Below are 57,671 nucleotides of genomic sequence, written 5' to 3'. Positions count from 1 at the left end.
CAGAAGACGCAGTGGCAGTGGTAGAATCAGTCTTCGGTGATTGGTTAGTTCCTGATACACCACTAGCAAAACTTTATTTAGCTGCTCCAAATGTGCAACCACAAGCAGTGATTTCACATCAACAAACCCAACAATCAATTGTTATGTTGGGCTATTTTGGAGCAGCCGTAAATTCTGCTGACTATGCTGCTTTGAAACTATTATCTACATACTTAGGAAATGGACTTTCCAGTCGCTTGTTTGTGGAGTTACGAGAGAAGCAGGGTTTAGCTTACGAAGTATCTGCTTTCTACCCTACACGCTTATTTCCTGCAACATTTGTAGCCTACATGGGTACGGCTCCAGAAAATACCAAAAAAGCCCTGTCTGGATTGTGGACAGAAGTAGATTTACTGTTTACAACTCCACTTACAGAAGACGCACTGCAATCAGCCAAAAACAAAATTTTAGGACAGTACGCCTTGGGGAAACAAACCAATGCTCAGATTGCTCAAATATATGGTTGGTATGAAATTTTGGGTTTAGGAGTTGAATTTGATCGAGAATTTCAGGAACTGATTGCCAATGTGAGTGCTGCCGATGCCATGACAGTCGCATCTCGGTATTTACAGAAACCATATGTGTCTTTAGTTGGGCAGGAAGAAGCCTTAGAAAGTGCGATACTGCTAACGGATGAGCTACGGTAATTTGTTGCCCAAAATCTAAACAACTTTCGCGATCGCGTGTTATACCCGTATTTACTGATACGAGGGGTATTGTTCCATGAAAGGTAGCACGAAGGCTAGTTCACGAAAACCATTTGTGAAATGCTGGATATTAGAAGCAAAGTACAAGTCAAAACTCTTAAGTAGTGAAATAATACTGTATACTTTTGTACCTTTACTTCTTAGCACCTCGGCTGTAGTATCACTTGCACAGACACCACAACAAATTGCTCCGATCATTGCTCAAGATAATATCTATCGCCCTACCCTTCAACTAGGTAGTCAGGGGCAACCTGTGTCCGAACTTCAAGCCGCATTAAAACTTTTGGGCTTTTATACAGATACAGTCGATGGGATTTATAACGAAATTACTGCTGCTGCTGTTTCTCAATTTCAACAAGCAGCAGGTTTAAATCCAAACGGCATCGTTGATGTCAATACCTGGCAAAGACTTTTCCCTAGCGAAATTGTCTTAACACCAACTTCTTCATCCAATCCACCAAACAACTTTTCTGTTCCAACTCAGAGTGTAAATACTCCTAAAACAGTTGCTACCACTTCTGAGCCAAAACCTGTAAAACCACCTAAGCAAACTACACCTGCTAATTCACAAAATAAGCCCAAAGTTCAATCATCCTCAACTCATACACAACAAACGACTCGTTCCCAGACAAATAATCGCCGTTCTCAGCAAACTCCTGGAATTCAATACACACCAGAAGGATTCCCAATTTTGCGTCTGGGAATGCGTGGTTCTGAAGTTGTAAAATTGCAAAAAATCTTAAAAAGACAGGGTTTGCTTAAAGGTGATGTTGATGGGAACTTTGGTAAGGCAACCGAAGCAGCAGCGATCGCATTGCAAAAACGCTACGGTATTGAAGCTGATGGTGTAGTTGGTGGTGCAACCTGGGAAGTTTTACTGCAACAGCATTAGACTTTGGGTGCGAGTTTATCCCTTGAGGTTGATGTAGAGGTTCCAAGCCAATTTGAACAATTGTTAAAAGCCTACAGAATCATTTGTGCAGGTAAAAGTCAATACGGTTCACCTAAGCCTACAGGGCGACTTAGTCTGTTTAGCTGCACCTTTTAAGGTGTCGGCTACCGTTAACTGAACTGTATTGGGTTAAAAGTGTGTTTTGTTAATTGATTGGACTTGGAATAGGAGAAAGAAAATGAATCCCAAAGAATCTGACAACCCCAACACACCAAGGGCAACAGAACATGGTAATGGTGAACTAACTCCAGATGCAGGCTCTGATACTTCTCGTGCCGATTATTCAAATGTAGGAACTTCAGCTATTCAATATCCAGAGTTGAATGAATCTGGTAAACAACCAGATTTAAATGATTCTCTTCATGAATCTAACAATGTTGATGTACCAATTCTCGATCCTTCTATTGGAGATCAACAGGAGAATGTTGTTGAGCATCAAATGGGAATTATTGGTCATACAGCAGGTTAACATCACTATTGTTTATTAGTTTAAAAAAGTCTATTTTCTAAAAATAAAGTTTTCTTTAGGGAAATAGACTTTATGTTTAATTCTTTTGAAAAATACCAAAATGGCGTAGAGAGTCTTGTTTCAAAATTCTAAACAAGCCTAACTTGTACTGAGCTTGTCGAAGTATCCACGCATTGGTATAAGGGAACCACAAACACAAACTTTAATAAGATGAATAAAATACATCTAATTGAGGGATGATGAAATGGCAGGACTCAAACGATAAAAATGAAGTTTGTAATAAATAAAAGTAGGTTAAATTAAATATATTATAGACTTCAGGAAAATCACTTTTTAGAAGTGAACCTAACGCAGGTATGATAGTGGATATTTAGTAGAGTAAGTCTACTTCATCTTTACCTGAAGCCAATATTATTTCTGGAAATTGGTATTAAATTTTACTACTGAGAAAGTCAGAAATAAAACTTTTAGGAATATTCTAAATTCAAGGAGACAAATCAATAATTCTAAATATTGAATCTATGAAGAACTTTTTATTAACTTGGCTCGGCACAGCAGTAGCACTGCTAATAACTGCTCATATCCTTCAAACCTTCAATATTGGTTTCAAAGTAGATAATTTTGGTACAGCTCTTGTTGCTGCTATTGTAATTGGGATTGTTAATGCCTTTATTCGTCCGATTTTGAAAATATTGGCATTTCCTATTACATTGCTAACCTTTGGTTTATTTACATTCATCATTAACGGTTTGACTCTGTGGCTAGCAAGCTACCTCACTCCCACTTACGGTTTTGTGATCGCAGGCCCCATTGCTGCTTTATTAGGTTCGATTGTACTATCAATAATTTCTAGTACAATCAACTATTTTCTGAGAGCAGTTGAATAGAAAGTGTTAGTGGTTAGTAGTTAGTAGGGGAGGCAGCGCGTTGCGGAGCCAGTGCGCCCTTGCGGGTTAAGCGCGTTGTAGCGACTGCCGTGCGGATTTTGTTGATTCATTTTGGGTTAAAAACGACTATTTATCTTCTAAACCCGCCCTTACAGTGGTTAGTAGTAGCAATTAACCACTAACTACCAAAACCTAAATATCCGCGTGGTGTAATCATCCAGTTGGCATGGATACGAGTATGGGAGTTACCAATTAATACTGTAGTCAACATATCAACTGTAACATCAAGCAATTTTTCCAAAGTGGTAAGAGTAATTTCCTCATCTTGACGGTAAGCCGATCGCACTACTGCTACTGGTGTATTGGGATGGCGATATTTGAGAAAGATATCTCTAGCAATTATTAGCTGTTTAGTACGAGCTTGCGATCGTGGATTATATAAAGCTGTAATAAAATCAGCCGCCGCCGCCGCTTCTAAACGCTTTTCGATCACTTCCCAAGGCGTGAGTAAGTCACTTAAGCTAATCGCACAAAAGTCGTGCATCAATGGTGTTCCCACTCGCGATGCCGCAGCTTGCAAAGCGCTAATTCCAGGAAAAATTTGGATGCTCGGTGTTTTCCCATCCCAACCTAGACTTTGCAACTCTTCCAACACTAAACCTGCCATACCGTAAATTCCACTATCTCCTGAAGAAATAACCGCTACACTTAATCCCCAATTGGCTAAATCTATTGCCCGTTGAGCGCGTTGGCGTTCTTTAGTAATTGGTAAAGATTCTACAATCTGTCCAGGAGACAGTAAGGGACTGATTAAATCTATGTAAAGGCTGTAACCAATCACAACATCTGCACTCTTTATAGCAGTTTTAGCAGCAGGTGTCATTTGATCTAATTGTCCCGGCCCGGTGCCAATAAGTAAAAGTTTTCCAGTACGTCCGATGTATTCTTTTTCGGCTTGGGCAACCGCTATTGTGACAGCACCTGGTTCACCTGGCAGTCGGAAAATTTGCTTGGGGACAAATAACCTCACCTCGCCTGCTGCAAATAAAGCAGCAGCTTCAGCCACACTCGGTGTTCCCACTTCTTTTTCCACAACGAGTGAGGGGTTGGGAACAGAAACTGTCCGCAGAACCTCAGCAGCAAAAGTTTTTAAAGGCCAATGTCGCTCTTGGCAAAGTTCTACTAAACCAACTTCATCAGCTTTAATATTGATCGTGGCAATTCCTGCGATCGCATCTTCTGCCAGTTGATATTCTCTAAATAACTGTCCAATTGCTGTTTTAATTAAATGGCGAGAACTTCCCCGCTCACAACCAATTCCTACCCATAAAACGCGTGGATGCCAGTAAATTTCGGGGAGTACGGGAGGGGCAGTGCCTGATGCCTGCTCTAGAGTAAAAGGGAGTTTGGCAGTAATCCAAATTTTTGCCTTTGGGATCACAAATTCACCAAACTCAAAGGAATGTCCAGTGGGTAAATGGTTTTGCCATAGAGTAGAACCAGCTTCTTGAATAACTTGTACAACTTCACCCCGTGCTAGGGCTGCACTAACACCTGTCCAGTTACCCACACCCCGACGCCAACCAAAGGGAACTCCCAACATATCTACTGCTGGCAGTCCTAAAGCCGTGGCAGCCCCAGTGATCACAGGTGTTGCTTCCAGTTGTAAAGCAATCAAATTTGCTAGCTGATCCCCACCACCTTGATGTCCACTGCACAAACTAATTACAAAACGTCCTGTCTCATCAATTACTACTACCGCCGGATCTGTTGATTTGTGTTGCAACAAAGGAGCAATTAGCCGCACTACCGCACCTGTTGCCAAACAAAATACAAAAGCACGCTGCGTCTGCCACAGTTGTGCTATGTGGTTTTTTAGAGAGCCTGTGTACGTATTTGCACCTTTAATTTGGATTAAATCTTCCGGCACCCATAGAGTTGTGCCAGAATTTTGAGAAAGTACTTGTAGCTTTTTTGCACCTGTAACAGTAGTAGCGATCGCAGCAAGTGGAGAAAATTCAGCTAACAGCACTTTGTTAATACCTTCACACTCTTGAGACAACAATGTGACATATTTCTTTCATTGATATTCACTCCTGCGCTCCCACAGATTGAAGACACCTTACCACATCCTTATACCCATTAAACTCCGCTAGCATCAAAGCTGTATAACCACCTTGGTTTTTTAAATTTACATCAGCGCCAGCTTGTAGCAACAGTTGCAGAGCTTTTGTGTAATCCCGCGATGCTGCCCACATCAAAGCTGTTGCTCCCGCCGAGTCTTGAAAATTTACGTCTGCACCTTTTGCTAGTAGCTGTTGTACGACTTCTATGTGGTTACGTTCTGTTGCTTTGATCAAAACCGTTTTACCGTCATCACCTTGGCTATTGGCATTGGCACCATGTTCTAGCAAAATCTTCACAGTTTCAACGTGTCCGTGTATTGCTGCTAGCGTCACAGGCACTTCACCAAAATTTTTTACACTCACATCCGCCCCATGTTGTAGCAGTATCTCAACAATTTGACTATGCCCCTGTAATGCAGCTACAAGTAATGGTGTGTCACCGAGATAATTTCTCGTTTGCAAATTGGCACCCCTACTTAGCAAAACTTTCACTACATCCGTGTATCCTTCTACAACCGCTAAATGTAGGGCAGTTTCACCATCTTGATCTTGAAAATTCACATCAGCGCCTGCATCCAGTAAAGCTTGTACGATCGCGCTGTATCCTGCTGCTGCCGCTGCTAATAGGGCTGTGTTGCGATCACTTATCCCTGCTGCCAAAAGTGCTTGTACAACTTCCAGATGTCCCAAGTCAACTGCCAGAAGCAATGCAGTTTCTCCATCTTGATCTTGAAAATTCACATCCGCACCAGCAGTCAATAACGCCTGCACCACAGCAGTGTGTCCCTGTTTGACTGCTAATTTTAAAGCTGTATCATCATCCCTATCTTTGATATTTACGTCTGCACCAACAGCCAGTATTGCTCGCACCACATCCACATGATTTTTGAGTACTGCTGCCATCAAAGCGGTACTGCCATCTTCATTCCTAGCATTTACATCTGCACCTTTTGATATCAACAGCCGCACAATATCAAGATGGTTGGCACTCGCTGCCAACATTAAAGCTGTCAAACCATAGCGTTTCCTATGTAAATTTAGGTTTGCTCCAGCATCAAGAAGCGATCGCACAATTTCTGTAAAGCCTAAATTAGAAGCAAACATTAATGCCGTTGTGCCATCGCGATCGCTCACATCAGGCATTGCACCCGAAGCTAGTAGGGCTTGTACCCGCTTGATATCACCACTTTTAGCAGCCATTAATAAATCTTTAGTCATTAGTCATTGGTCATTTGGTTAGTAGGGGAGGCAGCGCGTTGCCAAGAGAAGCACCCTGCGGGTTTTGCTGATGATTTTTCGGCTGAAATCGACGATTTATCTTCTAAACCCGCCCGTACAGTGGTTAGTAATGGGCATCGAGCATCGCTAAAAAACCAATTCCCCGTGTCTGTCTCCTTGTCTCCATCTCCTCCACTCTCCCTCTCTCATCTCCTCATCATCCCATTCCCCATTCCCAATTAGGGTTATGCTAATTTTTATGAAGATTTAATAAATGGGGCAAAGGCTATGAATCTGGAACTGTCGCCATCGGTCAAATATTGGTCACAATTTTTCCACCCAATCTTGATGTGGGCGTTATTGTTATTTAGCATCTATGCTGCCTATTTGGGGCTACAAGTGCAGCGTACCAGAAATGCTCAAGGTGAACAAAAGAAAGAACTAATTAAAGGCAAATATAACGTCAGACACTACCAAATGGGTTCTATACTCTTAGCTTTGATGGTGATAGGCTCTATAGGTGGTATGGCTGTTACCTACATTAATAATGGAAAATTATTTGTTGGCCCGCACTTGCTAGCAGGACTTGGTATGACAAGTCTGATTGCCGTATCTGCGTCCTTATCTCCTTATATGCAAAAAGGGGCAAATTGGGCGCGTGCCACTCATATTGTGTTGAATTTTGCCTTATTAGGACTGTTTGCGTGGCAAGCTATTACAGGCGTGCAAATTGTGCAGCGAATTATCAGTAATGCCTAGCTATTAGCTATTAGCTATTAGCTAATAGCTAATAGCTAATTGTTAAATTTTTCATAGATTACTTATTTTTTAGCAGCAAAAGGTATGTCCCAAGATTGATGAAAATCTTGCTGTACCTTGCGAGTTAAGCGACGGGAGACTTGGCGGACAATTTGGTTAAGTAGGCGATCGCCTGTAGATTGAATTAGAGACTTTGGTAGTCGCTGAATAAATTTGGGAAAGTAAATGTCAACTGTTAAATTCAATTCCCACTCTACTCGTGTTATGTTCCTTGAATTGCAGAGGGTTTCGTAATTCTGATTTTCTTCTACCAATTGCAGCGAAGCTCGATAATCTACATCATAACCAGGAGCTTGATAGCCAGGAATAGGAATAGTGCGAATCCGGTAAATATCGTTCTCTGGACAAAGAAGTTCTAAACCAATTTTTGGCTCAACTTCATAACCAAAGGAGCCAAAACGACCAATTACTAAAGCATAGCCATTTTCTCCTAGTGGTTCTACCTTCATCGGCTCGGCACAGCGCGAAAACCACAAATTGTGATTTTGAAGATACTCAGCGACTTTGTCTGCTGAGGCAAACATTTCCATACAATCCTGATAATGACCATAAAAGCGAGTTGGTGTTCCTGATGTTTCTTCTGGAGATGCTTTTTGGCTATCTGCTTGTGCGATCGTCGTTACAGACAAAACGGCTTCAGTTGTTTCAAAGGCTTGATATTCTCGATTTTTGGAAATCATAAAGGATTTTCGTATGAATTTTAGTCAATGTCTAAATAAATATTTCCCATCTTTAGAAATACTTTTCGCACTAAGATCCCATTTTGACTGAAAACTTAAAAACAGATCATAAAATTCATGGAATCTCTAAAATAAGAACTAAAACAAACCATACTAGCTTCCCAGGATAGCGTTAATTATGAAAGCTTTTGTAGCAGGGGCAACAGGTGAAACAGGTCGTCGAATCGTAGAAGAACTAATAGCGAGGAGCATTCCCGTTCGCGCCTTAGTACGAGATCTTCAGAAAGCAAGGAGTATTTTGCCTGCTGAAGTCGAATTAGTGCAGGGTGATGTTTTAGATCGACAAAGCCTAACTGCTGCTTTAGGAGATTGTACTGTACTGTTATGTGCTACAGGAGCAAAACCTAGCTTTGATCCAACAGGTCCCTACAAGGTAGATTACGAAGGGACTAAAAATTTAGTTGATGCTGCCAAGACAAAGGGAATAGAGCATTTTGTCTTAGTTTCTTCTTTAGCTGCTTCACAGTTTTTTCATCCCCTTAACTTGTTTTGGTTAATTTTAGTTTGGAAAAAACAAGCTGAGGAGTATATTCAAAAAAGTGGTCTTACATATACGATTGTCCGCCCAGGTGGCTTGAAAAACGAAGATAACTCCAACCATATCGTGATGCAGAGTGCCGATACTTTATTTGAAGGCAGCATTCCTCGCCAAAAAGTCGCTCAAGTATGCGTTGAAGCACTGTTGGAGCCAACAGCACGGAATAAAATCGTAGAAATAGTAGCTAAACCCGATGCTGCTGTTAAAAGTTTCGGGGAACTATTTGCCAGTATCGCTTGATCTAAGAAATGGGTACACGGGGAGGAGTGGGAGAGTAGAGGAGATGCAGACAAGGGGACAAGGGGAACAAGAAACCTAACTACTAACCACTGTACGGGCGGGTTTATTTAGATGTTTTGTCATCCTAGAGAAATTGCTGTTACAACCCGCCCCTACCAATAAATATTGTTTTTTTTAGATTTTTGATGGTAAAAGCAAAATTGAAGAATTGGACTCTAAAAGGCTTTGAACTCAAAGGTGTTGAAAAATTCATCGCACCATTAGCCGCCCTTCTAGTTTTCGTATATTTGTTCCAGTGGTACATCATTGACGGTATGCGATCGCGCCCCGATCCCGTTTTTACAGTTAAACAACCACCGTTAGTTATGAAAGGGGGCAATCCTTATATCCGCGCTTTAATGCGAACTATCTCAGCTAGTGAAGCAAGTAGCAACCGCCCCTATTCGATTTTGTATGGTGGAGAGCATATCAGCGACTTGAGTAGCCATCCAGAGATATGTGTCACAATTGTTACTGGCCCTAACAAAGGGAACTGTTCAACTGCTGCTGGTAGATATCAAATCATTAATAAAACTTGGTTTTTGGTAGCGCCTAAATATCATCCCAATCCTATGCGGTTAATGTTTTGGGTTTCTTACAGTTTTGAGCCAGAGTATCAAGATGCAGTCGTTTATCGTTGGTTAAGCGATTCCGAATTTTGGGGAATTGATATTCCTGGGCTTTTGAAAAAGGGTAAGCTAAATGAGGTATTACGACGACTTTCGCCCACATGGACAAGTTTGGGATATGGCATAGAAACTAATTCTATCAGTCCTCATTTGCCTCAGATTTATCAGAAAATGTTAAAAGAAGAACTAAAGGCAACTAAAAAACCACAACCAAAAGTTGGCAACCAAAACCCATTGTAAATGTGTTGCATTCCCTTCAGGCAAATTCTTCTAAACATGATCCTTTGATTGATGCCATAGGAAAATTCTCATTTCTTCGTTCCAATATCCGCGATCGCAAATTTCACTATCGTAACTGGCTATCCAATCAAAAATTTTTTGTGCTTTTCTGAGTGCTTGCTGCTCATTCCGATAAAATCGCGGACTAGGGCGGAAAACTTCTCCTTTTATATGTATCGCTGCGATCAGCCAGTAGTCACTATATTCTCCTTCCGGAATAATTTCTAGAAATCCGCCATTATAAGGCTCAATAATTCCCAATGTCATTTGTCAAACCAACTAAAATCTAATACATACTAGACTTAGAAAAAATACTCTGTTATCAGGTTAAGCCTGGTAACACTATTGAATAGGCTTTGCCTACAATAAAAATTGCCGGATATTTTCTACAAATGCCATTGTATTTTCAAAATGAATATTATGTCCGGCATCCCTAATTACCTTCAACTGACTCAATTTACATATATTAGCCATTTGTGTATTAATATCTACAAATTTTTCATCATATTCGCCAGCTAGCAAAAGTAAAGGGATTGTATTATCTTGAAGTTTTTCCCACAAAGAAGGCTGAAATCCTATACCCATCATTCGTAGAGATTTTGCTAATTCCTTTGGATTATTTTGTAACCTAATTTCTATCAATTTTTGGAACTGAACATGGTTTTTTATATTACCAAAAATTGGTTGGCTATACCAATTTGATAAGAAAGATATCCAATCACTTTTTTCAACGATTCTATCTAGTTTTCTCGCTATTTGCTCATCTTTTTGTACTCTTTCTAATCTTTCTAATTCTGTTGGTAAACCTGGAGAAGCTGATTCTAATACAACTTTAGTAAATCTGTGGGGAAAATGTAGAGCAAGATATAGTGCTAATCTACCACCCATTGAATAGCTAACTAACAAACCTTTAGGAATTCTTAAATAATCTAATAAATTAATTAAAGATAAAGCTGTATTTGCCATTTTATAACATTCATCACCACCTAAAATTTGAGTTTGTCCATGTCCAGGCAGGTCAATTACAAGACAATTAAATTCACTCTCTAGTAACTGAATAGCTTCCTCAAATTCATGGCAATTACCCATAAAACCATGTAGAAAAATAATTAGTGGTCGATTGGAAATGCTACGTAAATAATAGTGATATTTATAATTTGCTAATATCATCTTTCTCAAGAATAGATATAAGTATTTATCACTACTTATATTACAGCAGTTTTTAATAAGCAAAAAGTAAAATTTTAGATTATAAATCAGATATAAAATCTGTTTGACTGATGACTTCCTGCTCTTAAAATATGCAGTCAAACTAGATGAAATATTTATTATTTATTAAACATAAACAAAGTCCGCCGAAACGGACTTGAATAAGTATTTAAGGTTTAGGAAGTTGGGCTTTATCTACTCAAATCCCAATCTCCGCAAACTCACCTAAGGTAAGAACCTATCTAAAGCAGCTTTGAGTTGCTCGATTTCGACATCAATATTACCCTCTTCGGCGGCTCTAACAACACACTCACTTAAATGTTCATCTAAAACAATTCGTGCAACCCGATCCAGTGCACCCCTCACAGCAGCAATTTGGAGTAGAACATCAGGACATGGGCTATTTTGCTGTACCATAGTCTTGATACCGCGAATGTGTCCTTCTATACGCGACAATCTGTTAACAATTCGCCGTAGAGACTCTTCACTATGGACGTGAGCATGAGCCAACTGCCCGTGTTTGTGAGTGTGATCTGCATGGGCATGATCTTTATCGTGAGAGAGTAAATCTTCATCTTGTTCACAACTGGGCAAGGATGATTTGGCAATTTGCTTCGATCCGTTCATTTGTCGTTACAGAAATTCTGGTATTAAACTAGATCCTAGCCTAGAGGGCATAACAGAGTAAGAAATTAGAATAGAAGTTATAAATCATAAGTTTTTCCTACATTTTGCCTTTTCGGTTTTATTATTAACTTTGGAAATGGGTGAAAGCCGAACCTCAAAAGTGTGAATGTCTAGAATAGCTTTTTAATGATTTTTTTTAATAAATTTAGTAAATAGATATGTCGTGCCAGATCCAAAGTAGAAGATTGAGCCAAACCGCGAAACTTCCTGATGAGAGTAAGCGTCACTACGCAGAGATTCTCATCAAGCCTGTAAAAAAGCTTTGCACAGAAAGCTCACAATTACGCAACTACATAAAATGAAATATTAGGTTGTGGTTATGCGATTTTCCCACTTACCCAGATCTATACGTCAATTTACTACCCACGTTTTAGCCGTAATTTTGGGAGTTGTACTAACTGTTGGTACATTGCGAGTTTCGCCCTCCCAAGCTGAACCGGCACCAAATCCGATCACAGCCGACACGTCACAACTAGTTGCCCAACGGCAATCACCAGCAGCAACAGCTATTGGTAGTAGTAGCTTTGTGACGGCAGCTGTCAATCGTGTTGGGAAAGCTGTCGTCAGAATTGATACTGAACGTACAGTGACTCGCCGTATTCCTGATCCATTCTTTGATGATCCATTTTTCCGGCGGTTTTTTGGTGAAGGCTTTCAGGGACAACTTCCTCCGGAACAATTACGTGGTCTTGGTTCTGGTTTTATTATCGATAAGAGTGGCTTGGTTTTGACCAATGCCCATGTGGTTGATAAGGCTGACAAGGTGACAGTACGCCTCAAAGATGGTCGCTCTTTTGAAGGCAAAGTTCAAGGTGTTGATGAAGTTACCGATTTGGCACTAATTAAGATTAACGCTGGTGATTTACCAGTTGCTCCTTTGGGTGCCTCGTCTAACGTTCAGGTTGGAGATTGGGCGATCGCTGTAGGTAACCCCTTAGGATTTGACAACACCGTAACCTTAGGAATCGTGAGTACCCTCAGACGTTCCAGCGCTCAAGTTGGTATCCCCGATAAACGGTTGGATTTTATTCAAACCGACGCTGCGATTAACCCTGGTAACTCTGGTGGCCCTTTATTAAATGAGCGGGGCGAAGTAATTGGTATTAACACAGCTATTCGTGCCGACGCAATGGGGATTGGGTTTGCCATTCCCATTGACAAAGCCAAACAAATAACAGCCCAATTGGAACGTGGTGGCAAAGTAGCTCATCCTTACTTGGGCGTGCAAATGGTAACTTTGACACCTCAGCTCGCTAAACAAAACAACAGCGATCCCAACTCTCCAATCCAGGTTCCAGAAGTGAACGGAGTTTTGGTAGTACGAGTTTTACCCAACTCTCCGGCTGCTAATGCAGGTATTCGTCGTGGGGACGTAATTGTTCAAGTTGAAGGGCAATCAATTACTAGCGCCGATCAATTACAAAATATTGTCGAAGATTCTCGTGTTGGTCAGGTATTGCAGGTGAGAATACAACGCGGTAACCAGACACAACAGCTATCCGTGCGCACGGCAGAGTTGCAAAACGCTTCTTTGTAATTTCAAACCATTTTAAATAATGGTAGGGGCAGGTATTGTACCTGCCCCCATTGCTATCTATGGTAAACCCGCCCTTACTTTTTGTTCGATAAAAACTGACGTAAACTTAGTAAATTTAAAGATTGTCCTACAGCTAGTGGCAAAAGGGATACTCCTTCTAAACGAGACTGTAACCAACCTTCTCCCCAATACCACTCGTGAAACCCATCAATTCCCTGACTTAAAATCAAACGCAGACAGTTGGGTTTTGCCACCTCTACCTGATGATGAATTGTGATTGGCCCAGTTCGAGTCGTAAATTGCAATCCTGAATGTAGCTGTTCTGGCATTCCGGGAGATAAACGACCAGAGAGAAGCCATTTTTCTAGTTGTACGGGACGTAGCAGACAATCACGAAGTTCAGCTTCGGAGGCTTCGATCTCTATCCGCAATAAGCTTTTTTGAAAAGTACCCAGCATGAGATAAATCGTTTACAAACGTAGGGGATTTTTCTCGATCTTACAAAGAAGAACTTATGTCTTTCGAGACTTTGGGGTAATTCACTATCTCAATGTACGGATATCCTTGTTTAGTTTGGTTACTTTTAATCAAGCTGTGAACTTAAAATAGAAAAAGTAAATTTGTAAAGAAATGTAAGGTTTTTCATGGCGGATCAATTAATTCGCGCCACGGCAGCCGATGGTGGAATTCGTGCAGTCGGTGCTATCACTACTCGCTTAACCGAAGAAGCACGGCAACGCCACAAGCTTTCCTATGTGGCTACAGCTGCATTAGGACGAACTATGGCAGCAGGCTTGTTAATGGCGTCCAGCATGAAGCGAATCGGTTCTAGGGTCAATGTCCGAGTCAAAGGAGATGGCCCTTTAGGTGGTATATTAGTGGATGCAGGCTTAGATGGCACTGTCAGAGGTTTTGTAGAAAATCCAACTGTGGAACTGCCTCCTAATGCGAAAGGTAAGCTAGATGTTGGTGGTGCTGTTGGTGAGGGCTATCTTTATGTTGTACGCGATGTCGGTTACGGCTACCCATACTCCAGTACAGTAGAATTGGTCTCTGGTGAAATCGGCGATGATGTAGCTCACTACCTCGGTGCTTCAGAACAAACTCCTTCAGCAGTGGTTTTAGGTGTATTTGTGGGTGCAAATGGAGTAACGGCTGCGGGTGGCTTACTAGTACAAGTGTTGCCCAAAGCAGCTAGGGACGAGGCTTTAATAGAAACCTTAGAATCACGAGTTGCCGCCTTATCTGGTTTTACACCATTGTTGCAGGCTGGCAAATCTTTAACAGAAATCTTTCAAGATTTATTAGGAGATATGGGATTGGCAATATTTCCTGAAACGCAAATGCTGCGCTTCCACTGTGGTTGTTCTTTTGAGCGTGTCTTAGGAGCACTAAAAATGCTGGGAGAAGCAGAATTACAAGATATGATCGTTAAAGATGATGGTGCCGAAGCAACTTGCGATTTTTGCAGCACAGTCTACCAGGCAAGTAGCGCTCATTTAGCTCAGTTAATTGTCGATTTACAAGCAGAATCTTCTGCTACCAATTAGCAGTATAAATACATACTCAAATTGAAAGATGGTAATGATATCTATGGAGATAAGTTCGTGCAAGAGGTAGCTTTTTCCTAATAGGAGGGTTACCATGACAACAACAGAAGTTAAAATTTAAGGCTGATCGCTGTTAAATTACCTCGGTGTGAAAAATGACAGAGCGGGATATTCCAGAAAGTTGGTCGCAAGACGGAAATATGCAGCCAGATCCGATAACAAGATTATCCCAATCAAAACAAGGTGTACCAGCTAATGGTTCCACCTCTAAGTCTGCAAAGCGGTCAAAACGCAGCAATCTCGAACCAGCATCTTTGGAAGATGAGCTTCATTCTCAAACAACTTTGCCACCTAGCCGTAGTTCCAAAAAGCTGCCGCGCTGGGTGAAAAGTTGGGTTTTGTGGGTGTTATTGTTAACAATTATTCCTGGAACTGTAGCATTCATGGCCATGGCAATGCTGTTAAAGTTGCCAGCAGCGCCAAACTGTCCAGCGATTTTCTGGCCTCTTGCTAGTGCTTCGGTAAGATTGCACTGTGCTCAACTAGCAGCTTCTAAACAAACAGTAAAAGATCTGTTACAAGCGATCGCCCTAGTTAAACAATTGCCAAGAAGCCACCCACTGCGACCGGAAATAGACCGTTTTATTGAAGAATGGTCGCGAGATATTGTAAAGTTGGCTGCGGAAAGTTTCCACGTCGGTAAGTTAGAAGAAGCGATCGCCACAGTTCGTCAAATACCAGAAGATGTACCTGCATACAAACTCGTAGAAGAAGAAATCTCCAACTGGCAATCAATTTGGTCGGACGCAGAAAACACCTACAATGAAGCAGAAGCTAAAATGCGCGATCAGAAATGGCACGACGCATTTATGACTGCTGCAAAATTACTGCGGGTAGATAATAGATTCTGGGCAAGTATTAAATATGACGAATTAAATCGTTTGATTACTGTAGCTAGGGAAGACGGCGAAAAATTGGCAAAAGCCGAAGGACTGGCACAAAGCGGCAATGTGGACAATTTAATCAAAGCGATCAAGCTGGTAGAGTCTATAGAAAAAAGCAGTTACGTTTATCAGAAGGCTCAAGAAACAATTCCCAATTTTGGACGCAAAATGTTGGAGTTGGCGCAGCAAAAATTAGACCAGCGCAATGCGGACGAAGCTATTTCCATTGCCCAACAAATTCCTCCCATTACCGGATTAGAATTGGAAACTGAAGACTTTATTGCTTTGGCTGAGGCGCAAAGAAATGCCTGGGTAGGTAATGTAGCCGGTTTAGAGACTGCAATTGCTCAAGCTAGCCAAATTGATTCATCAAGACCGAGTTATGAAAAAGCACAGCAGTTGATTGCTTTCTGGCAGCTAGAAATTGAAGATGTCGTCAGGCTAGATAGAGCGCGATCGCTAGCTCTGCAAGGCTCAATTCCCGATTTGGCAGCAGCGATTACTGAAGCACAACAAATTCCCGATGCTAATCCCCGCGCGCAAGAGGCAAAACAAGAAATTAATGGCTGGGTTGCACAGATCCAGACTATTGAAGATAGACCATATCTAGATCGTGCTGAACAAATAGCTGTCTTAGAGGATGTTAACTCCTTGCAAGCCGCGATCGCCGAAGCAAGTCAGATTTCTCGCGGTCGTGCATTGTATCGAGAAGCGAGAAGAAAAATTGCCAATTGGACAGCGAAGGTTCAGCGTATTCAAGATCAACCCTTCCTAGATCAAGCCAGGAATTTGGCTAGCCTTGGCAACCTTTCCGGTGCGATTACGGTTGCACGACAAATTGCACCAGGAAGAGCACTTTCTGGCGAAGCACAAACAGCAATTGATGATTGGCAAGGACAAATTGACGCAACAGAGAATTGGAGAAAAGCACGGGAAGTAGCACTGGCTGCCAATCCAGAAGCTCTGGCAGAGGCAATTCGATTGGCTAATCGGGTGCCTGTTACTAGTTTTTTAAGAACCGACGTTAATATAGCTATTGATCAATGGAGCCAGCAAATATTGCAGACAGCACGCTCTCAAAGCGAGTCTGATATCTTGAAAGGAATTGAAACGGCTAAACTAATTCCCCGTAGCACAGCTGCTTATAGCGAAGCACAAGAGCAAATCCGGACATGGCGTGAGCTACTTAATCCTAAACCTCAACCACAGTTTCAGCCACCACCGCCATCAACGCAGTTACCAACACCGTTGATGATTGAAGGACAGTAACATTCAATTTGTCTGTTAACAAAGGCAGAGGGCAGATGGTAGAAGGAAAGGCAACAGAGGTGTTTCTTGCATTTGTTGCTTGCGGTGAAAAAGCCGTTAGTTAGAGACTTAATATTTGTGGTATCTCCTCACACCAATTGAAAAATTGATTCAGGGCAGATGGATTACCGGAACCCGAAGATAGAAGGCAATTTTCAATTCCATTTCCAAAACTTGTACTGAGCTTATCGAAGTATCCAAAATCGTATAACCTGATGATAGTTCAAAGGTTGGAACTCTGAATCTGTATTACCTGCCCCACAGTCAAGTCGACAATGAACTAGAATGAATTTTTATGCTAATAGGGGTAAAACAGATTTACCAGGCACAGACTACAGTGCTGTAAAGTTTAGAACACTAGTTTGCATTTACGTTACATATGTTATAAAAGGGATTTAATTGCTACACAAAGCTACTGACAATATCTCCTGCCGATTTTCTCATCTGGCATAGATTGTTCTTTATATAAAATATGAGCTATCATCTTTGGCCAAGTAGTTGTAATGTGACACTCTATATTGAGCAAGTCCACACTCAAACAAAACTTTGACAAACTGTAAGAAAGCTGAATGTGCCTTTGCGCTAACAATCACAGTCTTTCATTGACAATTTGTCTTAACAAATTTCTTGAATTTACATTTAGAGGTAATAATGACTATTGCTAATTTTAACAAAAAAAACAATCAAAATCAAGGATGGAAACAGCAACCGCTATATCAAGAACCAAATTTGCTTGAAACGAGTTTTCAAGATGACAACATCGAAATGCCAGATATTTCTAGTGAAGAATCGATTTGCAATGTCTCAAATCGCGGTCGAGTAGTTGTTCTGATTGATGGTTCAAACTTATTTTATGCGGCTTTGCAACTAGGTATTGAAATTGATTATTCAAAATTACTTTGCCATCTAGCAAAAGGTGGCAAACTTTTGCGTGCTTTCTTCTACACTGGAGTGGATCGCACCAATGAAAAACAGCAGGGTTTTCTATTATGGATGCGTCGTAATGGTTATCGTGTAGTCACCAAAGATGTAGTGCAATTTCCTGATGGTTCTAAAAAAGCCAATTTGGAAGTGGAACTTGCTGTAGATATGATGACTTTAGCTCCCTACTGCGATACTGTGGTTTTAGTGAGCGGGGATGGAGACCTTGCTTATGCTGTTAACGCTGTCTCCTACAAAGGAGTAAGGGTAGAGGTTGTCAGTTTGCGTTCTATGACTAGCGAAAGCTTGATTAATGTTGCTGATTGCTTCATTGACATCGACAGTATTAAAGAAGAAATTCAAAAGGCTTCCCATTCCCATTCTCAGGTTAGCTATATGTAGCCTCTTAAAATTAGGGGCTAGGGGCTAGAGAAGATAGGTTTTCATTACCTGCTATAAGCTGGTATAGGGCATCTCACACTAACTCCTTTTAAATTCTGCTTCTATTTGCTTGACTACTGTCAGTGCAGAGTAACTGACGCCTGCGGTACCTTCACCGGGATGGGTTGAGTCACCAACTAACCACAAATGATTGATGGGTGTACGATTGGCAAAACCAAAAGGCCCAAACGTAGGTATTCTTTGACCAATACCACCAACAATTCCTTGCTCGCGTGCTGTGAACTTTGCAAATGTGCGGGGTGTTGCTGATTCTACATGAATAATAGTTTCTGGTTTCAAGTAGAAGAATTGAGCAAGGCGAGCGATCGCATCTTCTGTATACTTTTTCTTTAAACCTTGATAATCTTCTGTGTGCCACCAATTTTGCGGATCTACAAAAGTGGATGCAATAATTGTGCTTCTTCCGGCAGGCGCACGACCATCCCCTGGATGACTAACGGATACAAACAAAGAATTATTCTCACCAAGCGGGCCATTCAGATCATACATAAACTGTAGGTGGGGTGGACATTCAAGTGGAATAGCGCTTTCATCTACACCTAAATACACTACAAAAGCACCTGATGCGGGTGGTAATTTTTGCACGCGCTTTTGATATCCACGGGGCGCTTTTTTACTTAGCAATTGCATTAAATTTTGGACGGTAACATTAGCAACTATGCAATCTGCTGGTTCTGTCCACACTTCCCCAGTTTGGCGATCGCGAATTATCACTGCCGTTGCTTTGCCATGCTTGACGATAATTTGTTCGACACTATGGCGCATTAACAACTTTCCGCCATCTCTTTCGAGGGCTTCTACTAGGCGATCGCTCAGTACCTGCATACTACCTTGGAGATGAAATAATCCTTGCGGTTGTTGTGATACGTTCAATGCCGTAGCCGCGTAAAGTAAAGCAGTTTCCTCTGCATTCACCTGAGAATATAACTTCAGTTGCAAATCCAAAAATGTGCGCAAACGCCTATCATTTTCTAGCCCATAGGCACGCAAAGCATCACCAACTGTAAATAAGGTATAAGGCACAGTAATTAATGTACCTGGACGTACGGCTTTAATTAGTTGCGACAAATCCCAAAGGTTGCGGGGTGGTAGTACCGGGTTGCGTCCTTGAAATTCCCAACTTGCTTTAAATAATGCTGCTATTAACTGCCAAAAAGGCTCACTGCCTGGAAACTGCCTTTGCCGTTCTTCTTGCCATTTTTCGGGAGCGCGCCAAACATTAATAGGTGTTTGTTCTCCAGGTAAATAAACAGCACAAGCAGGATCGCAAGGCGTGGCTTTTGGTAATTCAATTGCTAATTCTGAGAAAATCCGGTGGTGGATTCCTCCTGGCTCCAATCCTGCTACTTGGGTAGCCCCGACATCAAAGGTAAAGCCTTTGCGCTTAAAGGTAGAAGCACAGCCTCCTGGTACTAAGGCTTGATCCAAAATCAGAACACTATATCCTCTATGCGCCAATAATGCTCCAGCAGTGAGTCCGCCGATTCCAGCACCGATCACGATCGCACGGGATTTGTTTTTACGACTGGTCATTGAAGATTTCTTTATATTTCTTAATATTTATATTCATAATTTTATCTGATTGTTGCGATCGCCATAACAAAAGTACCTTCACAACACAGGTAAGAATCAGTAAATTTTCTATAGTGAAGTGATATCTTTACAATGCTCAATTAAAGCCTATGTAAGATATAGAGTATTAGTGTTCCTCTGAATAACCCATGACCTCAACCCTGCTAAAACTTCCTCGCCTGAATGCACCAACACTGCACCAATTGCCCAATGGTTTGACAATCGTGGCTGAACAGATGTCGGTGGAAGCAGTTAATCTCAGCTTGTGGGTTAACGTTGGTTCAGCCATAGAAACGGATGCAATTAACGGCATGGCTCACTTTTTAGAGCATATGATTTTTAAGGGAACTGAGCGACTAGCAATAGGGGAATTTGAACGTCGAATTGAAGAGCGGGGTGCTGTTACCAATGCCGCCACGAGCCAGGATTATACTCATTACTACATCACCACTGCTCCTAAAGATTTTGCCGAGCTTGCCCCACTCCAAATAGATGTGGTACTAAATGCTAGTATTACTGATGACGCCTTTGAACGGGAGCGATTTGTCATCTTAGAAGAAATTAGGCGTTCTGAAGACAATCCCCGTCGCCGAACTTACACAAGGGCAATGGAATTAGCGTTTGCAGAGCTACCCTATCGACGTCCGGTATTAGGTCCAGAAAAGGTAATTTCTCAACTCCAAGCCCAGCAAATGCGGGACTTTCATAGTAGTTGGTATCAACCTCAGTCAATTACAGCTGTGGCTGTGGGTAATTTGCCAGTAGAAGAATTAATTGAAATTGTTGCCGAGGGATTTACACAAACTGATCGCCATCAAAAAACAACAACTAGCAATCAACATTTAGCGATCGCTCCCGAACCAAAATTTACAGAAATTGTCCGCCATGAATTTATTGATGAAAGTCTCCAGCAAGCAAGACTGGTAATGCTTTGGCGGGTGCCAGGGTTGATACAACTCGATGAAACTTATGCTTTAGATGTTTTGACAGCCATTTTAGGACACGGGCGAACATCTAGACTTGTCAGGGATTTGCGGGAAGAACGGGGACTAGTTTCTCATATCTCTGCGAGCAATATTACTCATAAACTCCAAGGGACATTTTATATTTCTGCCCATTGTTCGGTGGAAAATTTAACTGTTGTAGAAGAGGCGATCGCCCAAAATATCAGGAGACTGCAAACAGAGATTATTCCAGAGTCAGAAATTGCCAAAGTGCGTCAGCGAGTCGCGAATCGGTTTATTTTTGGTAACGAAACACCAAGCGATCGTGGCGGATTGTATGGCTACTATCAAACATTGATAGGAGATTTGGAACCAGCCTTTGATTATCCAAACCATATTCAGGCACAGGATGCAACTGACTTGATGGCAGCAGCCCAAAAGTATCTTTCTCCAAATGCTTACGGTGTAGTAGTTCTCAAACCACATCAGTAAACAGTTATCAGTTATCAGTATTAGATAATGTTAATTGTTCCCTGTCCCCTATCCCCTATCCCCTAAAAAATGTGGACTGAAATTGATGCCCATATTAGCCAAGTAAGTGGCGAAAAATTTTGTTCCTCACAGCGACGCAGCATTGGTGGTGGATGCATCAACCAAGGATATGCTGTCTTTGACGGTAAGCGTACCTACTTTGTCAAGCTTAACCAAGTATCTCAAGCTGCCATGTTTGAAGCAGAGGCGTTGGGTTTACAGCAAATGTTTGATACAAATACAATTCGCATTCCCAAGCCAATTTGTTGGGGAACAGCAGGAAATTCTTGCTATTTAGTGTTGGAATGGCTAGAGATTGGTTCAGGTAATACCAAGTCTTGGGAAGAAATGGGGCGTAATTTAGCGGCAATGCACAAAACTACTAGTCAGCAAGGTTTTGGGTGGGAAATCAACAACACTATCGGTTCTACACCGCAAATCAACACTTGGACATCAGACTGGGCAGAATTTTATGCCAAACATCGCTTGGGTTATCAATTTCAGTTGGCAAGACGGCGGGGCGGGCGTTTTACCCAAGCAGAAGAATTACTGGCAGCTATTCCTGAACTATTGGAAGGACACAACCCGCAACCGGCTTTGGTACATGGTGATTTGTGGGGCGGGAATGCTGGGTTTAGCGTGCAAGGAGAACCTGTGATTTTCGATCCGGCGACTTACTTTGGAGATAGAGAAGTCGATATCGCAATGACAGAACTTTTTGGTGGTTTTCCAGCAGCGTTTTATCGGGGATACAACGAGATTTTTTCTCTAGATGAGGGATATGAGAAGCGAAAGACTTTGTATAACTTGTATCACATAGTCAATCATTTTAATCTGTTTGGTGGCGGGTATGAGTCTCAGGCTAATAGTGCGATCGCAAGAATTTTGCGGTAAATTTTGCTTCTAAAACTTTAACTTTTAACTTTTTCACTCTCCCACTCTCCCCTACTATGGACTATAGTCAGTTTTTCAGGAGTTTTGGGAATGAGCGCAGCGACAGATCCCGTGAAATTGATGAAGCAAGAAGTAGGCAAAGCTGCCGCAGCTTTAGTCAAATCAGGTTCTATTGTCGGTTTAGGTACGGGATCAACAACAGCATATGCCATTCAGTTTATCGGAGAACGCCTTCAGTCTGGTGAACTAAAAGATATTGTTGGTGTTCCTACCTCTTTTCAAGCAGAAGTTTTGGCAAAGCAATACGGTATTCCGTTAACCACTTTAGACACTATTGACCATATTGATATTGCCATTGATGGTGCTGATGAGGTAGATCCGCACAAAAATCTGATTAAAGGTGGTGGTGCGGCACATACTCGTGAAAAGGTAGTAGATTATTTAGCTAATCAATTTGTTGTCGTTGTCGATGGTGGCAAATTAGTTGATCGCCTGGGTTCAGTTTTTCCTGTGCCAGTAGAAGTGATTCCAATGGCAGTCACGCCCGTGATGCAGGCAATTGAAAAGCTGGGTGGTAAACCAGAACTCCGTATGGGAGTCAAAAAAGCTGGCCCAGTAATTACCGACCAAGGTAATATGGTAATAGATGTTAAGTTTGAGACTATAGATGACCCTGAAAATCTAGAGAAAACACTGAATAATATTCCTGGTGTTTTAGAAAACGGTATCTTTGTCAATTGTGCCGATGTAGTTTTAATTGGCGAAGTCAAAGACAATCAGCCTGTGGTACGGAAAATATAAATTTGTAGAGACAAATTTTATATGCGATCGCAACAGTCAAAACAATGAGATTGCGATCGCTTTTTTGTTGGCTCATTTAGCAAGTTCCTCTTGCTGTCGCTGCTTTTCGTACTGTCGTAACTGCTGCAATAACTTTTGTTGAGATGAATTTAGAGATTCAAAATTCACATTTGGTTGAAGTTGTTTGTTAGCACTTGTCATAGCAGGAGGTGAAATGTGAAACATCAACTGGTGTTGACTTTTTTCTGGTGCTGTTAGTCTGACATTTGGATTTTTAATGTCCGTTTGAATTGCATCTAAGGTAGACGCGACTTTGACTTGCTGTTGCATTTGCTCAGTAGAAGATACCAAACCACTCAAACCATTAATCAACTGCTTAATTTTTTCTCGCAAAGCAGGATCGCCAGTTATATCATCCAAATCAGAGGTAATTTTCTGAGTATTTTCAAATGTTACTCGTGCAGAATCCAAAGTTTGTTGTAGTACCAACAGATTACTAGGAGTATTTAGCGCTTGGGTAGCATCACGCAAATTAGCTGAGGCTTGGGCAGCATTTGCCGAGAGGGTTTCTAAATTTTGTAGTAACTCTCCTTGCGTTAACCGATTTACAGTCGGCGATAGGCTACCAACTGTTGTTCGCAGTTGGTTGCTGGTTTCGGTAATATTATTTAACGCTGTAACTAGCGAAGAACGATTTGTTGTCACCAGGGTATTAAGGTTATTGAGCAACTGATTAGCTTGATTTGCAGTTGCACTAATTTCCTGGGCTGTAGTACCAAATTGAGCAACAGTTTTAGAAGTGGATACACTGATTGTATCTGCTGCATCTGATACCGCATTTGCAGCATTTGAAAAACTACTTAACTGTTGTTGCGTAGATTTAGTCAAATTAGAGATATCACGACTGAGTTGAGCTACTTCGGCTGCGGCAACAGAAGTGTTTCTTAATGCTTCATTGGCATTGCCATAGAAGTTTGGCTGAGTATAAAGAACAGCCAAGCGACTGGTAGTGCGAATCAATTCATCAAGGCTAATGCCAATCTGACCTTTTAATCGTGAGCCATTACAAACAATCAAGCTAGGATCGCAATTTTTGTCTAATGGTTTAGCAGCAACTTCTTGGGAGGTTAATGGTGATTTGGGTGTAATGTCAACGATACTTTCGCTAATCAAACCGGATTGATTGGCTTCTACTGTGACATCACGAGGGATAATAAGGTTAGGATCGGCAATTTCTATTTCTACTTCTACATTGTTTGGCCCTGGACGGATAGCAGAAATATTACCCACCTTAACGCCGCGATAACGAACCGCAGCCCCCTTTTGCATCCCACCAGCGTTAGCAAATTCAACAAACACTTTATACGAACTTCTAGCAGCAGTAAAGCGATTTAACCATAAGATAATCGCTCCAAATACGCCTAACCCCACTAATATCAATAATCCGACAGAACCTTCTCTCAATGTTCGCGATCGCATTTTTTCTCCTCCCTGTTGTTAATTGCTAATGGTTAATGGTTAATTGCGATGAACAATTAGCTATTAGCACTTAGCAATTCAAAATCCCGTATTGTCTTAACCTACTACTTGAATTGGCCCTGATACCCTTCCACTCATAAACTGTCTGATCAAAGCATTATCTGTGCTATCGATTTCGTTGACTGTACCCTGCCACTGCACTTTACCTTGATAGAGAAGGATAATTCTGTCTGCTGTTCGGCGAATAGTACTGTCTTGGTGAGTGACAATTGCGTAGGTGCCACAAGCTCCCTGCGTAGATTGTAACTGCCTAATTAAATCTTCTATGACTGTGGAAGCGATCGGGTCGAGTCCAGCTGTCGGCTCATCATAGAGTAAAACATCTGGCCCTTCTTCGGGGTGTTCAGGATTAGACATAATCGCGCGGGCAAAACTAACTCGTTTTCGCATACCTCCAGAAAGTTCAGCAGGATAGCGATCGCCTATTCCCGGCAAACCCACCATCTCCAATTTCTCTTCAACCAACTCGCGAATACGCGCTCTTGGCAGTTTCGAGGATTGATATAATGAAAACCCTACATTTTCCTCCACAGTCAGTGAATCAAATAACGCCGCTTGCTGAAATACCATTCCAATGCCAAGCGGATCGGCTCCATCCTCAATCAAACCCTCTCGCCGGGTTCCTTCTATATAAATTTCTCCTGCATCAGGGGCAATTAACCCCGCGATCACACGTAAAATTGTCGATTTACCAGTGCCACTAGGCCCTATTATCCCCAATGCTTCTCCTTGATAAATCGTCAAATCAATATCATCTAAAACCTTATTATTACCAAAGGACTTAGAAATTCCCTTTAATTCAATCAATGGTTCGATCATTAGTCAATGGATATTGGATAGTGGATAGTGGCTAGTGAATAGTGGTAAACAACCAACTACTGTACGGGCGGGTTTTGTTGATTAACTTTCGGTTCAAACCGATAACTTATCTTCTAAACCCGCACGGCAGTCGCACTCGACGCGCTTAACCCGACGCCAGGTGACGCCAGTCGCTACAACGCGGGGAACCCGCGCAACGCGCTGGCTCCTTTATGCCGGGGAACCCGTCCACCGCACTGGCTCCGCAAGGGCGCGCTGCCTCCCCTACTAACTACTAACTACTAACAAACAACAAAAATTAACAAACAACAAAAATGCAAGATAGTGATGTCATCGTTATTGGTAGCGGTATTGGTGGATTATGTGCTGCTGCGTTAATTGCTCGTTATGATCAACGCGTAATTGTATGTGAAAGCCACACAATTCCTGGTGGTGCTGCTCACAACTTTAGACGAAGGGGATTTGAATTTGATTCTGGCCCTTCATTCTATTGTGGTTTAACAGATGCCCAAAGTCTAAATCCCCTCAAACAAGTTTTAGATGTTTTAGGTGAATCGTTAGAAGCCATACGCTACGATCCCTTGGGACATTACCATTTTCCAGAAGGTACCTTTGCAGTTTACAGCAATACCGAGCTTTATCGTCAAGAGGTAGCAAAATTTACTCATTATGGAGCTACGGAATTAGAGCGGTTTACCCATCGCCTCTTGCCTTTGTACGAAGCAATGAAAGGCATACCCAGTTTAGCACTGAGAGCAGATTGGCAAATAGCTCCCGTCTTGCTCAGGCATTATTTACCATCTTTGTGGAAAATGCTACCCCATTTACCCCTTGTTCAAGCTTCAGTAGGTAATGTAATGGATGCTACAGTAAATGATTCTTGGGCAAGGCGGCTCATCGATTTAGAATGCTTTCTACTGTCTGGTTTAAAGGCACACAGCACTATTGCTCCAGAGGTAGCTTTTATGTTGGGCGAACGTTCCCGTGCTGGTGTTGAGTATCCAGTAGGTGGAAGTGGAGCAATTGTCAATGCCTTAGTGCGGGGATTGGAACGCTGGGGTGGAAAGTTGCTCTTGGGGTGTCATATTGAGCAAATTCTAGTAGAGGCTGGGAAAGTTGTAGGCGTGCGATCGCGAAAAGGCGAAATTCTCAAAGCGCCTATAGTAATTTCTAATGCCAGTATTTGGGATACTTACACAAAACTTTTGCTTCCTGAAGACTTACCAGCATCTTATCGTCAAGCGGCTTTAGCTACGCCAGCAGTCGATAGCTTTATGCATTTACACTTAGGTATTCGTGCCGATGGCTTGGAGAATTTGACAGGACATCATGTAGTAGTTCACGACAGCAGCGAGGATATCACCGCACCAGGGAATACTTGCATGATTTCAATTCCCAGCGTTTGGGATGCAGCACTTGCTCCCAAAGGGCATCATGTAGTTCACGCCTACACCCTAGAACCCTATGTCGGTTGGGAAAGAAATCAAGAATATGAACAAAAGAAACAAAAAAAAGCAGAAACTTTATATCGCGCCCTAGAAAAAATTATTCCCGATCTTAGACAGCGTGTAGTTTTAGAACTGATCGGTACACCACTCACCCATGCTTATTATTTACGGAGATATCAGGGAAGCTACGGCCCTGCGATCACAGCAGGTAAAGGAATGTTTCCAGGGCCACATACACCAATTCAAGGATTATATCGTGTTGGTGACAGCACTATGCCAGGAATTGGTGTGCCAGCAGTAGCAGCATCTGGTATTTTGTGTGCGAATGGTTTAGTGCAATCATCGCAAACAGTAGATTTGTTGAAGAGTTTGGGGGTTTAATAACATTTCATATTCAACATTCTTTTTTATAGTTGGCAAATGGCTTTTAAAACTTGTAGCAATTGCATGGAACGTTCTCTTTCCATCAAATTTAATTCTGGCATCAGGTGATAAATAGGAGGGTTTCCTTGTTGGATATAAACAAACTGGTAACTTCTGCCATTGGTCGTTAAACCCCAAACTGATTTTTGATTATCTATACTTTTGTAAGCGTATGTGAGTAATTGAGATAAACCTGTTGATATGTCTATTTGACTATTTTTAGATTCAATTAACAATACCCAAAAATATACTTGTGGTTTTGTATGTTTAGCCTTACTAACAGCTAAAATATCAAATCTTCCTTTAATTATTAAATCTTCATCTTCCACTTCAATATCAGCAATATCTTCTTCCAAGCGAATCTCAATAGGATAGCGATAAAAGCCAGCTAATCTGAGTAAGGGTGCAACTACAAGAAACTTTACCTGACCTTCGGAAACTTTACCAGATGTGAGATAGCGCCGAAAGTCATCTCTAATTTGCAGAAGTTCTTGTTGTTCTAACTCTGTGAGAAGTTCTAAAGATAACAGAGGTGAGAATGATTCAATATACTGTTCTTGGAAGCCAAAAAGACGCTGCACCTCTTCTAGGGATAAATTGCGAGTGTTAAGGATAGTCATTTGTTTTTGCTGAATGGGATAGTATAGCGTATATGCTGCACAGATTATTGCTTTATATTGACAGTGTAATAATTTGTTTTTAAGATAGCAAAGCAACAAACACAATATTAAGTTGTGCTAGGTTTACACAAAAATTTAAGTAGCCTATTTACAAAGATTATACTGGGAACTCAATTAGCAGATAATAGTTCTAATTAGTTTAACTAAACTAATGCGCTTATTTACTTGTAATTATGAAATTCACTAGTTTAAAAATTCCATTTACATTGATGCTAATTGGCATCAGTCTTTCACAACTAGCTTATTCTCAAACTCCTATATCAAAAATATCTAAACTATCTCAAGAAGTTGCAAAACTACGCCCACAGGGGCAAAGCGGGTTAGAAGTATTTCTCAAATCTTACGTTAATCAATTAAATTCTTCACAAATTCGAGCAGCTTTAGACGAAGTTTGTCAGCAACAAGACTGTTACGCTTCCAAGCTTTACTGGTACACTGACTTAGAACAAGCAAAATCTGCTGCCAAAACTAGTGGTAAACCAATTCTATCTTTACGGTTGCTAGGTAAATTAAATACAGATCTCAGTTGTGCTAACAGCCGATTTTTTCGGGTAGTACTTTATCCAAATGCTGAAATTTCTAAGAAACTAAAAGAAGATTTTATCCTGCATTGGCAATCAGTGCGTCCTGTACCGAAAGTGACGATTGATTTTGGCGATGGACGTAAATTAGAACGGACAATTACAGGTAATAGTATTCACTATATTCTTGATAGTTCAGGGCGTCCAATTGATGCTATCCCTGGATTATACGGTCCTAAAGCTTTTTTAAGTCAACTACAACAGGCAAAAGCAGCAGTAAAGGAAATTAGTAAACGTAGCGGCTCGCAAAGGGAGGCTTTTTTACGCCAGTATCACCGCGATCGCCTCAATATTATTCAAACCCAATGGACAGCTGATTTATCTCAGCTAGGTATTCAATCTCCACCACGAATGGTAGAAATTCCTGCCAATTCCAATGAAACTCCAAATGCTACAGTAGCAGGTTCTCTGGCAGTAGCAAAGATGAGATTAGAAAGTCCAATGCTAAATACACTCCAGCCTCAAAAAATTCAAAACACTTCTTCAGAAATTACCGATCAAGCAACTTGGAATAGAATTGCCCAATTGTATTCTGCTGATGCCAAGCTTGATGGAAATAGTATTTCTTTAATCCGCGCTAAACAAAATCAGTCTGCCAAAAACCCGGAAGAGAATTTAACCAGACTGATTCGCAATTTTGAAGCTGCAATGGCTCTTGATACAGTTAGAAATGAATATATGCTGCACAGACAAATTCATCAGTGGTTTGTACAGGGTAATCAAACAAGCAATGTAGAGGCACTAAATGAAAGAGTTTACGCTGAATTATTTTTAACTCCTAGTTCAGATCCTTGGTTAGGGCTTGCCCCAAATGATATTTACAGTGCAATTGATAATGATGGCATTCGTAAGTGAAATGGCATTGTTTACTCCTTAACTTGACAATGGCACTTCAGCTTTACATCCTTCTAACAATCGTTTTCGCAATGTCTCTAGAACTTTGTCTACATAATCTACCAAGTTACTATTTTCGGTAGCCAAAGGTTCTAAATGCCATCCTTCTAATTCAAAATGAAGGAGTGGACATTTTCTTAAGTGCAATTGTTCAATGAAAAAACTGACATCATCTTTTGCAATACAATCCGATTTAAAGGAAATTATTGCAGTTAAGTTAAATAATTTTTTGCTTTGTGTAATCATACATCGAGTTTGAGAACCATTTGGAAATACAAATAAGTTAAGAAAAGGGTTTTCGACACCAGCAGTATTACTAATTTCCGGTGCTAGTAGTAAAGAAGGTTGGTTGATAATAAAATTATTTTGATATTCAATTTTTCTTTCTACTAAATTTTCGATTTCCTCTACGGCTTGGTTGATAGTAAAACTAGCCGAAATAATATCAGACTCTACCTTATTAAAGCTAGTACCAAGACAATGCTTTAAAACGAAATCTCTTTCTGAATGCGCGTTACTTAAAATTTCCAATAGAGCAATATATTTACATCCTAAACTATGACCTAACCAATAGTAATTAGAGTTATTCAAGTACTTTTCTAGTTCCTCCTTTGGTGTTTGTCCATCTTGGATGATTTTTTGGATAACTGCTAATCTTAGTCTAAATTGTTCTTCTAATAATGAAATTGCAATTTTCCAATGATCAAACCCAAGTGGATTCAATGGAAATTTATAAACAAAGATTGTATAGCCCTTTTGAAATAAATCTTGAAAAAGAGATTTATAATAATGAATTGGGAAAGAGCCAAAGACAAAGCTGCCAATAAATTGGACAATCCCTTTTGGATTGGGGTGAATAGCGACGTAGCTACGCGAAATCGAATGAAACTCTGGTATTGCATCCATAACAAATCTCCTAATTAACTAAATCTTAAATACAATCTTTTGTAGTGAAACCACTAAGATACAGTAGTAACAAAAATTTAATAAGTTTCTGTTGTCGAATTCAGTTTACGTTTTTAGAAAGCGTGGGTTTATTAAGCTAGAAATACTAAAGATTTCTGGATACTCTTAGAGTAAGATGCAATTAAGTATGGGAATAGACTCAAAACCTCAAATACCCACGCTGAATTATAATTTTCTATGAACCTAAAGTGGGCTACTTTCTAGCTTAAAAAGAGAGCTTCCTGTTGCTGTCGGCAGACTATAAGCAATTTGATCTAGCTGAGGAGGATTAGCTGCTAAATCCTTGAAAAAGGTTCCTCGGTGTTCAGGAGTTACTAGAAGCGTAACCTCTGAAAGGTTTGAAAGTGCTGATACAAATATTTCTACATAACCACGCACTTCAAAGTTTTTTTCGTTGATTAGTTCTCCATTATTCCTAATAATATCAGGCTGCAAGATGAACAAGACTGTATCATTAGCGTTTATGGGTATGGTAAATCTTTTTTTGTTAGGATTGAAAGGACTTAAATCGCCTATTATATTGTCTCCTCCTGTGTCTAAAAAAGTGATAGTTTTGTCAAGATCCAGCTCTGGTGTAACTGCTGTAAATACAAGAGATACTAGTACATCGGAATTTATAGTATTAGCAAGAGTTAAAAAGTAACCTTGAATAACTGTACGACTGAGGTTTTCAAATTCAGCTGGTACATTTGGCAAACCAGGTGGCAATTGAGGCTTGACGAGAAGTTCAAAGGTTGAAAGAAGCATAAATTCACCTTATTGAGTAAAGACTAAAGTTCCCAGAAATTGAGAACATGAGCTATTTTTTAACTGTTGCAAAAACATCCAAAAGCAATCAGTTAAAATCAGCAATAGCTATCACGATAGTTATTGTTAATTTGTAATACCAAATTGGCACGCGGGAGTCTTGTTTCAAAATTCTGGACTAGCCTATGAATAAAATGTTTTTAATCCAAAATCCGTCTTGAAAAGCTTTGAGCGGAGGAAACCTCCGATCAAACTTTTCGCAAAATCACGCCACGTGACGCCAGGTGCTACCCTGCGGGAAGCCGCACAACGCACAGGCTCCTTTATGCCGGGGAACCCTTACTTTCGCTTATCCGCCTTCGGCGTCTACGCCAGTCATCGGCGCGGAGGGAAACCCTCCAAGAGTGCTGGTTCACCAACGCAGTGGCTCCAAAATCCACGCATTGGTATAAGCTCTTGGTATTCATTCAAATGCCAATATGAAAATTTCTTAGTTCTTTACAAAACTTTTCAATACAAAATTATTCTATGTATAAATAAAAATATCTCTGGTGAGCGTTAGCCTTAATTACCCCACCAATTAACACCAAATCTGCACAACCTTTCCTTGTAGCTGTTGCCCCAACCAAGGCGTATTATCAGAGAGTGTATGCAGGCTTTGCCTTTCGACTTTCCAACTTTGCTGCGGATCGAATAAAGTTAATTCAGCCTTTTGCTCTGGCGCGATCGCACTCGGAGTTTGGTTTAAACATTCTGCCGGGCGGCTACTCAATGCCCGCCACAATTCTAAAGCTGTAAATTCCCCGGTTTCTACTAGAGATTGCCACAATAAGGGCAATGCTAACTCAAAACCAATTGCCCCAGGTGGTGCTTCGGCAAAGGCGACGGTTTTTTCTTCGTAGGTGTAGGGCGTGTGATCGATTGCGATCGCATCTATAATTCCCGTGCGTACTGCCTGACGCAATGCTTGCAAATCTGCGGGAGTTCCTAAAGGTGGTTCCAAGCGTAGGCTGGAATTGTAACTTTTCACAGCTTGCGTATCAAGTAAAAGGTGCATCCAGGTGGTGCTAGCTGTGATCGGTAAATTTTGAGCTTTGGCTGCTGCAATCACTTCAACACTGCGGGCAGTAGAGACGCGCATGATATGTACAGGCGTATCCATAGCGGCGACTAACTCAATTAAAGCAGCGATCGCACTCGTTTCCGAAGCAGCAGGATTTCCAGGTAAACCAAAGCGAATTGAGTCTACTCCTTCGCGCATCACACCATTGCCCATCAGTTGGCGATCGCAACACCAAAGTGCAATTGGTTTAGCCAACGGTTGGAGATATTCCAATACCCGCCGCACCAGTACCAAATTTTCTAAAGGCTGGCGATCAGCAAAACCAACAACTCCCGCCACAGCTAATTCTGCCAATTCTGTCATTTGCTTCCCAGCAACTTCTAAGGTAATTGCACCCCAGATGTTGAGATAGGGATAAGAAGACGCGGAGATCTCATTCCCCTTATCTCCGTGTTCCGGTGTCCCCGTGTTCTTATAGCCGTGTGTCTTTTGTAACAACTGTGCTACTACAGCAGGATGATCGATGGATGGGGAAGTGTCGGGTAAGATGCTGATTCTGGTAAATCCACCAGCTGCGGCAGCTTGCAGTAGAGATGAAAGGGTTTCCCGTTCTTCAAATCCTGGTTCTCCAGAGTGGCTATACAAATCTACTAATCCTGTTCCCAGAACCAATCCACGACAATCTTGGATATGAGTATTACTAGGGATATCAAAAATGTTACTGGCAATGAACTGAATGTAACCGTTGCTCAAAAGCACATCGGCAATTTTATCAGTTCCAGAAACAGGGTCGATTACCCGTACTTGTTGTAGCAAAATGCTCGTCATAACATAAATTTTATAACGCTCCGGCTGCGGTTTTATCTAACACTCCTCCGCCCAAGTGAGCAGTAATGTTCATTGCTTGCAGCACTGGTAAACCACTCAATCCTGAGGGGTAGTCAATCACGCTAACTGCACCATTGCCTTGGCGGAAGTTCCAAAAGTTTTCTGCTGATAAACCTAGAATCTGACAAAGCAAGCTTTTGTTAGTAGCATCGTGAGCAACTACTATTCCAGTTTGGAGTCCCTTTGTCAAGGCTGCTTGCACAACTAACTGCCAAGCCATTGCACTGCGTTCCCAAACTTGTTGTAAGTTTTCTCCTGCTGGCATTTGTACTTCTGCTGGTACAGTGCGCCAACGATGCAACTCGCCTGGAAATTCTTGATCAATTTCTGCTTCAAATTTTCCTTCCCAAAGTCCGTGGCTAATTTCCCTCAAGCCATTCTGTAATTCTAAATTTACGTCAGGATGGTGGCTAAGAATAATTTCGGCTGTTTCTTTAGGGCGCTGCATCGGGCTGGTGACGGCAAAATCCAGCGCTATATCTTTGAGAAATGCAGCTGCTTTTTGTGCTTGCAATCTGCCATTATCGTTGAGAGGAACATCAATTTGTCCTTGAAATCTGCCTTGGCGATTCCATTCAGTTTCTCCATGACGCACCAGCAACAAACGTACTCCCTGATGTTTTGGGCGTAAGGAGGGCAAAGTTTCTCCCAAGTGTTGTGTTTGGTTCATGGATTCTAGTTGAACCGAGTCTCCCAATCCTCCAGAGAAATTTAGCACGCTAATGCCACAGTTAGATTGCTGAATGGAATGATACCGAGATGGGGAAATGCCGAGTGCTGTACTAATTAAAGCTCTATTAATACCGTTATGTCCGACAACTAATATTGTTTCACCCTGATGACGAGGTAAAATTTCTTGCCAAAATAGCCGTGCTTGTTCGTACAAAGCTAAGACAGGAAAATGTTCTCTGCTGCCTTGGGCGTCTTTGACTAGCATCTGGAGTTGATGGGGTTGTTCGTGCCAGATGCGATAATCTTCAGGAAACTTTTGCTTGACTTCAGCCGAAAGCATTCCCTCCCAAGCTGGTAAGTCTATTTCTAAGAGGCGATCGCTCGTTTGAGGAACAATAGACTGCCCAGAATTACTTTCTAGCGAGCTATGGATAATATTTGCTGTCTGTTTAGCTCGCTGTAGGGGGCTGCTGTAAATAGCATGAAATGAAATATTACTGAGGGCTTTGCCTATGAGAGCGGCATCGTTACAGCCTTTTTCAGTTAATGTGGACGTATCAGTGCGCCCTTGGATGCGCTTTTCGATGTTATAGGTGCTTTGAGCATGGCGCACAATGATTACGCGAGTCACTTTTTGCCCTCCTCTCTCTAAAGCACTAATTCTACTGCAAAGTGTTTACGGATTAGTTGGATTGATTTAAATTGCCTGTGATGGAAACTAAAGTGCGATCGCCTTTTTTTGGCTACCTTATCGGCTAGATTGCCCCAACTGCAAGAATGCCAGCTATCCCCTCAATTTTGGACAATATGGGCATCAAAATTAGCAGGATGTTGCCCATTAGCCAAAAAAGCCACGCTCTAGGGTAGATGGATCAATATCTTTAATAGTGGTTGAATGCCTCATCCGAACCAATTGACTTCCCACAGTGGATAATTGATATGGTAAGGAAGTAGTTGTAACAGGAATAGTATATAAAGTAGTACAAATAAAAATAAACTTAGTTTACATTTTCAATTAACAAAAAACTAAATTAGTACGCCAATAGTATAAAAAGGTATAGTAATGACCAGAGGCTTTGAAAATAGCAGGTCTACGACCTTTCGGGATGAATTTAAACTGCTGCTGCGTGCTCGCTATCCCCTCATCTACATTCCCACCTATGAAGAGGAACGGGTGGAAACTGCTATTAAAGAAGAAGCGGCTCATCAGGGTAATCGCCCAGTCTATACTTGGGATTTTGTGGATGGTTACCAAGGCAATCCTAATGATGCAGGGTTTGGGCAGCGTAACCCTTTGCAAGCTTTAGAATTAGTTGAAAAAGTACCTGCATCTGCACCAGGAGTATTTATATTACGGGATTATCATCGATTTTTGGAAGATGTGGCAATTTCCCGTAAACTCCGCAACTTGGCACGACTGCTCAAGTCTCAACCAAAAAATATTGTCCTGTTGTCTCCGCGCATTGCTATTCCTGACGATTTAACGGAAGTTTTGACGGTTGTAGAATTCCCTTTACCTAGTGCTGCCGAAATTAGAGCGGAATTAGAGCGCTTGTTGCTGGCGACAGGACATTCTCCTTCTGGGAAATTTTTGGATGATTTGGTGCGCTCTTGTCAAGGGCTAAGTATGGAGCGTATTCGCCGCGTATTAGCACGAGCGATCGCAACCCACGGCGAACTGTTACCAGAAGATGTAGATTTGGTATTGGAAGAAAAGCGCCAAACTATCCGTCAAACCCAAATTCTCGATTTTTACCCTGCTACTGAGCAAATTTCTGATATTGGTGGGTTAGATAACCTCAAAGATTGGTTACTGCGACGGGGAGGTGCTTTTACTGATCGAGCGCGACAGTATGGTTTACCCCACCCCCGTGGTTTGCTGTTGGTAGGTATTCAAGGTACAGGAAAATCACTAACAGCAAAAGCGATCGCCCATCACTGGCATTTACCTCTACTCCGTCTTGATGTGGGACGATTATTTGGGGGTTTGGTGGGTGAATCGGAATCGCGAACACGGCAAATGATTCAAGTTGCCGAAGCTCTGGCTCCGTGTGTATTGTGGATAGATGAAATAGACAAAGCGTTTTCGGGGCTTGGTAGTAAAGGTGATGCCGGAACTACTAGCCGAGTTTTTGGTACTTTTATCACCTGGTTAGCAGAAAAAACTTCACCTGTGTTTGTCGTTGCTACTGCTAACGACATCCAAGCATTACCACCAGAAATGCTCCGCAAAGGACGATTTGATGAAATTTTCTTTGTCGGATTACCAACCCAGGATGAACGCAAAGCTATTTTCAATGTGCATTTGTCGCGACTGCGCCCACATAACTTGAAAAGCTACGATATCGACAGATTAGCATATGAAACACCCGATTTTTCTGGAGCAGAAATTGAACAAACTTTAATTGAAGCTATGCACATCGGCTTTAGTCAAAACCGCGACTTTACTACCGATGATATTTTAGAAGCTGCCAGTCAAATTATCCCTCTAGCACGTACTGCCACAGAGCAAATTCAAAAACTGCAAGAATGGGCTGCGGCTGGTAGAGCGCGTTTGGCATCAAAACACAGTCCCTTGAGCGATGCTTTTGGTAAGCTACGCTAAGGCTTCAATGCCAGCCAAAATAGCGAGTGATGAAACTCAAGGTTAAGAGTTATGAAGCTCACATCATAACTTTTAACTTCCCAAGAGGCTAAACTAAAAGCGCCTCTACAATAGTCATAATTCCTATTTTCTATCTTTAATGATCCTAAAGTTGTAAATATGCTAGTTGGAATATTAAAATTTTTACTTGGTTTTTCCTTGGCGATCGCTATTTTAATTGGTGGCGGAATTGCAACGGCGCTGTATTTAATGAATCGAGTTTCTGTACCGCCTGCAAAACCGATTTACGCTAATGATAAACCCATAGTGAAAGCGCAAGCTCCGAAACCCAAGGATCAAAAATCAAAACAGACAGCCAAAGCTTCTTCTGGTGCCTTCATACAAGAGTCTACCTCTGCAAGCTCCAGTTCCACAGAAAAAACCCAAGAAGAACTCAAGACTGAGCAATCACCAAAACCTGAAGAATCAACAAAACCATTGCCCTCAGGTGCTTACCAAGCACGCGTGACTTGGCAGCAAGGCTTGACGCTGCGAAAGGAACCCACACCAGATGCAGAACGTGTGGGCGGAGTCGGTTTTAATCAAAGAGTAGTTATTTTAGAAGAAAGCAGTGATCAAGCTTGGCAAAAAATTAGACTAGAAGATGGTACACAAGAAGGTTGGGTAAAGGCAGGGAATATTGAGAAAGTTGATGAATAAGAGAATGCCCAGTCAACACGAAAAAGATTTACTATCCAAAATTAGGATTATGTTCTGTATTTTTAGTGATTCTGAGGTTAATAAAAGTAAAGCTTAATTGCAATATTTATAAAAAGGGAAATTCACCAAAAATATGGTGTTATTTTTGTGAGTAAGCTAACACCTTGATTGGAAAAAATTCCTCAAATAAAACAAATTATGTACAATCGAAATTCCCAGTATGATTGGCTTTCTGCTACAATTACTGCTGCTTTGGGTGCTGGTATCGTCACTTCCTTTGCTGTTAGCCAAGGTCAAAATCCATTAGTAGCATTAGCCATTACTGGCTTGGCGGTGTCGGTGGCATTAATTTCCGAGTATTATCACAAGCAGTCAAGGTCTTGATAATGTTAGATTTTAAATGTTTTTGGATTGCATAACTGAACATTGCAATCTTCAGAAATTGAGAGTTAAGAATTAAAAGTTAAATTGGTAACTAAAAATTCTTAACTCTTAGCTCTGATTATTTTTCCTTTCGCTTGGAAACTGGGCGTCGCTGTTCGCGTTTTTCTTGTTCCTGAAGACGGCGATCGCGCCAACCCGCTAGCGTTAAATAACCAACTCCCCCGGTAACTACTACTAGCAGTACTAGAGCAACCAGAGCCAAAATACTCAGAAGTGGACTTTCCACGATACCTCTACAATCCGTTGCGTCCCCAAACTACCATTGCAATTGACCAGGTAAAAACTACCAACAGTGAAACCCATCCTAGTGTCAGAATCGCCATAGTGCTACTTTCAAACTAATTTACAAAACTACTCCATTATTTATGATACTGGGAATTGTGATTTGTCAGTTCAAGCAATTCCTAGCTAAATGAACAACATCTCGAACATGGATTTGATGACAGAACGCTTAGAATCCTTAAAAGCAGGAGTTTTAGGAGGTTCCTGCCTTTTTTGTGCTTATCTAACTACGTCTTTACTCAATAGTTTAGTTTTGACTAAGCATTTCTCAGTACTTAGCAGCTTAGATATTAAGTCGCTAGATTGGCATTTTTTGTTGAGTGGTAGTTTTGTTGCCTTCTCAGGCTTTTTATTTGGTGTTACCTACCGCTATATTATCCGTCAAGATCAAAATCCACACCTCAAATCAGGTGGAGTACTTGCCTTTGGCTTGGTAAGAGGGTTAACCCAGATAGATGCCGGAGTTACTTTTGCCAGCAATATCCTGCCATTCATTGTAATGGCAGCAGAAAGTGTATTGTGGTTTGCGATCGCTGCCATCGCTGTTGATACAGCGCTCCAACAAAGTTGGATTAAACCTTTTAAGGATTAGGGACAGTAAACAGTAATCAGTCATCAGCGAAGGATAACTGATTACTGACAACTGATAACTGAATCTAGTCCCTATCCTTAACTAGCATAAACTTTTGCTTTCTCCTGCTCTGATACATAGGGCTTTTCAGAACCTTGAGCGAGATATTCCACTAGCTGGGATTCAATTTGCTCGCGGACAATTTGCCGATACTCTAGAAAATGTTCATTATGGGCGCAGACAGCGAGGTAATGCTCGGCAACTCCTGGATTATGTTTGATGATACTAAATAAGTTATGCCAGAATTTCCATCTTGTTTCTCGTTTAATTCCTTGTCGCCAAATGACAATGAACAGCGCTTTGACAACTACCCAATCTGGCATTTTAAAGGGTGCTTTCCACTTCGGCGTACCCATCATTAGAAAACAGCGATAAGTACGATCTAAGTAACGTACTGGATCGTATAAACTACAAAAAGCCTCCACATATTCTCTAGCAATTTCTTCTAGAGGGCGAGTGGGGATAAAGTTCATCAAAGTAGTTTGATTGATATTGCCGTCTTTACCATCCCTGAGTCTTCCTTCTTTATTAAGGCGATGCCACAGTGCTGTATTTGGTAGCGCTTGCAACATAGCGAAGGTAGTCGAGGGAATTGCTGCTTGTTCGGCAAAACGGACAATGCGATCGCCTGCACCTGCTTTTTCACCATCAAAGCCAATAATAAATCCTGCCATTGGGCGCAAACCTGCTTTGATGATGGATTGTACTGCTTCCACAAGGGAGCTGCGCGTATTTTGGAACTTCTTCGTAAGTTGCAGACTATCTTCATCTGGTGTTTCAATTCCCAAAAACACCGCCGCAAAACCAGACTCAACCATCAACTCCATCAATTCTGGATCTTGTGCTAAATCCACAGAAGCTTCGGTGTCAAATCGGAAAGGATAATTGTGTTGTTGCATCCAGACTTTTAATTCTTTGAGCAACAACTTAACATTGCGTTTGTTGCCGATAAAATTGTCATCCACCATGAAGACACCACGCCGCCAACCCAACTCGTAGAGATAATCTAACTCTGCTAAAAGTTGTGCAGGAGTTTTGGTACGAGGTTTGCGACCATATAAAACAATGATGTCACAAAATTCGCACTGGAAAGGACAACCCCGCGAAAATTGAATTGACATCATATCGTAGGCATCAAAGTCTAGCAAATCAAAGCGAGGAATCGGAGTTGTTGTCACATCTGGTTTTTCGGTGGCGTGGAAAGTTCCAGATGTTTCACCTCGTTGAACTGCTTCAACAAACATTGGTAGGGTGATTTCCCCTTCATCGAGAATGAGAAAATCTGCCCCTGCTGCCTTTGGTTCATCAGGCATAGAAGTCGGATAGGGGCCACCCACAGCAACTAACTTACCACGTTTTTTCGCTTCCCGAATTTGGTCGAGCAAATCTTGCTTTTGCACGATCATCGCCGAGAAAATAACTATATCTGCCCATGCCCATTCTTCGTCTGTCACTGAGCGAACATTGCGATCAACAAGCTTAAATTCCCATTCCTGGGGTAAAATCGCCGCTACTGTCACTAAACCCAAGGGTGGCAGCAAAACTTTGCGATTTACTAATGCTAAGATTTTTTCGTATGACCAAAAGGTTTTGGGAAATATAGGATAGACGAGTAAAATCCGCATATAGTTTCCATCCTCCTCACACTCTGAATTATTCCCAAGTTGGCTAAATCAAAAGTGTTGATGATTTTTTTGTTAATTTTGTTTCATCTTAACAAACAAAGTTCCATAGATACGATAACCATTTTGCCACCCAGCTTTTTCCAAATCTTTCATAATAGATGCATAACTTGATAGCAAGGATATGTATGGCTTCAACTCCGACTCCAAGTGTGGAAGAAATTAAAAATATGATTTTACAGTTACCGATAGAAGAACTTATGAGATTAATGGTTGCTATTGAAGAAAAACTCGAAACAGTCGCAATTATGCAACTAGCAGAGACAGGTTTTCAAGAATGGAACGATCCAGAGGAAGATATTTATAATGACGAAGCCTAAAGCATTAGAAATCTGACTAGTTCGTTTTCCTTTAAGTGATTTAACTTCTACTAAACTTAGACCAGCCCTTGTGATGGCAGCCCACCGAGAAGAATTTATTATTTTGGGTATTTTCTCAAAAATTCCCGCTAATGAGTTGCATGAAACTTGGGTATTGCTTGCAGATAATCATCCAGAGTTTGCACAAACAGGATTGAAAAAGACTTCTTTAATCAGAACCGATAAAATTGCTACTGTTAATGAGTTGGTTTTTCAAAGGCAGTTAGGTATTTTGCCATTAGATATATTAGTATCGGTACAAGCAGCTCTTAAAAAAGCTTTGAATCTTTAGTAGTAAAGATAAGTTGGATTGGGCGATCGCTTACTTAATTGATCTGAGTATGATCGCATTTACTCTCATACCCACAAACAAACACCAAGAGTGCTTTGCACAGCTACACGAGCAACAACCCCTAACTTTATCAGATAGCAATCACACACACTACTATAGAAAAACATTAGATGAAAAGTAAGATTAAGTAAAGTTGCTTCAATTGCTAATAAACTATTGTCATGGGAACCGAGAGTAAGTAATAATATTTCTTCCTCTCCCGAATCTGGGTTTTCAACAAATTCAAATAAAAGACGATGATCTTAATCTATCGAGCAAGACCATACTCCTTCTAAATCACCCTTTAATTTATGAGTACGCAAGCTTGAATCGAAAGGTTCTTCGACTAACAATTGTAATGCTTTTTCAATTTGGAAGCGCAATTGTGGATTTTTCTTCGTCAAACGTTTGAATTTACGTACAAAACCTGTACTCCAAACTAAATTTTTCACTTATCCAACTCCGCCATCAAATCAGCAACAGAACCGCGTTTGACATTACTTTGTTGGTAATCTTGCCTAGCTTGTGTAACTTCTTTTAATAGCTCATTCCGTCGCTGTTGACTCAAACGCTTACTAATAATATCAACAAGTATCGCTTGTTCTTCTGGGTCGAGCGCTTCCACAATATCAAGTGCTTGCTGAAGTGTTGATATTTTCTCTGCCATCGACTTTATATGTAATTTGAATAAGTAGATTATAGCTATAGTAGCCCAGGTATTACCCGATTTTTTCAAAAAGCTGGGTATCTTGCAGTGAAAGCGATCGCACATTTACCCCAACCACTCAAATATAATGCTGATGCACATCCCACTATTGACAAATAACCCACATAGGCAACCAATCTGCGTTTAGTCATCCGATATCTAAGACAGCCAGAATATCAAAACCTACAAACTGATTTTGCAGCATTTCGCAATACATAGGCAAAAATATTCAAGATATGCGCCCCTTACCTCCTCAGATGCGATCGCGTTCATCTTAAAATGTTGTGTGATGGAATTAGTCTCGCGCAGAGGCTTAGAGAATAAGAGTTTGAGATATCGCATTTTTGGGTTTCATACTCATATTCAGCAAAGCCCACCTTAAGGTATTGGGCCAGTTACAACCGTCGTTATAAATTATTAATATCTGTGAATACCTGACTTATTCAGGCTTGGTTGAACAAAGCAAAGGGTTTGGAGATGTTTACTACGTCAGAAACTCCTATAGTTGCGGCTATCGTGCTGGTCGCTTTTGGTATTTTAAGTTGGGGCTTTTATCGTGCCAGACCTTATGGCAAGTTGGGAATCTTAGCCTGGTTACAGTCAGTGGTATTGATAGCTCCCTGGCTGCTGTTCTTTGGCTTGTTTGCCACGGGAGTGTACATCAATATAGTTGGTATACTCTTTTTGTTAGTGTTTTCGGCTGGAATATATATTTATCTGGGCAGACAGCTGCGCCAGCTTGGACAAGATGAACTGCTAAGACAAAGGGCTACTGAGAAGCTAGCCGCAGCAGAAACTAGTGCCGCACAAGAAGTAAAACAGCCAACAGGAACAGTACAGCTACAGCCTGAGATTGTACCAATTCCTGAAGAGGACTTAAACGTTATTAAAAGTGTTTTCGGCATTGACACTTTTTTTGCCACAGAAACCATTGCCTACCAAGAAGGAGCCATTTTTAAAGGAAATCTACGCGGTGAAGCAGAAGTTGTTTACAAACGACTGACAGAAATTTTGCAGGAGCGTTTAGGTGATAAATATCGCTTATTTTTAGTGGAAAATACGGATGGGAAACCTGTGGTAATTGTTTTGCCCAGCCGCAATGATCCTCGTCCGATGACCTTAGCCCAAAAAGTTTTTGCGGTTATTCTTTTGGTAGCAACCATTGCTACAAGTTTAGAAGCTGCGGGAATACTACTGAATTTTGATTTTGTTGCCAATCCAGGCAGATTCGCCGAAGTTTTACCAATTGCTGCTGGGATAATAACAATTTTGGTAGCTCACGAAATCGGACATTGGGTATTTGCTCGTCGCCACCAAGTTCGCCTCAGTTGGCCGTACTTTCTCCCCGCCGTGCAAATTGGCTCTTTTGGTGCGATTACTCGGTTTGAGTCTCAAATACCCAACCGTAAGGTATTATTTGATATTGCCTTAGCAGGGCCAGCTGCTGGAGGAATTGTTTCTTTGTTGATGCTAGTAGCTGGATTACTACTTTCCCACTCAGGTAGTATGTTTCAATTACCAAATGAATTTTTCCAAGGTTCAATTTTGGTAGGAAGCTTGGCGCGAGTTGTCCTCGGTTCGGCTTTACAGTCACAAATAGTGGATGTGCATCCATTAGTGATTATTGGTTGGCTGGGGTTGGTAATCACAGCTTTAAACTTGATGCCCGCAGGACAACTGGATGGTGGGCGTATTGTCCAAGCAATTTATGGGCGCAAAACCGCAGGAAGAACTACATTCGCCACATTAATTTTGTTGGGATTAGTCGCTCTTGGCAATCCTTTGGCGATGTATTGGGTGATTGTAATTTTGTTTTTGCAACGTGGCTTAGAACGCCCCAGCTTAAATGAAATTACTGAACCAGATGATGCCCGCGCTGCTTTAGGTCTTTTGGCTTTATTCTTGATGATTGCCACTCTCCTACCCTTGACCCCAGGTTTGGCTGGAAGGTTGGGAATTGGAGGCTAACAGACACGGGGAATGAAGAGGACACGGGGACACGGGGAATCGTGAATCAGGTTCTCTCCCCTTATGTCCTTGTTTAATTGTCTCCTTGTCCTCATTTCTCTCCGCGTCACCGCGTCTTCCAGTCTCCGCGTCTCCCTATCTCCCCTCTAGTTTTACGGCTTCCACCCCACAAGCAAGTTTGGGTATGCTGTTGATGTAGGAAAGAGTTTTTGAAAGCCAGATTGACGTTTTTGCGTTGGTTCTTTAGTTAAGTTCCACAAAGTTTCGTAAAAAAAGAAGGATACTCCAGCGAAGTTGCGATCGCGTACTTTTTGTACTTGTTGTTCAATCTGATCCATTGATACATATTTGCGTTTTAAGCCCGTCAAAATGCCGATGCTAACGGGAATATGACGCTGTGCAGCTTTCACTTCCGGATACTGTAGTTCGTTGGTAAAGACTTTTAAGTCATCTCTATATACTTGTATAATCAAGTCTTCTACGATTCCCATCCTCTCCCATCTTTCCCAGTCGGCTAAAAAGAAGGAGTAAGAAAAGCGCTGGGGATTAGGTGAAACGGATACAATACAATTCTTTTTCGTGGCTTTGATCGCTGTAAATACCCGCTTCATAAAGTCGGTGATTTTGTTTGCTCGCCACCTCACCCATTCTGGATCTTGAGGATTTTTTGGTGGGGCTTTACCACGGTGTTCTTTTTTGTAAAGTGCCACCGTGTATGCGTCATATCCCAATTCTGAGGGTAAGCCGAAATGATCATCAAATTGAATGCCGTCGATGTCGTAGTTTCTAACTATTTCGACAATTAAATTTTGAATAAATTCTTGCACATCCGGACGAAAAGGACTAAGCCAAACTCTGTCATGAATGCCTTCTTTGACAATGCGAGTTCCGTTACTGCGCTGGGATAGCCATTGCGGATAACGTTTTGCCAATTGAGAGTCGGCAGGAGCCATAAAGCCAAATTCAAACCAGGGAATGACTTTTAAGCCTTGTTGATGCCCTACTTTAATCACCTCTTTGAGCATGTCTCGCCCTTGCAATCCTGGTTCTGGATCAAGCGATCGCCCCATTACTCTTTGTGCAACTTTGCTAGGATAGAGTGTCCAGCCCCAATTCCACACAGTAGGATAGACAACGTTAAAGTTCATCTGCTTAAGACGTTGCACGGCACTTTTGAGGCGATCGCTCTCAAACAACACATTGCTATCAATATTGGTTAACCATACTCCCCGTAACTCCGAGGTTGGCGATCGCGAAGGAATATTTTGAGCTTGTAGAGGAAAAGATAATAATACCGTTGCTGCTACTGAGAGAGCTATCACCAGAACGAAGAAAGCTATGTTATGTTTTTTGCTTCGCTTACTATCTCGCATAATCAGACTGACAAAATTTTTAAACTATTTTTAACCATTGAATATACAGATTATTTGTAGAAAATTTTACACCTTATCATGAGAAAAATTTAAGATAAAAGCGGCAAACTCAATATAAGTACTTAAACAAAATTAATTACATAATCTCTGCGCTGTTAAGAGTTCCCTTGCCTCCACCCGTTATTTTAATTTTGCCTAACCACTTATAACTACTGAGTGAATATACTGAGTGAAGAAATTTATCTAAAATTCAGTTCAGAGTCCTAATTTTGAAAACATACAACTCACACAAATTATTCCTGCTTTGGTGGAAGGTGCTTGGCAGGTAGGAGATTTTTAGACATGAAAATGAATTTGCAGGGAGCGATCGCACTCTCGCAAGCAGGCACTTTTCATTAACTGCATACAACTGGGCAGGGAACAGGGTACAGGTTACAGGAGAATTAAATTCATCTGTCTCCTGTCCCATATCCCCTATTACCTAACTTGCCATCTGCTTGCTTCCTACTTCTAATTAAGATTGTTTACATCAAAAAACTCGTTTACTCTAGCAAGCAACTCGATTTGTGTCAGCTTTTCCTGAAGGAATAAAGTTATTTAAAAATTTTTATTTGAGAGTAGTTTAAATCAAAAATTGCTACTACAATAATAAGTTCTGGGCCAATTAGTTTTTCCACAACTGAATGAAGAAATGAAACAAAACTGCAACATCTCCTGTCGCAGCAAGAATGCTATTGTTCGGACATTGCATACTGCTGTTCAAGGGAGGGCTAGGTATAAAATTAATGGGTTGCAAAGTTCGGAAGGACTTAAGAAATACCTAGAGTTGAGGTTGTCGGAACACAAAGGCATAACGCAAGTTAGCGCCAATTCTATCACAGGCAATGTTCTGGTATATTTTCAGCCAGAGCAGACTTGTTTGACGCTGGCTTCGTTAATTGAACGCCTGGTTTTAGAATATACAAAATACAGCCAGAACTCTATAGCCACAAGAACATCAAAAAAAGAAAAAAGACCACAAAAAAAAGCAAAAAATTCCAGCAAATCGATTGCTCGTCAAGAGAAAATAACTACAACTATTGATGTCCATGCGCAAGAAATTGCATCTTGGCATCTAAAAGAGTCTGATGAAGTTATTACTGAGTTAAAAACTTGTAAGGTATCAGGATTATCTAGTAAGTCAGCCACAGAAAAACTGAAAAAATACGGGACGAATACTTTACCGGAAGCAGTTCCTCGTTCCGGGCTAAGTATGTTTGTCGATCAATTTAAGTCATTGCCCGTAGGACTTTTGGCTGTAGCGGCTGGAGTTTCAGTTGCTACTGGTGGCTTGGTTGATGCTCTGGTGATTATGGGAGTTGTGGTTATAAATGCCGCGATTGGTTATGCCACAGAAAGTAATTCCGAGAAGATAATTCGCTCGTTGAAGAATCTGGTTAACCCAACGGCATATGTAATCAGAGATGGCAGCATCCAAGAAATCAGCGCCCCAGAAATTGCGATCGGAGATATTCTTATTCTCAAACCCGGTAGCTATGTACCAGCAGACGCCAGACTAATTGAGGCACACCGCCTGAGTGTAGATGAGTCGGCGCTCACGGGTGAGAGCATGCCTGTAACTAAGAGCGCTGCAATCCTGCGTGGCGAGCATGTTCCCTTAGGCGATCGCAAAAACATGGTTTACATGGGGACATTAGTCACCGGTGGGCAAGGAATTGCCGCAGTGGTGGCAACAGGAAAATACACGGAGATGGGCAAAATTCAAATGATGGTGGGTGAAGCCACCATGCCCGAAACTCCAATGGAAAAACAGCTAGATCAAGCTGGCAGCCAATTGGTAGTAATCTCAGGAGCAATTTGCGCCTTTGTCTTTGGCATCGGATTACTGCGCGGCAACGGTGTACTGCAAATGCTCAAGTCAACCATATCTTTGGCAGTAGCAGCAGTTCCTGAAGGTTTGCCTACAGTTGCCACTACAACTCTTGCTCTCGGCATTGCCAACATGAGGAAGCATAACGTCCTCATCCGCCGTCTGGATGCTGTAGAAACTCTTGGTTCCATCGAAACTATCTGCATGGATAAAACTGGAACCATCACTGCCAATCGCATGAAGGTTGTAGAGGTTTGTACAGACAGCAAATGCATCGAGGTATCTCATGACAAGTTGCTGTTAGAAGAACAGACAGTAAATCCTTATGAACACGAACAGCTCTTAAAACTGATTCATGTCTTAGTACTGTGCAACGAAAGTGAGGTAGATAAAGAACAAGAAAGCGATGAGTATGTTGTCAGAGGTTCTGCAACCGAGAACGCACTCATCGATTTAGCTATCACTTCTGGGGTGAATGTCACCAGTCTCAGGGCAAATTACCCGCGACTGAAAATCGCTCACCGTTCCCAAGAGCGCAACTACATGACAACACTGCACCTTACCCCTGACGAGCAAAAAAACCTCATTGCCGTCAAAGGAAGTCCGTCGGAAGTGTTAAGTCTATGTAGCGCTCAGATGAAGAACGGGCAGAAAGTGCCACTCACAGATGCAGATAGACTCGCCATCGAAAACCAGAACGAAGACATGGCAGGCAAGGCGCTGCGGGTGCTGGGAGTTGCTTACCAATTAGATGAATCAGAAGATATCCATTCTCGTGAAGATTTGATTTGGTTGGGAATAGTCGGCATGATCGATCCGATCAGAAATGGTGTGAAAGACTTGATGGGAGGTTTCCATCAAGCTGGCATCAATACGGTAATGATCACTGGCGATCAAAGCCCAACTGCCTATGCGATCGGCAAGCAATTGAATTTGAGCAAGGGCGAGCAACTGCAAATCCTTGATTCCACCCACCTCAACAACATTGAGCCAGAGGTGATGAAGGGACTATGCGATCGCGTTCATGTCTTTGCTCGGATTAGCCCTGCCAACAAATTGCAAATTGTCCAAGCCCTACAAAGTAGTGGCAAAGTTGTGGCAATGACAGGCGATGGCATTAATGATGCCCCTGCCTTAAAAGCTGCTGATGTCGGCATTGCCATGGGGCATACCGGCACAGATGTTGCACGTGAAGTTGCAGACGTGGTACTGGAAGATGACAACCTCGAAACCATGATTATTGCCGTCAGCCACGGACGGACAATCTATAACAACATCAGAAAATCTGTTCACTTCCTGCTGTCTACCAACACCAGCGAAATCATGGTGATGCTGGCAGCGACAACAGCCGGTATCGGGCATCCTCTGTCAGCCATACAGCTACTGTGGCTGAACTTAATTACAGATATTTTCCCAGCGCTGGCTTTGGCAATGGAAGCACCGGAACCAGATGTACTGAGTCAGCCACCCCGCGATCCGAATGAACCGATTATCAAGAGTTCTGACTTTAAGAGAATCATCATTGAGTCAGGGGCATTATCTGTCAGTGCTTTAGCAGCCTATTGGTACGGCATTAGACGTTACGGTATTGGGGCGCAGGCAAGTACCATCGGCTTCATGAGCTTGACAATGGCACAACTGCTGCACACCCTCAGCTGTCGATCGCAGACACACAGCATATTCAGCAAGGAGAAATTGCCGCCTAACAAATACTTGAATATTGCCCTGGGTGGCTCCTTTATCCTCCAGATCCTAGCTGCAACTATGCCAGGGCTGAAAGGCTTACTGCAAATCACACCAATCAATCTCATTGATGCTGCGGTAATTGGTAGTAGTGCTATACTTCCATTCTTAGTGAATGAAAGCAGAAAAGAAGTAACCAATAAGTATTTGCAAGGAGATAATCACAACTTCACTCGTTTACTTCCTGGCAGCAACGACGATGCTGTGAGCCAAACTTTGCAGGTAGAACAGCAACAAGTAGAACAACAAACTGCTGTTGCAATCTCTGTCTAATTCGTAAACGACGCCAGAACCCCGGCTTCTCGAAGAAGTCGGGGTTTTGAGTTATCTCACAAATCAAATAAAATTCTTAGATAAAATCCTGTTTAAAAAAATTCAAAACTTTCGCGTCAAAAATCATATTTAATTTAAAAAATACGCATATTACCCTTAATTTTGTAACAGGTTTATCCCCAAACTCCCATTGTGAGAGATGATTTATCAAGTAAACCTTTATCATGCGGTGCGTTACGACTAGTTCTCATTCTCTTAAACTCTCAAATCCTTGCATAGCCGTAACATACCATACTAGACTTTATCCCCCAACTCTTTTTATTAAAGAGACCAAAAATATAATTTATTCCTTCTGCCCTCTGCCTCCAGCATAGCTGCCTTTCTTCCGTCAAATAGATTTGCTATATTTTAGCTTTCACCAGGATTATCTACTTCTACAGGACTTGTGCAGCAGTAATGAAAAGCGTAGATGCGAAGCAACTTCCCGGAGGGTACCACAAATAACACATTAGACGCGTAGCGGCTACTTACCCTACGGGAAGCCGGGCAAAGCCCGTCTACAGAAGCCACTACTCTACGAGAAGCCGGACTACGTCCGTCTACGTGTCTACCCGTAAGGGTAGAACACAAAGAACACGTTCGCCAAAGGCGTTATTGAAGGGTAGAAATAAGAGTTTGAGAGAGTTTTTGCATAAGTCCTGTTCTAATTACAGCAACAATAAAGTAAATAGCTAATAAGCTGACTTTGCTGAAATTTTGATACTAACAAAATTAGTGTTGATTTCAAATTCAAACCAAATAAATTAAATATGAAAAAAGATTTCATGTTTAGCTCTGAGTCTGTCACTGAAGGGCATCCGGATAAACTTTGTGACCAAATTAGTGATGCAATTGTAGATAAATTCCTCCAGAAAGATCCTTATTCTAGAGTCATTGCTGAATGTGCTGTTGCTACGGCAATTGTTTTCATTGCTGCTAGATTTGAATCTGATGCAATCGTAGATTTTACGAAAACAGCTAGACAGGTAATTAAACAGGTTGGTTATGATGAACCCGATTTTAATGCTAAAACCTGTAGTATTGTCACTAGTGTGAAAGAATTGCTATCTCATGATTATCGTTATTGGGACGCCAAAAGACTATCAGACGATGAAATGGAGTTAATTCCTGTTAAAGATCAGGTGACAGTCTTTGGTTTTGCTTGCAATCAAACTCCTGCTTTCATACCACTGCCAATTTGGTTGGCACATCAGTTAGCAAGGCGATTAACTGCTGTGCGTCAGGAGAAAATTTTGCCATACATTAGACCAGATGGCAAAACTCAAGTTGGCATTGAATATCGCGATCGCAAGCCTTATAGAATCCACAGTATCTCAATTCTGGCAAGTCACAATCAGCAGTCAGAATCAAATTTTGGCAATGTGAATAAACTCCAAGAGGAGATTAAAGAGATAATCATCGATTATGTCTTAAAAGATAATGAATGTAAGCCTGATGACAAGACTAGAATTTTAATCGATTTTGATGAACCTTTTTCAATTGGTGGCCCTTCCGTACATTCGGGGTTAACTGGCAGGAAAAATGCCATAGATACTTACGGGGGGTATTCACGCCATAGTGGCGCGGCTTTAAGCGGTAAAGATCCGACGCGGATAGATAGAGTTGGTGCTTATGCTGCACGATATGCAGCCAAAAATGTTGTTGCGGCTGGTTTGGCGGAAGAATGTGAAGTGCAGCTAACCTATTCTATCGGAGTTGCCAGACCTGTTAGCATTCAAGTAGAAACCTTTGGCACCGGCAAAATTTCTGATGAAGAAATCACAAAACTCCTGGAAAAGCATTTTGATTTTCGTCTTGCAGGAATTATTAAGAAGTTTAATTTGAGACTACTGCCTACAATTGTCAAAGGTGGGTTTTACAGAAAACTAGCTGTTTACGGACACGTGGGTAGACTGGATTTAGGAATTATACCTTGGGAAGAAACGGATATGGTTGCAGCTTTGTTGGGGTGAATAATGTTTAATTTTCCCGCAAACGTATAACAGCATCTGGACGGTGTTGCATCTGCCGATTTCTCCTCTCAAACTCTGCCAAATATCGTCTACTAAATCTCTTTAATGCTTGTGTTTCTCTTACTTTCCGCTCAATATCTGCATTAAACTTCTTTCTATTTTGATCTAGTTTCTGCCTAGTTGTTGGTGATAGGCGATCGCTTGGCTGGGTTTGTCGTGCTAAAGCAGTAGCAGGTGTATAAACTAGAACTATTACTAAGAGTACTGTTGCTAACTTCATATGCGTCCACCTCATAAACGATGGCTGCCTTAAATTTAGTGTATATTTTTTAGCTCTAGAGTTTAGAATGTAGCATTTCTCTTGTTAACTGTAGTTCCTGAGTTACCCTTGCAAGAGTTGAATTTAAGCGTTCAACTTCGCCCTTGAGGTACATATACTGTGTGGCATCAATAAAAGTGAGGTTTGTGCCTAAGAGCTTACCACTCGAATATGATATTGGTGTGATGTGGATGTCTAGATAAGTTGTGCCATTATCAGTTACCCACTTTATATTTTTGAGGCTGAACGGGCGGCGATCGTGATTTAACTGCCTGAGCAAAGTCAATGGATTTACAACTTGCCCTATCTCTAGATCTCGCACAGGCGCACCTATATCATTATTTTGTAACCTAAACAGGTCAAAAGCCCGTTCGTTTACCAATAACAGAGAGCCACTTCTATCCACTACTATCTGTGCTAAAGGACTTATCTCAAAGGTTTTTTGCCAAATATGAATGTAATTATCTAAAGGATTAACTGCTTTCTTGTCGCAAGTCTGGGGTAGGAGCAGTAAGTGCTCATTTAAACCGAGCTTTTGGTCTTTACTTTTAGTAAAAATACGATGCTTGAGACTGACAGGGATGAAAATTTGTTTTTGGTTAGTCAAGCTTTCTGAGTTGCCCAAAAACAGAAAGCCTTTATCTGTTAATACAAAATGAAAGCGAACAAAAATACTTGCTTGAGTCTCGCGTTGAAAATATATTAGCACATTGCGGCACACAAGCAGGTCAATTTTAGACATGGGCGCATCAACAGCCAAGTTATGGCGACCAAATATAATTGAGCGACGCAGTTGAGAACAAAAAACGTAGCCCTGCTCGGTTTGCTCAAAGTACTTAGACAGTAGCTGACTTGGAATGCCTGCTACCTCATTGTTTTTATAACTACCTTGCCATGCTTGCTTGAGTGCATCTTTATCTACATCCGTAGCGAACATTTGCACTCTTTGCAAATATTGCTCGATGCCTAAAATCTCTGCTAGCAACATTACAAGTGTATAAACTTCTTCTCCAGAAGCACAACCAGCACTCCAAACTCTGATTCGTTCCTGCGGCTGCTTGGTTGTGATGATTTGAGGAATGATTTGATTGGCTAAATAATCCCAAGCATCGCGATCGCGAAAAAAGCCAGAGAAATTGATCAATACTGTATTAAGCAGGGGAGTGCACTCTTGGGGATCAGCCTTTAGGTATTGCAAGTAGCTTATATAGTTCTCTATTCCTAACTGTTGCATTCGGCGTTGGAACCGACGCATCAAAGAATCACGTTTATTACCTGTCAGATCGCAACCACAGTTTTGCTTCAGATAATGCAACAAAGCTTCAAAATCTGGGTTCTCATCTGATGTAGTCATGTTAAAGCCTGGTGTAATTATTCAATACGCTCAATGTGTAATTAGAAGTTGACATCCTGTATTTATCGTTGCATAGAGGCAAAATTACTCTTTGCTTATGCCGCAGGCGTTCGTGTTTTTACAACACACCAAATCTTTGACATATCATTGATTTTCATGATTCACACCAGATGTTAGATGATTTGATTATTTAAGCGTTCGTATTATTAAAAAATGTCTCCTGGAATGTTTAAGTGCAAGACGCTTGTTATAATGCTTTTCCTGAGATTAAATTATATTTATTCTAATTAAATCTATCTTATAGACTAACACCAACGAGTGGTAGGTTGACGGTAAAGGTTGCACCCCCTCCAACTCCAGGGCTTTCGGCGATGATGGTACCACCGTGGAGTTCTACTAAGTGATGGGCGATCGCAAGTCCTAATCCTAATCCACCTTTCGAGTGTGAGCTTTCAGATTGACAAAAAATATCAAAAACATGGGGTAAAAACTCGGCACTGATACCTTTGCCATTGTCACTCACCACGATTTGGGCTTGATTTTGTAAAATGTGAAGACGAACTTCTATTCTTCCTCCCTGAGGAGTAAATTTAATAGCATTAGTAAGTAAATTTAAGACTATTTGCTGTAAACGCTCTGGATCGCCCTGAACTGTGATTGATAAAGGCTCACATATACACTCTAGGCAAATTTCTTTTGTTTCCAAGGATTGACGCACAGTAGCGATCGCATGCCCTACTATAGATTCTAGAGCCACACACTGGAGATCAAGATTAGTTTTGCCCGCAGTAATCCTTGAGATATCCAGTAAATCCCGGATCAGTTTAGCTTGCACAGTGGCATTACGCTCGATTGTCTCTAGGGCTTTCATCAACATGGTTGGATTGGGCGTACTACTACGGAGTAAGCGTGTCCAACCAAGAATGGCAACTAAGGGGGCATTTAGTTCGTGGGAAACTTCTGCTAGTAACTTATCCTTCATGCGGCTAGTTGTTCTCTCCTGGTGGAGTGCTTCAGAACGCAGTTGCCCCATTTGGAGATGGGTATTCACACGGGTGATAAGCTCTTGAGCAGAAAAGGGTTTAATTAGGTAATCGTCAGCCCCAGCTTGGAGTCCTTCAATTACAGACTCTTCTCCGGCACGGGCAGAAAGTAAAATAATGGGTATTTCTTTTGTCCGCGCATCAGCTCGCAATGCTTTAAGTAAGCCAAAACCGTCCATCTGGGGCATCATCACATCAGAAAGTACCAGATCCGGCACTCGTTCAGTAACAATTGCCAGTGCAACCGCTCCATCCGCAACGGCTTCAACTTCAACGTATTCGCTTAAAATCCGCATCAGGTAATCGCGCATATCGGCATTGTCATCGACAATGAGGATACGGGGGATTGGGGAGCCAGCCACGTGCGGGGGTTTCCCCCGTTGAGTGGACTGGCGTGATTGGGAATTGGGTACTGGGGATTGGGTATTGGTTATTCCCCTTGTCTCCTTATCCCTAGTCCCTTCTTCCGGCAACCATCGCTGTGCCTCCTGAACATAAGGTGCAGCACCTGATGCTGTTGACGTCAGCGTGCGTGTAGCTTGGATGCGTTCGCTTGGCAGGTGGGCTGTCCCTAATGGAATTGTGACTGTAAAACAGCTTCCTTGCCCTACGGTACTGCTTACATCTACAGTTCCACCATGCAGTTTAATTAATTCCTGCACCAAAGCTAAACCAATGCCAGATCCTTCATAAGTTCTTGCTTTTGTCCCACGCACTTGATAAAATCGCTCAAACAGATGGGGTAGTTCCGATGGCTTAATCCCGGTGCCTGTATCTTCTACCTGTAGCGTCACATGATGGTCATCGGCAAGATGTAGCCTAACGGCAATTTCGCCTTCAAAGGTGAACTTAAAGGCGTTGGAGAGCAAGTTAAGGACAATTTTCTCCCACATTTCCTGGTCTACGTATACAGGCTCACTCATTGGTGGGCAATCGACCACTAGGCGCAGCCCAGCCTGTTCTATGGCGGAACGAAATACGCTTGCTAACTCAGCCGTGAACATTGCCAAGTCGGTTGGTTTATAAAGTGCTTCTATGCGTCCAGCTTCGATGCGGGAGAAGTCGAGCAGCGTATTCACCAATTTCAGCAAACGCAAGCTGTTGCGATGGGCAAGTTCTAACCGTTCCCGTTGTTCTTGAGGCAGGAGATTGACCGAATCGCTCAAGGCATCTTGCAGGGGAGCTAGTATCAGTGTTAGCGGCGTGCGAAATTCGTGGGACACGTTGCTGAAGAACAAGGTTTTAGCGCGATCAAGTTCTGCCAGAGATTCGGCGCGTTGGCGTTCTTCTTCGCGGGCGGCTTGTTCTCGAATCCGCTGGATTTCCGATTCGCGCAAGGCATCTTCGGCACGATCGCGTTCGATCGCCGCCCAGATGCGTTCGGCGGTTTCGCGCACGAGTTCAACTTCCGCCGCCAACCACTGTCGCGGCGCGGATTCGGTAACGCAGAGCGCGCCTACCAACGTGCCTGCTTTGACGAGCGGTGTGGAGATATGCGCGGTAATCCTGACAGTTGCCATCGCCTTGCAGTCGGCTTCGGGAACGATGTCCGAGTTTTCCGCATCCGCGACGATGATAGTTTCGCCCCTTTGGAGGAGCGGCACAATCCAGCCATAATCCGCTAACCGAAAAACGCCGACGAGCGAAGGCGAGTCACCGCGCAAATAGTCTTGATTGACACGCGCGTAACTCTCCGCTTCGTTGACTTCCACGTAGTAAGCGCGGTCAACACCCAAATGCTCGCCCAAAAGTCGGCACGCTTCTGCCTGAATTTGAATCGGGTCGTGAAGTGATCGCAGTGCATCCGACAACTTGACCCTAAAGGCATCCATTTCAGCCGCCCGACGCAGTTTTTCTTCCGCCTGTTTACGCTCTGTGATATCAGAAAATACGATCGCCAGTTGTTTGTTTTGAGGATCGCCATACCGATACGCTGCCACTTGGAAGTATCGTCCCATATCGGCTGACTGAATTTCAAACTCGATTGGTTCCCCCGTTCCCAAAACCGTTTCATAGTTTGTGAGAAACTCAGCTTCTAGATTAGGCAAAAAATCACGGGCGGTTTTGCCGATCGCGTGCTTGAATCCGCTTTGAGTCTCAAATGCGGGATTGACTTCTAGAAAACGGTAATCGATTGGCTGTCCATTGTCATACAGCATTTCGATCAAGCAAAAGCCATCGTTGACATTCTCGAATAGCGATCGATATTTTTCCTCCGAGGCGCGTAAGGCTGCTTCGGTTTGCTTACGAGCGGTTATATCACTGCCAGTGCCAAACCATTCGATGATGTCTCCCTGTTCATTCAGCATTGGAATGGCACGCGAGAAGACCCAGCCGATCGTGCCGTCTTGTCGAATCACCCGATGCTCTAACTCAAAGGTCGTCTTAGTGCGGATGGCGGCTTCAATTGCCGCCCATACCAGCGACTGCTCTGCTGGAGGAATATAGGTTTCAATCCAAGTCTGGCTTGGCACTTCGGTGTTGATGAGGATCTTCTTCCCTTCGAGGTTCCGCATCTCACGCCAATCGGCACTCATGCGGTACACCATGTCCGAGCTTGCCATCACAAAGGCGCGAAATCGTTCTTCGCTCTCACGTAACGTTGCTTCAGCCCGTTTGCGATCAGTAATGTCATAAGAAACTGCCAGCACCGCATATATTTCCCCATTTTCAGCCCGAAGCGGCGTTCCCCGTGAGATGTAAGTGCGATCGTGGGCATGGTGTTCATGCTCGAACGGCTCACCTGCAAGGGCTTTCCGGTACATAGGCTCGTAATATGTCGCTAATTCGGATGGCAGCACCTCGAAAATCGTATGCCCAAAGAGATCTTCCGGTTGGAATCCGGCAATTGCCAATGCTTCTCCTTCAGCCAGCAAATAACGCAGATCGCGGTCAACGACAAACACCGCTCCACCTGGCAGATTTTCAATCATCGCCCGCAAGCATTCTTCCGATTCGCGCAATTGTTCGATCGCTGTACGCTGTTCCTGAATGTCGATAGCGGCTCCAAACCAGATGATGCGTCCGTTCGGCTTATTTACAGGCTGTGCCTGCACCAGAAACCAGCGATAGTTGCCATCCGTGCCTTTGATGCGGTGTTCCTGTCGCAGGGGACGGCATTCTTTTACAGCATTATGAAAGTTGGCAAAACAAGAAGCGCGATCACTCGGATGAATTGCTTCTAACCAGCCATCCCCCTGTGCTTCTTCGAGGGTTTGCCCAGTGTAGTCCAACCAGCGTTTGTTGTACCAGATTGCTTTGCCATCAAGATCGTTGCGCCAGAGCAGATCGGGAACTAAATCGGCGATCGCTCGAAAGTATGCCTCATTTTCCCGCGCTGACTCCTCGATCAGTTTGCGTTCTTCGATCTCAGTTTCTAGTCGGATATTCGCTGCCAGTAATTCCTGAGTCTGCCGTTGATTTACTAGCACTGCTGCTGCCGTAAAGTCCGCCAAACTCGTCATCACCCGCACATCTTCACTATCAAAATGCCGCTGTTCGTCATGCGATAAAATCCAGATAGTACCCAAAGCATGGTTATCTGCAATTAGCGGCAATACTAACCCTTCAACAATGGGAGTGTTTGCTGCCTGTAAATAAGTAAAATACCGTTCGGGATACTGATAAAGTTGCGGTGTACCACGTTCAAGACAAGTACCACAGGGACTAAAGTTGCGGGGTGTAGTGCCGCCAACGTACTGTGCTAATGCTCCTGCCAATACATTCCAGCGAAAGAATTCTTCACCAGTGGGTGTTATCTCTAATAAACTCACCCCTGCTGTTCCTGCGATGCATAAATCTAGTGCTATGTCAACTAAAGTTTGAAGGATTGTTTGGGGCTGATTTACCAACTGCCGCGCCAACGCGTGCAATGCCTGATTTTCTTTTAGTAAATTTGCCGAACGAGGATTTCGACGGGATAACTCCTCGGTGATTAAAATGTCTTCTAGTGTGACTATTTTACTTTGAGGTCGTTGCATAGCACTAAAGGCTTTGGCTATTTGGCAATAATTTTATTCGTCGGCAATTGAAACGATTTTAATTTCTGTTACGCGATGCATGGGTTTTGTAGTTTTTTCAGTGGTTACAAATTCCTCTGCATCAGCAGAGAGCGCAGCCGCGATGTGATACCATTTCACTTTTTGAGTGATTCATATTCAACCCCTCCCAACCTCCCCTTAGTAAGGGGAGGTGCCGTAGGCGGTGGGGTACATC

The 57,671-nt window shown here is 42.1% G+C and carries 52 protein-coding genes and 1 pseudogene (1 of these 53 running past the window's edge); 27 read left to right on the top strand and 26 right to left on the bottom strand.

Translation table 11 applies throughout. From position 1 onward, the window contains the following. The 4 genes from QUB80_RS33680 to QUB80_RS33665 all read left to right on the top strand — a co-directional run. Window positions 1–686, top strand: the 3' portion of a protein-coding gene (locus QUB80_RS33680) for a M16 family metallopeptidase (protein ID WP_289793816.1). The gene continues 604 nt to the left of window position 1, outside the view; the window shows 686 of its 1,290 coding nt (coding positions 605–1,290); the start codon falls outside the window, past its left edge; it ends in the stop codon at window positions 684–686. Between the two features lie 76 nt (window positions 687–762). After that, complete coding sequence (locus QUB80_RS33675; protein ID WP_289793815.1) at window positions 763–1,638, top strand: peptidoglycan-binding domain-containing protein; 876 nt, start codon at window positions 763–765, stop codon at window positions 1,636–1,638. A 238-nt stretch (window positions 1,639–1,876) separates the two neighbouring features. Beyond that, a complete protein-coding gene (locus tag QUB80_RS33670) occupies window positions 1,877–2,167 on the top strand; it encodes a hypothetical protein (protein ID WP_289793814.1) in 291 nt (96 codons plus the stop codon). Window positions 2,168–2,688: 521 nt separating this feature from the next. Then, a complete protein-coding gene (locus QUB80_RS33665) occupies window positions 2,689–3,054 on the top strand; it encodes a phage holin family protein (protein ID WP_289793813.1) in 366 nt (121 codons plus the stop codon). A gap of 178 nt (window positions 3,055–3,232) precedes the next feature. Here QUB80_RS33665 and cobJ read toward each other — a convergent pair whose 3' ends face one another. Both cobJ and QUB80_RS33655 read right to left on the bottom strand, forming a co-directional pair. Next, a complete protein-coding gene (gene cobJ, locus QUB80_RS33660) occupies window positions 3,233–5,086 on the bottom strand; it encodes a precorrin-3B C(17)-methyltransferase (RefSeq protein WP_289793812.1) in 1,854 nt (617 codons plus the stop codon). A gap of 58 nt (window positions 5,087–5,144) precedes the next feature. Continuing rightward, window positions 5,145–6,398 (bottom strand): ankyrin repeat domain-containing protein, encoded by a 1,254-nt coding sequence (locus QUB80_RS33655; RefSeq protein ID WP_289793811.1) that lies wholly within the window; start codon window positions 6,396–6,398, stop codon window positions 5,145–5,147. Window positions 6,399–6,404: 6 nt separating this feature from the next. Between QUB80_RS33655 and QUB80_RS33650 the strand changes: the two genes are divergently transcribed. Both QUB80_RS33650 and QUB80_RS33645 read left to right on the top strand, forming a co-directional pair. Further along, window positions 6,405–6,641 carry a hypothetical protein gene (locus QUB80_RS33650; RefSeq protein ID WP_289793810.1) on the top strand — a complete coding sequence of 79 codons (237 nt, stop codon included), beginning with the start codon at window positions 6,405–6,407 and terminating at the stop codon, window positions 6,639–6,641. Window positions 6,642–6,686: 45 nt separating this feature from the next. Next, window positions 6,687–7,157 (top strand): DUF4079 domain-containing protein, encoded by a 471-nt coding sequence (locus QUB80_RS33645; RefSeq protein ID WP_289793809.1) that lies wholly within the window; start codon window positions 6,687–6,689, stop codon window positions 7,155–7,157. 62 nt (window positions 7,158–7,219) lie between these two features. Here QUB80_RS33645 and QUB80_RS33640 read toward each other — a convergent pair whose 3' ends face one another. Continuing rightward, complete coding sequence (locus QUB80_RS33640) at window positions 7,220–7,897, bottom strand: DUF1997 domain-containing protein (RefSeq protein WP_289793808.1); 678 nt, start codon at window positions 7,895–7,897, stop codon at window positions 7,220–7,222. A 178-nt stretch (window positions 7,898–8,075) separates the two neighbouring features. Here QUB80_RS33640 and QUB80_RS33635 point away from each other — a divergent pair, with 178 nt between their 5' ends. Beyond that, a complete protein-coding gene (locus QUB80_RS33635) occupies window positions 8,076–8,735 on the top strand; it encodes an NAD(P)H-binding protein (protein ID WP_289793807.1) in 660 nt (219 codons plus the stop codon). A gap of 185 nt (window positions 8,736–8,920) precedes the next feature. Beyond that, complete coding sequence (locus QUB80_RS33630) at window positions 8,921–9,643, top strand: glycoside hydrolase family 24 protein (protein ID WP_289793806.1); 723 nt, start codon at window positions 8,921–8,923, stop codon at window positions 9,641–9,643. Window positions 9,644–9,673: 30 nt separating this feature from the next. Here QUB80_RS33630 and QUB80_RS33625 read toward each other — a convergent pair whose 3' ends face one another. From QUB80_RS33625 to QUB80_RS33615, 3 genes are all read right to left on the bottom strand, one after another. Then, complete coding sequence (locus QUB80_RS33625) at window positions 9,674–9,949, bottom strand: hypothetical protein (RefSeq protein WP_289793805.1); 276 nt, start codon at window positions 9,947–9,949, stop codon at window positions 9,674–9,676. Window positions 9,950–10,042: 93 nt separating this feature from the next. Further along, complete coding sequence (gene menH, locus QUB80_RS33620) at window positions 10,043–10,852, bottom strand: 2-succinyl-6-hydroxy-2,4-cyclohexadiene-1-carboxylate synthase (protein ID WP_289793804.1); 810 nt, start codon at window positions 10,850–10,852, stop codon at window positions 10,043–10,045. Between the two features lie 264 nt (window positions 10,853–11,116). Beyond that, a complete protein-coding gene (locus QUB80_RS33615; RefSeq protein ID WP_289793803.1) occupies window positions 11,117–11,518 on the bottom strand; it encodes a metal-sensing transcriptional repressor in 402 nt (133 codons plus the stop codon). A gap of 379 nt (window positions 11,519–11,897) precedes the next feature. On the opposite strand from QUB80_RS33615, the gene QUB80_RS33610 reads away from it, so the two are divergent. Beyond that, window positions 11,898–13,115, top strand: a complete 1,218-nt coding sequence (locus QUB80_RS33610; RefSeq protein ID WP_289793802.1) for an HhoA/HhoB/HtrA family serine endopeptidase — start codon at window positions 11,898–11,900, stop codon at window positions 13,113–13,115. 74 nt (window positions 13,116–13,189) lie between these two features. Here QUB80_RS33610 and QUB80_RS33605 read toward each other — a convergent pair whose 3' ends face one another. After that, window positions 13,190–13,573 carry a hypothetical protein gene (locus QUB80_RS33605; RefSeq protein WP_289793801.1) on the bottom strand — a complete coding sequence of 128 codons (384 nt, stop codon included), beginning with the start codon at window positions 13,571–13,573 and terminating at the stop codon, window positions 13,190–13,192. Between the two features lie 186 nt (window positions 13,574–13,759). Here QUB80_RS33605 and hslO point away from each other — a divergent pair, with 186 nt between their 5' ends. The 3 genes from hslO (at window position 13,760) to QUB80_RS33590 (ending at window position 18,240) form a co-directional block, all read left to right on the top strand. Then, complete coding sequence (gene hslO / locus QUB80_RS33600) at window positions 13,760–14,665, top strand: Hsp33 family molecular chaperone HslO (protein ID WP_289793800.1); 906 nt, start codon at window positions 13,760–13,762, stop codon at window positions 14,663–14,665. 155 nt (window positions 14,666–14,820) lie between these two features. Continuing rightward, window positions 14,821–16,878, top strand: a complete 2,058-nt coding sequence (locus tag QUB80_RS33595) for a chromosome segregation ATPase (protein WP_289793799.1) — start codon at window positions 14,821–14,823, stop codon at window positions 16,876–16,878. Window positions 16,879–17,568: 690 nt separating this feature from the next. After that, window positions 17,569–18,240, top strand: coding sequence for a LabA-like NYN domain-containing protein (locus QUB80_RS33590; RefSeq protein WP_289793798.1), 672 nt, complete (start codon window positions 17,569–17,571; stop codon window positions 18,238–18,240). Between the two features lie 78 nt (window positions 18,241–18,318). On the opposite strand, the gene crtD is transcribed toward QUB80_RS33590, so the two are convergent. Beyond that, window positions 18,319–19,833, bottom strand: coding sequence for a C-3',4' desaturase CrtD (crtD, locus tag QUB80_RS33585; RefSeq protein WP_289793797.1), 1,515 nt, complete (start codon window positions 19,831–19,833; stop codon window positions 18,319–18,321). 188 nt (window positions 19,834–20,021) lie between these two features. On the opposite strand from crtD, the gene QUB80_RS33580 reads away from it, so the two are divergent. The 3 genes from QUB80_RS33580 to rpiA all read left to right on the top strand — a co-directional run bounded on the left by QUB80_RS33580 (window position 20,022) and on the right by rpiA (window position 23,042). Beyond that, window positions 20,022–21,308, top strand: a complete 1,287-nt coding sequence (locus QUB80_RS33580) for a M16 family metallopeptidase (RefSeq protein WP_289793796.1) — start codon at window positions 20,022–20,024, stop codon at window positions 21,306–21,308. A 69-nt stretch (window positions 21,309–21,377) separates the two neighbouring features. Continuing rightward, window positions 21,378–22,241, top strand: coding sequence for a fructosamine kinase family protein (locus tag QUB80_RS33575; protein WP_289793795.1), 864 nt, complete (start codon window positions 21,378–21,380; stop codon window positions 22,239–22,241). A 90-nt stretch (window positions 22,242–22,331) separates the two neighbouring features. Next, window positions 22,332–23,042, top strand: coding sequence for a ribose-5-phosphate isomerase RpiA (gene rpiA, locus QUB80_RS33570; RefSeq protein WP_289793794.1), 711 nt, complete (start codon window positions 22,332–22,334; stop codon window positions 23,040–23,042). Between the two features lie 72 nt (window positions 23,043–23,114). Here the strand turns inward: rpiA and QUB80_RS33565 are convergent, their stop codons facing one another. Next, window positions 23,115–24,521: an MlaD family protein gene (locus QUB80_RS33565; RefSeq protein WP_289793793.1), complete on the bottom strand. Its 1,407-nt coding sequence runs from the start codon at window positions 24,519–24,521 to the stop codon at window positions 23,115–23,117. Between the two features lie 96 nt (window positions 24,522–24,617). Further along, complete coding sequence (locus tag QUB80_RS33560) at window positions 24,618–25,400, bottom strand: ABC transporter ATP-binding protein (protein ID WP_289793792.1); 783 nt, start codon at window positions 25,398–25,400, stop codon at window positions 24,618–24,620. 314 nt (window positions 25,401–25,714) lie between these two features. On the opposite strand from QUB80_RS33560, the gene QUB80_RS33555 reads away from it, so the two are divergent. Further along, window positions 25,715–27,229 (top strand): phytoene desaturase family protein, encoded by a 1,515-nt coding sequence (locus QUB80_RS33555; protein ID WP_289793791.1) that lies wholly within the window; start codon window positions 25,715–25,717, stop codon window positions 27,227–27,229. Window positions 27,230–27,255: 26 nt separating this feature from the next. On the opposite strand, the gene QUB80_RS33550 is transcribed toward QUB80_RS33555, so the two are convergent. Next, window positions 27,256–27,891, bottom strand: coding sequence for a restriction endonuclease subunit R (locus tag QUB80_RS33550; RefSeq protein ID WP_289793790.1), 636 nt, complete (start codon window positions 27,889–27,891; stop codon window positions 27,256–27,258). A 233-nt stretch (window positions 27,892–28,124) separates the two neighbouring features. Between QUB80_RS33550 and QUB80_RS33545 the strand changes: the two genes are divergently transcribed. After that, window positions 28,125–29,387 carry a thioredoxin domain-containing protein gene (locus QUB80_RS33545; RefSeq protein WP_289793789.1) on the top strand — a complete coding sequence of 421 codons (1,263 nt, stop codon included), beginning with the start codon at window positions 28,125–28,127 and terminating at the stop codon, window positions 29,385–29,387. Window positions 29,388–29,405: 18 nt separating this feature from the next. Here the strand turns inward: QUB80_RS33545 and QUB80_RS33540 are convergent, their stop codons facing one another. Together QUB80_RS33540 and QUB80_RS33535 are read right to left on the bottom strand one after the other, a co-directional pair. After that, a complete protein-coding gene (locus QUB80_RS33540) occupies window positions 29,406–30,332 on the bottom strand; it encodes a DUF1350 family protein (RefSeq protein ID WP_289793788.1) in 927 nt (308 codons plus the stop codon). Window positions 30,333–30,575: 243 nt separating this feature from the next. Next, complete coding sequence (locus QUB80_RS33535) at window positions 30,576–31,139, bottom strand: hypothetical protein (RefSeq protein WP_289793787.1); 564 nt, start codon at window positions 31,137–31,139, stop codon at window positions 30,576–30,578. A 274-nt stretch (window positions 31,140–31,413) separates the two neighbouring features. On the opposite strand from QUB80_RS33535, the gene QUB80_RS33530 reads away from it, so the two are divergent. Then, on the top strand, window positions 31,414–31,701 hold the full coding sequence (locus QUB80_RS33530) for a hypothetical protein (RefSeq protein ID WP_289793786.1): 288 nt from the start codon (window positions 31,414–31,416) through the stop codon (window positions 31,699–31,701). A gap of 18 nt (window positions 31,702–31,719) precedes the next feature. Here the strand turns inward: QUB80_RS33530 and QUB80_RS33525 are convergent, their stop codons facing one another. Continuing rightward, window positions 31,720–33,030, bottom strand: a complete 1,311-nt coding sequence (locus QUB80_RS33525; protein WP_289793785.1) for a dihydroorotase — start codon at window positions 33,028–33,030, stop codon at window positions 31,720–31,722. A gap of 10 nt (window positions 33,031–33,040) precedes the next feature. Then, window positions 33,041–34,393: a histidine phosphatase family protein gene (locus QUB80_RS33520; protein WP_289793784.1), complete on the bottom strand. Its 1,353-nt coding sequence runs from the start codon at window positions 34,391–34,393 to the stop codon at window positions 33,041–33,043. Window positions 34,394–34,825: 432 nt separating this feature from the next. Here QUB80_RS33520 and QUB80_RS33515 point away from each other — a divergent pair, with 432 nt between their 5' ends. The 3 genes from QUB80_RS33515 (at window position 34,826) to QUB80_RS33505 (ending at window position 37,450) form a co-directional block, all read left to right on the top strand. Beyond that, on the top strand, window positions 34,826–36,367 hold the full coding sequence (locus QUB80_RS33515) for a Ycf46 family AAA ATPase (RefSeq protein WP_289793783.1): 1,542 nt from the start codon (window positions 34,826–34,828) through the stop codon (window positions 36,365–36,367). A gap of 159 nt (window positions 36,368–36,526) precedes the next feature. After that, on the top strand, window positions 36,527–37,066 hold the full coding sequence (locus QUB80_RS33510) for an SH3 domain-containing protein (RefSeq protein ID WP_289793782.1): 540 nt from the start codon (window positions 36,527–36,529) through the stop codon (window positions 37,064–37,066). 198 nt (window positions 37,067–37,264) lie between these two features. Continuing rightward, a complete protein-coding gene (locus QUB80_RS33505) occupies window positions 37,265–37,450 on the top strand; it encodes a hypothetical protein (RefSeq protein ID WP_289793781.1) in 186 nt (61 codons plus the stop codon). 118 nt (window positions 37,451–37,568) lie between these two features. Here QUB80_RS33505 and QUB80_RS33500 read toward each other — a convergent pair whose 3' ends face one another. Then, on the bottom strand, window positions 37,569–37,736 hold the full coding sequence (locus QUB80_RS33500; RefSeq protein ID WP_289793780.1) for a hypothetical protein: 168 nt from the start codon (window positions 37,734–37,736) through the stop codon (window positions 37,569–37,571). A 7-nt stretch (window positions 37,737–37,743) separates the two neighbouring features. After that, complete coding sequence (gene petN, locus QUB80_RS33495; RefSeq protein WP_010998401.1) at window positions 37,744–37,833, bottom strand: cytochrome b6-f complex subunit PetN; 90 nt, start codon at window positions 37,831–37,833, stop codon at window positions 37,744–37,746. A gap of 89 nt (window positions 37,834–37,922) precedes the next feature. Between petN and QUB80_RS33490 the strand changes: the two genes are divergently transcribed. Next, window positions 37,923–38,384 (top strand): hypothetical protein, encoded by a 462-nt coding sequence (locus tag QUB80_RS33490; protein ID WP_289793779.1) that lies wholly within the window; start codon window positions 37,923–37,925, stop codon window positions 38,382–38,384. Between the two features lie 77 nt (window positions 38,385–38,461). On the opposite strand, the gene QUB80_RS33485 is transcribed toward QUB80_RS33490, so the two are convergent. Continuing rightward, the gene (locus tag QUB80_RS33485) at window positions 38,462–40,048 is read right to left on the bottom strand and encodes a B12-binding domain-containing radical SAM protein (RefSeq protein ID WP_289793778.1); all 1,587 of its coding nucleotides are present in this window, start codon (window positions 40,046–40,048) and stop codon (window positions 38,462–38,464) included. Window positions 40,049–40,233: 185 nt separating this feature from the next. Between QUB80_RS33485 and QUB80_RS33480 the strand changes: the two genes are divergently transcribed. Both QUB80_RS33480 and QUB80_RS33475 read left to right on the top strand, forming a co-directional pair. Continuing rightward, the gene (locus tag QUB80_RS33480) at window positions 40,234–40,425 is read left to right on the top strand and encodes a hypothetical protein (protein WP_289793777.1); all 192 of its coding nucleotides are present in this window, start codon (window positions 40,234–40,236) and stop codon (window positions 40,423–40,425) included. Window positions 40,426–40,486: 61 nt separating this feature from the next. Further along, a pseudogene (locus QUB80_RS33475) lies at window positions 40,487–40,756 on the top strand (type II toxin-antitoxin system PemK/MazF family toxin); the annotation flags it as partial. Between the two features lie 302 nt (window positions 40,757–41,058). Here the strand turns inward: QUB80_RS33475 and QUB80_RS33470 are convergent. The 3 genes from QUB80_RS33470 to QUB80_RS33460 form a co-directional block, all read right to left on the bottom strand. Further along, window positions 41,059–41,247: a type II toxin-antitoxin system RelE/ParE family toxin gene (locus QUB80_RS33470; protein ID WP_289793776.1), complete on the bottom strand. Its 189-nt coding sequence runs from the start codon at window positions 41,245–41,247 to the stop codon at window positions 41,059–41,061. Further along, window positions 41,244–41,462 (bottom strand): hypothetical protein, encoded by a 219-nt coding sequence (locus tag QUB80_RS33465; protein WP_289793775.1) that lies wholly within the window; start codon window positions 41,460–41,462, stop codon window positions 41,244–41,246. Before QUB80_RS33465 ends, QUB80_RS33470 begins: the two co-directional genes overlap by 4 nt. Window positions 41,463–41,527: 65 nt before the next feature. Further along, entirely contained in the window at window positions 41,528–41,653 is a 126-nt protein-coding gene (locus QUB80_RS33460) for a hypothetical protein (RefSeq protein WP_289793774.1), read from the bottom strand. A gap of 325 nt (window positions 41,654–41,978) precedes the next feature. Here QUB80_RS33460 and QUB80_RS33455 point away from each other — a divergent pair, with 325 nt between their 5' ends. Then, a complete protein-coding gene (locus tag QUB80_RS33455) occupies window positions 41,979–43,469 on the top strand; it encodes a site-2 protease family protein (RefSeq protein WP_289793773.1) in 1,491 nt (496 codons plus the stop codon). Between the two features lie 152 nt (window positions 43,470–43,621). On the opposite strand, the gene QUB80_RS33450 is transcribed toward QUB80_RS33455, so the two are convergent. After that, window positions 43,622–44,842, bottom strand: coding sequence for a glycoside hydrolase family 10-like protein (locus QUB80_RS33450; RefSeq protein ID WP_289793772.1), 1,221 nt, complete (start codon window positions 44,840–44,842; stop codon window positions 43,622–43,624). A gap of 691 nt (window positions 44,843–45,533) precedes the next feature. On the opposite strand from QUB80_RS33450, the gene QUB80_RS33445 reads away from it, so the two are divergent. Continuing rightward, window positions 45,534–48,728: a cation-translocating P-type ATPase gene (locus QUB80_RS33445; RefSeq protein WP_289793771.1), complete on the top strand. Its 3,195-nt coding sequence runs from the start codon at window positions 45,534–45,536 to the stop codon at window positions 48,726–48,728. 408 nt (window positions 48,729–49,136) lie between these two features. Here the strand turns inward: QUB80_RS33445 and QUB80_RS33440 are convergent, their stop codons facing one another. Then, entirely contained in the window at window positions 49,137–49,358 is a 222-nt protein-coding gene (locus QUB80_RS33440) for a hypothetical protein (RefSeq protein WP_289793770.1), read from the bottom strand. Window positions 49,359–49,537: 179 nt separating this feature from the next. Here QUB80_RS33440 and metK point away from each other — a divergent pair, with 179 nt between their 5' ends. After that, complete coding sequence (gene metK / locus QUB80_RS33435; RefSeq protein WP_289793769.1) at window positions 49,538–50,740, top strand: methionine adenosyltransferase; 1,203 nt, start codon at window positions 49,538–49,540, stop codon at window positions 50,738–50,740. A gap of 7 nt (window positions 50,741–50,747) precedes the next feature. On the opposite strand, the gene QUB80_RS33430 is transcribed toward metK, so the two are convergent. From QUB80_RS33430 to QUB80_RS33420, 3 genes are all read right to left on the bottom strand, one after another. Beyond that, the gene (locus QUB80_RS33430) at window positions 50,748–51,020 is read right to left on the bottom strand and encodes a hypothetical protein (protein WP_289793768.1); all 273 of its coding nucleotides are present in this window, start codon (window positions 51,018–51,020) and stop codon (window positions 50,748–50,750) included. A 55-nt stretch (window positions 51,021–51,075) separates the two neighbouring features. Next, window positions 51,076–52,413, bottom strand: coding sequence for a CheR family methyltransferase (locus tag QUB80_RS33425; protein ID WP_289793767.1), 1,338 nt, complete (start codon window positions 52,411–52,413; stop codon window positions 51,076–51,078). A gap of 298 nt (window positions 52,414–52,711) precedes the next feature. After that, the gene (locus tag QUB80_RS33420) at window positions 52,712–57,436 is read right to left on the bottom strand and encodes an ATP-binding protein (protein ID WP_289793766.1); all 4,725 of its coding nucleotides are present in this window, start codon (window positions 57,434–57,436) and stop codon (window positions 52,712–52,714) included. Window positions 57,437–57,671 lie beyond the last annotated feature (235 nt).

The sequence above is a fragment of the Chlorogloeopsis sp. ULAP01 genome (assembly GCF_030381805.1).
Classification (GTDB): domain Bacteria; phylum Cyanobacteriota; class Cyanobacteriia; order Cyanobacteriales; family Nostocaceae; genus Chlorogloeopsis.
The sequence above is the reverse complement of the archived record's forward strand: the minus strand, read 5'-3'. Positions and strand labels throughout refer to the sequence as shown.

Excerpts from the sequence above, each read along its gene's own strand:
- QUB80_RS33675 (WP_289793815.1), top strand. The coding sequence starts at position 763 with ATGAAAGGTAGCACGAAGGCTAGTTCACGAAAACCATTTGTGAAATGC.
- QUB80_RS33670 (WP_289793814.1), top strand. The coding sequence starts at position 1,877 with ATGAATCCCAAAGAATCTGACAACCCCAACACACCAAGGGCAACAGAA.
- QUB80_RS33665 (WP_289793813.1), top strand. The coding sequence starts at position 2,689 with ATGAAGAACTTTTTATTAACTTGGCTCGGCACAGCAGTAGCACTGCTA.
- QUB80_RS33655 (WP_289793811.1), bottom strand. The coding sequence starts at position 6,398 with ATGACTAAAGATTTATTAATGGCTGCTAAAAGTGGTGATATCAAGCGG.
- QUB80_RS33645 (WP_289793809.1), top strand. The coding sequence starts at position 6,687 with ATGAATCTGGAACTGTCGCCATCGGTCAAATATTGGTCACAATTTTTC.
- QUB80_RS33640 (WP_289793808.1), bottom strand. The coding sequence starts at position 7,897 with ATGATTTCCAAAAATCGAGAATATCAAGCCTTTGAAACAACTGAAGCC.
- QUB80_RS33635 (WP_289793807.1), top strand. The coding sequence starts at position 8,076 with ATGAAAGCTTTTGTAGCAGGGGCAACAGGTGAAACAGGTCGTCGAATC.
- QUB80_RS33630 (WP_289793806.1), top strand. The coding sequence starts at position 8,921 with ATGGTAAAAGCAAAATTGAAGAATTGGACTCTAAAAGGCTTTGAACTC.
- QUB80_RS33625 (WP_289793805.1), bottom strand. The coding sequence starts at position 9,949 with ATGACATTGGGAATTATTGAGCCTTATAATGGCGGATTTCTAGAAATT.
- menH (WP_289793804.1), bottom strand. The coding sequence starts at position 10,852 with ATGATATTAGCAAATTATAAATATCACTATTATTTACGTAGCATTTCC.
- QUB80_RS33615 (WP_289793803.1), bottom strand. The coding sequence starts at position 11,518 with ATGAACGGATCGAAGCAAATTGCCAAATCATCCTTGCCCAGTTGTGAA.
- QUB80_RS33610 (WP_289793802.1), top strand. The coding sequence starts at position 11,898 with ATGCGATTTTCCCACTTACCCAGATCTATACGTCAATTTACTACCCAC.
- QUB80_RS33605 (WP_289793801.1), bottom strand. The coding sequence starts at position 13,573 with ATGCTGGGTACTTTTCAAAAAAGCTTATTGCGGATAGAGATCGAAGCC.
- hslO (WP_289793800.1), top strand. The coding sequence starts at position 13,760 with ATGGCGGATCAATTAATTCGCGCCACGGCAGCCGATGGTGGAATTCGT.
- QUB80_RS33595 (WP_289793799.1), top strand. The coding sequence starts at position 14,821 with ATGACAGAGCGGGATATTCCAGAAAGTTGGTCGCAAGACGGAAATATG.
- QUB80_RS33590 (WP_289793798.1), top strand. The coding sequence starts at position 17,569 with ATGACTATTGCTAATTTTAACAAAAAAAACAATCAAAATCAAGGATGG.
- crtD (WP_289793797.1), bottom strand. The coding sequence starts at position 19,833 with ATGACCAGTCGTAAAAACAAATCCCGTGCGATCGTGATCGGTGCTGGA.
- QUB80_RS33580 (WP_289793796.1), top strand. The coding sequence starts at position 20,022 with ATGACCTCAACCCTGCTAAAACTTCCTCGCCTGAATGCACCAACACTG.
- QUB80_RS33575 (WP_289793795.1), top strand. The coding sequence starts at position 21,378 with ATGTGGACTGAAATTGATGCCCATATTAGCCAAGTAAGTGGCGAAAAA.
- rpiA (WP_289793794.1), top strand. The coding sequence starts at position 22,332 with ATGAGCGCAGCGACAGATCCCGTGAAATTGATGAAGCAAGAAGTAGGC.
- QUB80_RS33565 (WP_289793793.1), bottom strand. The coding sequence starts at position 24,521 with ATGCGATCGCGAACATTGAGAGAAGGTTCTGTCGGATTATTGATATTA.
- QUB80_RS33560 (WP_289793792.1), bottom strand. The coding sequence starts at position 25,400 with ATGATCGAACCATTGATTGAATTAAAGGGAATTTCTAAGTCCTTTGGT.
- QUB80_RS33555 (WP_289793791.1), top strand. The coding sequence starts at position 25,715 with ATGCAAGATAGTGATGTCATCGTTATTGGTAGCGGTATTGGTGGATTA.
- QUB80_RS33550 (WP_289793790.1), bottom strand. The coding sequence starts at position 27,891 with ATGACTATCCTTAACACTCGCAATTTATCCCTAGAAGAGGTGCAGCGT.
- QUB80_RS33545 (WP_289793789.1), top strand. The coding sequence starts at position 28,125 with ATGAAATTCACTAGTTTAAAAATTCCATTTACATTGATGCTAATTGGC.
- QUB80_RS33540 (WP_289793788.1), bottom strand. The coding sequence starts at position 30,332 with ATGGATGCAATACCAGAGTTTCATTCGATTTCGCGTAGCTACGTCGCT.
- QUB80_RS33535 (WP_289793787.1), bottom strand. The coding sequence starts at position 31,139 with ATGCTTCTTTCAACCTTTGAACTTCTCGTCAAGCCTCAATTGCCACCT.
- QUB80_RS33525 (WP_289793785.1), bottom strand. The coding sequence starts at position 33,030 with ATGACGAGCATTTTGCTACAACAAGTACGGGTAATCGACCCTGTTTCT.
- QUB80_RS33515 (WP_289793783.1), top strand. The coding sequence starts at position 34,826 with ATGACCAGAGGCTTTGAAAATAGCAGGTCTACGACCTTTCGGGATGAA.
- QUB80_RS33510 (WP_289793782.1), top strand. The coding sequence starts at position 36,527 with ATGCTAGTTGGAATATTAAAATTTTTACTTGGTTTTTCCTTGGCGATC.
- QUB80_RS33505 (WP_289793781.1), top strand. The coding sequence starts at position 37,265 with ATGTACAATCGAAATTCCCAGTATGATTGGCTTTCTGCTACAATTACT.
- petN (WP_010998401.1), bottom strand. The coding sequence starts at position 37,833 with ATGGCGATTCTGACACTAGGATGGGTTTCACTGTTGGTAGTTTTTACC.
- QUB80_RS33490 (WP_289793779.1), top strand. The coding sequence starts at position 37,923 with ATGAACAACATCTCGAACATGGATTTGATGACAGAACGCTTAGAATCC.
- QUB80_RS33485 (WP_289793778.1), bottom strand. The coding sequence starts at position 40,048 with ATGCGGATTTTACTCGTCTATCCTATATTTCCCAAAACCTTTTGGTCA.
- QUB80_RS33480 (WP_289793777.1), top strand. The coding sequence starts at position 40,234 with ATGGCTTCAACTCCGACTCCAAGTGTGGAAGAAATTAAAAATATGATT.
- QUB80_RS33465 (WP_289793775.1), bottom strand. The coding sequence starts at position 41,462 with ATGGCAGAGAAAATATCAACACTTCAGCAAGCACTTGATATTGTGGAA.
- QUB80_RS33460 (WP_289793774.1), bottom strand. The coding sequence starts at position 41,653 with ATGACTAAACGCAGATTGGTTGCCTATGTGGGTTATTTGTCAATAGTG.
- QUB80_RS33455 (WP_289793773.1), top strand. The coding sequence starts at position 41,979 with ATGTTTACTACGTCAGAAACTCCTATAGTTGCGGCTATCGTGCTGGTC.
- QUB80_RS33450 (WP_289793772.1), bottom strand. The coding sequence starts at position 44,842 with ATGCGAGATAGTAAGCGAAGCAAAAAACATAACATAGCTTTCTTCGTT.
- QUB80_RS33445 (WP_289793771.1), top strand. The coding sequence starts at position 45,534 with ATGAAACAAAACTGCAACATCTCCTGTCGCAGCAAGAATGCTATTGTT.
- metK (WP_289793769.1), top strand. The coding sequence starts at position 49,538 with ATGAAAAAAGATTTCATGTTTAGCTCTGAGTCTGTCACTGAAGGGCAT.
- QUB80_RS33430 (WP_289793768.1), bottom strand. The coding sequence starts at position 51,020 with ATGAAGTTAGCAACAGTACTCTTAGTAATAGTTCTAGTTTATACACCT.
- QUB80_RS33425 (WP_289793767.1), bottom strand. The coding sequence starts at position 52,413 with ATGACTACATCAGATGAGAACCCAGATTTTGAAGCTTTGTTGCATTAT.
- QUB80_RS33420 (WP_289793766.1), bottom strand. The coding sequence starts at position 57,436 with ATGCAACGACCTCAAAGTAAAATAGTCACACTAGAAGACATTTTAATC.